At 69.1% G+C, this 56,624-nt stretch carries 54 protein-coding genes (1 of these 54 cut by a window edge); 15 read left to right on the top strand and 39 right to left on the bottom strand.

Going from position 1 to position 56,624, the window contains the following annotated elements:
- From dmpG to HAV40_RS19145, 7 genes are all read right to left on the bottom strand, one after another.
- Positions 1-908 carry the 5' portion of a 4-hydroxy-2-oxovalerate aldolase gene (dmpG, locus tag HAV40_RS19175; protein ID WP_166383108.1) on the bottom strand. The gene continues 127 nt to the left of window position 1, outside the view, so only the first 908 of its 1,035 coding nucleotides appear in the window; it begins with the start codon at positions 906-908; its stop codon lies beyond the left edge, outside the window.
- Positions 905-1,822, bottom strand: a complete 918-nt coding sequence (locus HAV40_RS19170; protein WP_166383218.1) for an acetaldehyde dehydrogenase (acetylating) — start codon at positions 1,820-1,822, stop codon at positions 905-907. The genes dmpG and HAV40_RS19170 overlap by 4 nt, the downstream gene beginning before the upstream one ends.
- A 17-nt stretch (positions 1,823-1,839) precedes the next feature.
- Positions 1,840-2,691, bottom strand: a complete 852-nt coding sequence (locus HAV40_RS19165; RefSeq protein ID WP_166383106.1) for a 2-keto-4-pentenoate hydratase — start codon at positions 2,689-2,691, stop codon at positions 1,840-1,842.
- Between the two features lie 29 nt (positions 2,692-2,720).
- Positions 2,721-4,223 (bottom strand): 2-hydroxymuconic semialdehyde dehydrogenase, encoded by a 1,503-nt coding sequence (locus HAV40_RS19160; RefSeq protein ID WP_239086001.1) that lies wholly within the window; start codon positions 4,221-4,223, stop codon positions 2,721-2,723.
- Positions 4,220-5,554 (bottom strand): FAD-dependent oxidoreductase, encoded by a 1,335-nt coding sequence (locus HAV40_RS19155; RefSeq protein WP_166383104.1) that lies wholly within the window; start codon positions 5,552-5,554, stop codon positions 4,220-4,222. Before HAV40_RS19155 ends, HAV40_RS19160 begins: the two co-directional genes overlap by 4 nt.
- On the bottom strand, positions 5,551-6,837 hold the full coding sequence (gene kynU / locus HAV40_RS19150) for a kynureninase (RefSeq protein ID WP_166383102.1): 1,287 nt from the start codon (positions 6,835-6,837) through the stop codon (positions 5,551-5,553). Before kynU ends, HAV40_RS19155 begins: the two co-directional genes overlap by 4 nt.
- A 99-nt stretch (positions 6,838-6,936) precedes the next feature.
- Positions 6,937-7,827: a tryptophan 2,3-dioxygenase gene (locus HAV40_RS19145; protein ID WP_166383100.1), complete on the bottom strand. Its 891-nt coding sequence runs from the start codon at positions 7,825-7,827 to the stop codon at positions 6,937-6,939.
- 141 nt (positions 7,828-7,968) lie between these two features.
- Between HAV40_RS19145 and HAV40_RS19140 the strand changes: the two genes are divergently transcribed.
- The 3 genes from HAV40_RS19140 to HAV40_RS19130 all read left to right on the top strand — a co-directional run bounded on the left by HAV40_RS19140 (position 7,969) and on the right by HAV40_RS19130 (position 9,782).
- Positions 7,969-8,403: an Lrp/AsnC family transcriptional regulator gene (locus HAV40_RS19140; RefSeq protein ID WP_166383098.1), complete on the top strand. Its 435-nt coding sequence runs from the start codon at positions 7,969-7,971 to the stop codon at positions 8,401-8,403.
- A gap of 262 nt (positions 8,404-8,665) precedes the next feature.
- On the top strand, positions 8,666-9,160 hold the full coding sequence (locus tag HAV40_RS19135) for a hypothetical protein (protein ID WP_166383096.1): 495 nt from the start codon (positions 8,666-8,668) through the stop codon (positions 9,158-9,160).
- Between the two features lie 4 nt (positions 9,161-9,164).
- Positions 9,165-9,782 carry a class F sortase gene (locus HAV40_RS19130; RefSeq protein WP_166383094.1) on the top strand — a complete coding sequence of 206 codons (618 nt, stop codon included), beginning with the start codon at positions 9,165-9,167 and terminating at the stop codon, positions 9,780-9,782.
- Positions 9,783-9,785: 3 nt separating this feature from the next.
- Here the strand turns inward: HAV40_RS19130 and HAV40_RS19125 are convergent, their stop codons facing one another.
- Positions 9,786-10,304: an HNH endonuclease gene (locus HAV40_RS19125; RefSeq protein ID WP_166383092.1), complete on the bottom strand. Its 519-nt coding sequence runs from the start codon at positions 10,302-10,304 to the stop codon at positions 9,786-9,788.
- A gap of 200 nt (positions 10,305-10,504) precedes the next feature.
- Between HAV40_RS19125 and HAV40_RS19120 the strand changes: the two genes are divergently transcribed.
- The 4 genes from HAV40_RS19120 (at position 10,505) to HAV40_RS19105 (ending at position 14,872) form a co-directional block, all read left to right on the top strand.
- Positions 10,505-11,506 carry a mechanosensitive ion channel family protein gene (locus HAV40_RS19120; protein ID WP_166383091.1) on the top strand — a complete coding sequence of 334 codons (1,002 nt, stop codon included), beginning with the start codon at positions 10,505-10,507 and terminating at the stop codon, positions 11,504-11,506.
- Positions 11,507-11,665: 159 nt separating this feature from the next.
- Positions 11,666-12,991: an MFS transporter gene (locus HAV40_RS19115; protein WP_239085999.1), complete on the top strand. Its 1,326-nt coding sequence runs from the start codon at positions 11,666-11,668 to the stop codon at positions 12,989-12,991.
- 10 nt (positions 12,992-13,001) lie between these two features.
- Positions 13,002-13,412, top strand: a complete 411-nt coding sequence (locus HAV40_RS19110) for a globin (protein WP_275413457.1) — start codon at positions 13,002-13,004, stop codon at positions 13,410-13,412.
- Between the two features lie 179 nt (positions 13,413-13,591).
- A complete protein-coding gene (locus HAV40_RS19105; protein ID WP_166383087.1) occupies positions 13,592-14,872 on the top strand; it encodes a PKD domain containing protein in 1,281 nt (426 codons plus the stop codon).
- Between the two features lie 99 nt (positions 14,873-14,971).
- Here the strand turns inward: HAV40_RS19105 and HAV40_RS19100 are convergent, their stop codons facing one another.
- From HAV40_RS19100 to ettA, 4 genes are all read right to left on the bottom strand, one after another.
- Positions 14,972-15,553, bottom strand: coding sequence for a type III secretion system chaperone family protein (locus HAV40_RS19100; RefSeq protein ID WP_409364940.1), 582 nt, complete (start codon positions 15,551-15,553; stop codon positions 14,972-14,974).
- A gap of 159 nt (positions 15,554-15,712) precedes the next feature.
- The gene (locus HAV40_RS19095) at positions 15,713-16,342 is read right to left on the bottom strand and encodes a DUF8185 domain-containing protein (protein WP_166383085.1); all 630 of its coding nucleotides are present in this window, start codon (positions 16,340-16,342) and stop codon (positions 15,713-15,715) included.
- The gene (locus HAV40_RS19090; RefSeq protein WP_166383083.1) at positions 16,327-16,728 is read right to left on the bottom strand and encodes an acyl-CoA thioesterase; all 402 of its coding nucleotides are present in this window, start codon (positions 16,726-16,728) and stop codon (positions 16,327-16,329) included. The genes HAV40_RS19095 and HAV40_RS19090 overlap by 16 nt, the downstream gene beginning before the upstream one ends.
- Before the next feature lie 78 nt (positions 16,729-16,806).
- Positions 16,807-18,483, bottom strand: a complete 1,677-nt coding sequence (gene ettA / locus HAV40_RS19085; protein WP_166383081.1) for an energy-dependent translational throttle protein EttA — start codon at positions 18,481-18,483, stop codon at positions 16,807-16,809.
- A 292-nt stretch (positions 18,484-18,775) separates the two neighbouring features.
- Between ettA and HAV40_RS19080 the strand changes: the two genes are divergently transcribed.
- The 3 genes from HAV40_RS19080 (at position 18,776) to HAV40_RS19070 (ending at position 24,313) form a co-directional block, all read left to right on the top strand.
- Entirely contained in the window at positions 18,776-20,197 is a 1,422-nt protein-coding gene (locus HAV40_RS19080) for an alpha,alpha-trehalose-phosphate synthase (UDP-forming) (RefSeq protein ID WP_155369905.1), read from the top strand.
- The gene (gene otsB / locus HAV40_RS19075) at positions 20,194-22,734 is read left to right on the top strand and encodes a trehalose-phosphatase (RefSeq protein WP_239085998.1); all 2,541 of its coding nucleotides are present in this window, start codon (positions 20,194-20,196) and stop codon (positions 22,732-22,734) included. Before HAV40_RS19080 ends, otsB begins: the two co-directional genes overlap by 4 nt.
- Positions 22,735-22,978: 244 nt before the next feature.
- A complete protein-coding gene (locus HAV40_RS19070) occupies positions 22,979-24,313 on the top strand; it encodes an AAA family ATPase (protein ID WP_203671141.1) in 1,335 nt (444 codons plus the stop codon).
- On the opposite strand, the gene cobA is transcribed toward HAV40_RS19070, so the two are convergent.
- Together cobA and cobT are read right to left on the bottom strand one after the other, a co-directional pair.
- A complete protein-coding gene (gene cobA, locus HAV40_RS19065) occupies positions 24,298-25,521 on the bottom strand; it encodes a uroporphyrinogen-III C-methyltransferase (RefSeq protein ID WP_166383079.1) in 1,224 nt (407 codons plus the stop codon). The two genes, HAV40_RS19070 and cobA, sit on opposite strands and share 16 nt — an antisense overlap.
- Positions 25,522-25,671: 150 nt before the next feature.
- Positions 25,672-26,745 carry a nicotinate-nucleotide--dimethylbenzimidazole phosphoribosyltransferase gene (cobT, locus tag HAV40_RS19060; protein ID WP_166383210.1) on the bottom strand — a complete coding sequence of 358 codons (1,074 nt, stop codon included), beginning with the start codon at positions 26,743-26,745 and terminating at the stop codon, positions 25,672-25,674.
- A gap of 125 nt (positions 26,746-26,870) precedes the next feature.
- On the opposite strand from cobT, the gene HAV40_RS19055 reads away from it, so the two are divergent.
- Positions 26,871-29,087: a transglycosylase domain-containing protein gene (locus HAV40_RS19055; RefSeq protein ID WP_166383208.1), complete on the top strand. Its 2,217-nt coding sequence runs from the start codon at positions 26,871-26,873 to the stop codon at positions 29,085-29,087.
- A 57-nt stretch (positions 29,088-29,144) separates the two neighbouring features.
- Here the strand turns inward: HAV40_RS19055 and HAV40_RS19050 are convergent, their stop codons facing one another.
- Positions 29,145-29,744 carry a GNAT family N-acetyltransferase gene (locus HAV40_RS19050; RefSeq protein ID WP_166383077.1) on the bottom strand — a complete coding sequence of 200 codons (600 nt, stop codon included), beginning with the start codon at positions 29,742-29,744 and terminating at the stop codon, positions 29,145-29,147.
- Positions 29,745-29,920: 176 nt separating this feature from the next.
- Between HAV40_RS19050 and HAV40_RS19045 the strand changes: the two genes are divergently transcribed.
- The gene (locus HAV40_RS19045; protein WP_239085996.1) at positions 29,921-30,727 is read left to right on the top strand and encodes an SURF1 family cytochrome oxidase biogenesis protein; all 807 of its coding nucleotides are present in this window, start codon (positions 29,921-29,923) and stop codon (positions 30,725-30,727) included.
- A gap of 145 nt (positions 30,728-30,872) precedes the next feature.
- Entirely contained in the window at positions 30,873-32,177 is a 1,305-nt protein-coding gene (locus HAV40_RS19040) for a hypothetical protein (RefSeq protein WP_166383075.1), read from the top strand.
- A gap of 179 nt (positions 32,178-32,356) precedes the next feature.
- Here the strand turns inward: HAV40_RS19040 and HAV40_RS19035 are convergent, their stop codons facing one another.
- From HAV40_RS19035 to HAV40_RS19005, 7 genes are all read right to left on the bottom strand, one after another.
- The gene (locus tag HAV40_RS19035) at positions 32,357-33,733 is read right to left on the bottom strand and encodes a dipeptidase (protein ID WP_166383073.1); all 1,377 of its coding nucleotides are present in this window, start codon (positions 33,731-33,733) and stop codon (positions 32,357-32,359) included.
- A 79-nt stretch (positions 33,734-33,812) separates the two neighbouring features.
- A complete protein-coding gene (locus HAV40_RS19030; protein ID WP_166383071.1) occupies positions 33,813-34,373 on the bottom strand; it encodes a uridine kinase family protein in 561 nt (186 codons plus the stop codon).
- Positions 34,370-35,908, bottom strand: coding sequence for a cobyric acid synthase (locus tag HAV40_RS19025; protein ID WP_166383069.1), 1,539 nt, complete (start codon positions 35,906-35,908; stop codon positions 34,370-34,372). Before HAV40_RS19025 ends, HAV40_RS19030 begins: the two co-directional genes overlap by 4 nt.
- 106 nt (positions 35,909-36,014) lie before the next feature.
- Positions 36,015-36,629 (bottom strand): single-stranded DNA-binding protein, encoded by a 615-nt coding sequence (locus tag HAV40_RS19020; RefSeq protein WP_409364939.1) that lies wholly within the window; start codon positions 36,627-36,629, stop codon positions 36,015-36,017.
- 119 nt (positions 36,630-36,748) lie between these two features.
- Positions 36,749-38,203 (bottom strand): recombinase family protein, encoded by a 1,455-nt coding sequence (locus tag HAV40_RS19015; protein ID WP_166383065.1) that lies wholly within the window; start codon positions 38,201-38,203, stop codon positions 36,749-36,751.
- Positions 38,204-38,552: 349 nt separating this feature from the next.
- A complete protein-coding gene (locus tag HAV40_RS19010; RefSeq protein ID WP_166383063.1) occupies positions 38,553-39,806 on the bottom strand; it encodes a DUF3631 domain-containing protein in 1,254 nt (417 codons plus the stop codon).
- Entirely contained in the window at positions 39,803-40,729 is a 927-nt protein-coding gene (locus HAV40_RS19005) for a bifunctional DNA primase/polymerase (protein WP_166383061.1), read from the bottom strand. The genes HAV40_RS19010 and HAV40_RS19005 overlap by 4 nt, the downstream gene beginning before the upstream one ends.
- 65 nt (positions 40,730-40,794) lie before the next feature.
- Between HAV40_RS19005 and HAV40_RS19000 the strand changes: the two genes are divergently transcribed.
- Entirely contained in the window at positions 40,795-40,983 is a 189-nt protein-coding gene (locus tag HAV40_RS19000; protein ID WP_166383059.1) for a hypothetical protein, read from the top strand.
- 98 nt (positions 40,984-41,081) lie between these two features.
- On the opposite strand, the gene HAV40_RS18995 is transcribed toward HAV40_RS19000, so the two are convergent.
- From HAV40_RS18995 to HAV40_RS18935, 14 genes are all read right to left on the bottom strand, one after another.
- Entirely contained in the window at positions 41,082-41,426 is a 345-nt protein-coding gene (locus HAV40_RS18995) for a hypothetical protein (protein WP_166383057.1), read from the bottom strand.
- The gene (locus HAV40_RS18990; RefSeq protein ID WP_166383055.1) at positions 41,423-41,692 is read right to left on the bottom strand and encodes a hypothetical protein; all 270 of its coding nucleotides are present in this window, start codon (positions 41,690-41,692) and stop codon (positions 41,423-41,425) included. The genes HAV40_RS18995 and HAV40_RS18990 overlap by 4 nt, the downstream gene beginning before the upstream one ends.
- A gap of 156 nt (positions 41,693-41,848) precedes the next feature.
- Positions 41,849-43,924, bottom strand: coding sequence for an AAA family ATPase (locus tag HAV40_RS18985; protein WP_166383053.1), 2,076 nt, complete (start codon positions 43,922-43,924; stop codon positions 41,849-41,851).
- A gap of 2 nt (positions 43,925-43,926) precedes the next feature.
- On the bottom strand, positions 43,927-44,175 hold the full coding sequence (locus tag HAV40_RS18980; RefSeq protein ID WP_166383051.1) for a hypothetical protein: 249 nt from the start codon (positions 44,173-44,175) through the stop codon (positions 43,927-43,929).
- A complete protein-coding gene (locus tag HAV40_RS18975; RefSeq protein WP_166383049.1) occupies positions 44,172-44,630 on the bottom strand; it encodes a DUF3307 domain-containing protein in 459 nt (152 codons plus the stop codon). The genes HAV40_RS18980 and HAV40_RS18975 overlap by 4 nt, the downstream gene beginning before the upstream one ends.
- Before the next feature lie 143 nt (positions 44,631-44,773).
- A complete protein-coding gene (gene ssb, locus HAV40_RS18970; RefSeq protein ID WP_166383047.1) occupies positions 44,774-45,214 on the bottom strand; it encodes a single-stranded DNA-binding protein in 441 nt (146 codons plus the stop codon).
- A 97-nt stretch (positions 45,215-45,311) separates the two neighbouring features.
- Positions 45,312-45,440: a hypothetical protein gene (locus tag HAV40_RS38910; protein ID WP_275413456.1), complete on the bottom strand. Its 129-nt coding sequence runs from the start codon at positions 45,438-45,440 to the stop codon at positions 45,312-45,314.
- 96 nt (positions 45,441-45,536) lie between these two features.
- Positions 45,537-45,824 carry a hypothetical protein gene (locus HAV40_RS18965; RefSeq protein WP_166383045.1) on the bottom strand — a complete coding sequence of 96 codons (288 nt, stop codon included), beginning with the start codon at positions 45,822-45,824 and terminating at the stop codon, positions 45,537-45,539.
- A complete protein-coding gene (locus tag HAV40_RS18960; RefSeq protein WP_166383043.1) occupies positions 45,821-46,243 on the bottom strand; it encodes an AAA family ATPase in 423 nt (140 codons plus the stop codon). The genes HAV40_RS18965 and HAV40_RS18960 overlap by 4 nt, the downstream gene beginning before the upstream one ends.
- 12 nt (positions 46,244-46,255) lie before the next feature.
- A complete protein-coding gene (locus HAV40_RS18955) occupies positions 46,256-47,440 on the bottom strand; it encodes a hypothetical protein (protein WP_166383041.1) in 1,185 nt (394 codons plus the stop codon).
- A complete protein-coding gene (locus HAV40_RS18950) occupies positions 47,437-47,628 on the bottom strand; it encodes a hypothetical protein (RefSeq protein WP_166383039.1) in 192 nt (63 codons plus the stop codon). Before HAV40_RS18950 ends, HAV40_RS18955 begins: the two co-directional genes overlap by 4 nt.
- Positions 47,625-47,921 carry a hypothetical protein gene (locus tag HAV40_RS18945; RefSeq protein WP_166383037.1) on the bottom strand — a complete coding sequence of 99 codons (297 nt, stop codon included), beginning with the start codon at positions 47,919-47,921 and terminating at the stop codon, positions 47,625-47,627. The genes HAV40_RS18950 and HAV40_RS18945 overlap by 4 nt, the downstream gene beginning before the upstream one ends.
- The gene (locus tag HAV40_RS18940; protein WP_166383035.1) at positions 47,918-48,322 is read right to left on the bottom strand and encodes a hypothetical protein; all 405 of its coding nucleotides are present in this window, start codon (positions 48,320-48,322) and stop codon (positions 47,918-47,920) included. Before HAV40_RS18940 ends, HAV40_RS18945 begins: the two co-directional genes overlap by 4 nt.
- Positions 48,323-48,416: 94 nt before the next feature.
- Complete coding sequence (locus HAV40_RS18935) at positions 48,417-49,226, bottom strand: GIN domain-containing protein (protein WP_166383033.1); 810 nt, start codon at positions 49,224-49,226, stop codon at positions 48,417-48,419.
- A 674-nt stretch (positions 49,227-49,900) separates the two neighbouring features.
- Between HAV40_RS18935 and HAV40_RS18930 the strand changes: the two genes are divergently transcribed.
- Complete coding sequence (locus HAV40_RS18930; protein WP_203671140.1) at positions 49,901-50,896, top strand: NsdA family TPR-like regulatory protein; 996 nt, start codon at positions 49,901-49,903, stop codon at positions 50,894-50,896.
- Here the strand turns inward: HAV40_RS18930 and HAV40_RS18925 are convergent.
- The 3 genes from HAV40_RS18925 to HAV40_RS18915 form a co-directional block, all read right to left on the bottom strand.
- On the bottom strand, positions 50,889-51,479 hold the full coding sequence (locus HAV40_RS18925) for an NUDIX hydrolase (protein ID WP_166383031.1): 591 nt from the start codon (positions 51,477-51,479) through the stop codon (positions 50,889-50,891). The genes HAV40_RS18930 and HAV40_RS18925 overlap by 8 nt on opposite strands.
- Positions 51,480-52,507: 1,028 nt before the next feature.
- A complete protein-coding gene (locus tag HAV40_RS18920) occupies positions 52,508-54,436 on the bottom strand; it encodes an AAA family ATPase (RefSeq protein ID WP_166383029.1) in 1,929 nt (642 codons plus the stop codon).
- A 657-nt stretch (positions 54,437-55,093) separates the two neighbouring features.
- Positions 55,094-56,395: a PIN-like domain-containing protein gene (locus HAV40_RS18915; protein WP_166383027.1), complete on the bottom strand. Its 1,302-nt coding sequence runs from the start codon at positions 56,393-56,395 to the stop codon at positions 55,094-55,096.
- Positions 56,396-56,624: the final 229 nt, after the last annotated feature.

The raw sequence follows: 56,624 nt of genomic DNA, 5'->3' as shown, positions 1-56,624 counted from the left end.
GCCGAGGCGCGCTCGGCGTGGCGCAGGAAGCTGGAGTAGACGCCCGCGTACCCGAGGGACAGCGTCTCCCGGTCGACCTGCACCGGCCGGTCCTGCAGCGGCCGGACCACGTCGTCTGCGGCGTCCATCAGCGCGTACACGTCGCAGCCGTGCTGCCAGCCCATCAGCTCGGCGGTGGCGACGAACACCTCCAGCGGGGCGTTGCCCGCGCCCGCGCCCATGCCCGCCAGGCTCGCGTCGACGCGCACCGGCACGCCGGGGCGGTCGCCGTGCTCGACGGCGATGACGCTGTTGGCGACGCCGAGCGAGAGGTTGTGGTGGGCGTGGATGCCGACCTGCGTGGTCTCGTCCAGCACCTGCCGGTAGGCGTCGACGCGCTCGGCGACGTCGCGCATCAGCAGGCGGCCGCCGGAGTCGGTGACGTAGACGCAGTGCGCACCGTACGACTCCATGAGTTTGGCCTGCCCGGCAAGTCCGGCCGGGTCGTTCATGTGGGACATCATCAGGAAGCCGGCGACGTCCATGCCGTTGTCGCGGGCCCAGCCGATGTGCTGGGCGGAGATGTCGGCCTCGGTGCAGTGCGTGGCGATGCGCACGCTGGTCACGCCGAGGTCGCGGGCGGCCTTCAGGTCGGCGATGGTGCCGATGCCGGGCAGCAGCAGCGTGGTCAGCTTCGACCGGGTCATCACCTCGGCGGCGGCGGCGATCCACGCGGCGTCGGTGGCCGCGCCGTGGCCGTAGTTGACGCTGGAACCGGCCAGGCCGTCGCCGTGCGCGACCTCGATCGCGGCGACCCCGGCCGCGTCCAGCGCGGCGGCGATCTGCCGCACCTGGTCGACGGTGTACCGGTGCCCGATGGCGTGCATGCCGTCGCGCAGGGTCACGTCCTGTACGTAGACCTCAGTCATGCCGCCACCTCCGCGCGCTTGCCGACCAGTCGCTCGGCCGTACGCAGCGCCGCCGACGTCATGATGTCCAGGTTCCCGGCGTACTCGGGCAGGTAGTGCCCCGCCCCGGAGACCTCCAGGAACACCGACACCTGCAGCGCCGGGTCGGCGAGCATCGGCACGCTCACCCGGTCGAACTGCACCTTCTGCTTGAGCCGGTAACCCGGCACGTAGCCCTGCACCTGCTTGACCATGTCCTCGATCGACGCCTCGATCGCGGCCCGGTCGGCGTCGGCGTCCGCGCACAGGCAGTACACCGTGTCGCGCATCAGCAGCGGCGGCTCGGCCGGGTTCAGCACGATGATCGCCTTGCCGCGCGCCGCGCCGCCGACGACCTCGATGGCACGGGCCGTGGTCTCGGTGAACTCGTCGATGTTGGCACGGGTGCCGGGGCCCGCCGAGCGGGACGCGATCGACGCGACGATCTCGCCGTACGCCACCGGCGTCACCGCGTGCACGGCCGCGACGATCGGCACCGTCGCCTGCCCGCCGCAGGTCACCATGTTGACGTTGGACTGGTCCAGGTGCTCGTCCAGGTTGACCGTCGGCACCACGTACGGGCCGATCGCGGCCGGGGTCAGGTCGATCACGACCTTGCCGTGCCGGCGCAGCACCTCGTCGTTGCGCCGGTGCGCCCCCGCCGACGTGGCATCGAACACCACGTCCACCTCGGCGAACTCCGGCATCGCCACCAGCCCGTCCACGCCCTCGGCGGTGGTCGCCACGCCGAGCCGCGCGGCCCGCGCCAGCCCGTCGGACTCCGGGTCGATCCCCACCATCGCCACCATGCGCAGCGACTCGCTCAACCGCAACACCTTGATCATCAGATCGGTCCCGATGTTCCCCGACCCGATGACCGCCACTCCGGCCTTCACCGTGCTCTGCTCCTCGTTCATGCGCTGAACCGCGTGCGGACGGAGCCGAGCCCCGAGATCCGCGCTTCGTAGGCGGCCCCGGGCGTCACCGGGACCATCGGCCCGAGCGCGCCCGACAGGATCACGTCGCCCGCGTGCAGCGGGGTGCCCGCGACGGCCATGGTCCGGGCGAGCCAGGCGACGGCGTGCAGGGGGTTGCCGAGGCAGGCCGCGCCCGCGCCGACGGAGACCGGCTCGCCCTCGTGCTCCAGGACCATGCCGCACAGGCGCAGGTCGACACCGGACAGCGCCACCGGGCGGTCGCCCAGCACGAACATGGCGCTGGAGGCGTTGTCGGCGACCGTGTCGACGATGGAGATGTCCCAGTTCGCGATGCGCGAGCCGACGATCTCGATCGCGGGCAGCAGGTGGTCGGTCGCGCGGATCACGTCGGCGACGGTGACCTGGTCGTGCGGCAGGTCCCGGCCGAGCACGAAGGCGACCTCCGCCTCGACCTTGGGCTGCAGGATGCGGGTCGTGTCGACCTCGGCCCCGTCGAAGGCGGCCATGTCGGCGAACAGCACTCCGAAGTCGGGCTGGTCGACGCCGAGCTGCCGCTGCACCGCCGGGTTGGTCAGGCCGATCTTCGCCCCGACGACGCGCCGTCCGGCGGCGACGTCCTGCTCGGTCATGGCCCGCTGCACGGCGTACGCCGTGGTCACGTCCCCGACCGGCAGCAGCCGCTCCCGCAGCGGCGCGATCGGGGTGCGGGTGCTCTGCGCCTCGCGCAGCAGCCGCACCGCCTCGTCGACGACGCTGGTGGGGAGTCCTGGGTGGTCCGCCGTCCAGGCAGGCCGCCCGGACGAGTCACCAGCGGGTTCCTTGGTCATGCTCACCTCTCCGGTCGTGGCCGCGCCGGTCACGACAGGTCCACGCAGACATTGGTCAGTTCCGAGTAGAAGGCCAGCGAGTGCACGCCGCCCTCCCGGCCCACCCCGGAGGCTTTCACGCCGCCGAACGGGGTGCGCAGGTCGCGCAGGAACCAGGTGTTCACCCAGACCAGCCCGGCGTCCAGCCGCGACCCGGCCCGGTGCGCCCGGCCCACGTCCCGCGTCCACACGGTGCTCGCCAGGCCGTACACGCTGTCGTTGGCCAGCGCGTACGCCTCGTCCTCGTCGTCGAACGGCAGCAGGCTGCACACCGGTCCGAAGATCTCCTCGCGGTTGACCCGCGCGTCCTGGGCCAGCCCGGTCAGCACCGTCGGCTGCACGTACGCCCCGCCGTCGCGCGCGTCGCCGAAGCGTGGCACACCGCCACCGGCCAGCACGGTCGCGCCCTCGGCGCGGGCCAGGTCGTAGTAGCCGAGCACCTTGTCCCGGTGCTGCCGCGAGATCAGCGGCATGTTCACCGTGGCCTGCTCGTGCGGCCAGCCGAAGGCCAGCTCGGCGGCCTGCTTGGCGAGCCGGTCGGCGAACTCGTCGAAGATCGAGCGGTGCACGTACAGCCGCTCGGTGCACAGGCACACCTGGCCGCCGTTGGTGAAGCTGGACCGCACCGAACCCGCCACCGCCGCGTCCAGGTCGGCGTCCGGGAAGACCAGCCCGGCGTTCTTGCCGCCGAGCTCGAACGAGACCGCCTTCACCCCGTCGGCCGCCGCGCGCATGATCGCGCTGCCGGTCGCCGACTCGCCGGTGAACGTGATCGCGTCCACGCCCGGGTGCCTGGTCAGGAACTCCCCCGCCGAGTCCGGGCCGAAGCCGTGGACCAGGTTGAACACGCCCTCGGGCACCCCGGCGGCGGCCATCACCTCGGCCAGCAGCGTCGCCGAGGACGGGGTCTCCTCCGACGGCTTCACGATCACGGCGTTGCCGCAGGCCAGGGCAGGCGCGAGCTTCCAGGTGAGCAGCAGCAGCGGCAGGTTCCACGGCACGATGATCGCGACGACGCCGACGGGTTTGCGGACCGCGTAGTTCAGGGCGCGGGATCCCGTCGCCGTGGTGGTCGTGAACGACTCGGTGGGTGCGGTCGCGACGATGTCGGCGAAGGCCCGGAAGTTGGCCGCGCCGCGCGGGATGTCGAGCGTACGGGCCTGCGAGATGCTCTTGCCGGTGTCCGCGACCTCGGCCGTGACCAGGTCGTCGAAGCGCCGCTCCAGCTCGTCGGCGACCCGGCGCAGCACGGTCGCGCGCTCGCCCTCGCTCATCCGCCCCCAGGGCCCGCGCAGGGCCTCACGGGCGGCGGCGACGGCCGCGTCCACGGTCGCGGCATCCGCCTCGGCGACGTCGAACACCGTCTCGCCGGTCACCGGCGACACCTTCGCGAACGTCTTTCCCGCCGTGACGAACTCCCCGCCGACGAAGTTGCGCAGCAGCCCCGGCTCACCCGCTGGACGGCCGGTCATCATGATGGGATCCCAGTTCATCGACCCGTGCCCTTCCGGAAGGCGAACGCGGCCAGCGCGCCCACGGCCAGCAGCGCCGCGCCCGCCGCCGCGGCGAGCAGCCGCTGCTGGCGGCGCACCCGCTGCTGGACCTGGGCGTAGGGCGTGGTCGAGAACGACACCAGCTCGTAGCGTGACACGTACCGGCCGGGCAGCGCCCGCTCCAGGGCGTGCTCGACCTTCTTCTGCGCCTGGAACACCGGGGAGGCGACCTTGTCGCGCATCTCCACGAAGTTGTCCAGCGCCATCTGCGCGATCGCCTCGGTGTTCTCCCTGCGGCGCGCCTCGAACTCGGGCAGTGCCCGGTCCCAGTCGTCGCCGGTCTCGTCGAGGATCCGGTCCAGCTCGACGACGTCCTCGAAGGCGCAGTTCGCGCCCTGGCCGTAGAACGGCACGATGGCGTGCGCGGCGTCGCCGAGCAGACCCACCCGGCCGTACGCGTGCCACGGGGCGCACCGCACCGTGCCCAGCACGCCTACCGGGTTGTGCAGGTAGTCGTCGACCAGGTTCGGGGCCAGCGCGGTGACGTCCGGGTAGACCCGCGCGAAGTGCTGCTCGATCGCGGCCGGGCTGCTCAGCGACGCGAACGCGTCGGTGCCGCCGGTCGGCCAGAACAGCGTGCAGGTGAAGGAGCGGTCCGGATTCGGCAGCGCGATCATCATGGACGCGCCGCGCGGCCAGATGTGCAGCGCGCCCGGGTCCATCGCGAACTCGCCGTCGCGGGCCGGGATGGTCAGCTCCTTGTAGCCGTGCTCCAGGAAGTCCAGGCTCTCGGTCAGGCCGGTGTGCGCGAGCAGCTGCCCGCGTACCGCCGAGCTGAAGCCGTCGGTGCCGATGACCACGTCGGCCTGGGCGTCCACCGTGCCGTGCGGGGTGTCGAAGCGCATGTCGCCGGTCTTCGGGTCCAGGCCGGTCAGGCGGTGGTCGAAGAACGCGGTCACCAACGGCTGCGCGGTGGCGGCCTCCAGCAGGGCGTTGTTCAGCGCGCCGCGGCTGATCGAGTTGATCGCCCGCTCACCGTCGCTGCTGTACGGCTGGAAGCCCGGCTCGCCCTCGACGGGGTGGATCATCCGGCCGCGCATCGGCAGCGCGTCGGCCATCACCGACCGGTCCAGGTCGATCCGGCGCAGCGCGTCCAGGCCGCGCTCGGACAGCGCCAGGTTGATCGAGCGCCCCCGTTCGACCTTGCCGGTGCGCGGGTCGGGGCGGCGCTCGTACATCGTCACGGTGTAGCCCCGGCGGGTCAGGTAGCAGGTCAGCAGGCTGCCCGCCAGCCCCGCGCCGACGACGGCGACGGTCTTGTCCTTGCTCATGCCTTCTCCTCGCTGCGCGGGAAGATCGCGGCGAGCGCCTGGGCGACCCGCCAGCAGTCGTGATAGGTCGAGTACAGCGGCACCGGCGCGAAGCGCACGATGTCGGGCTGGCGCGCGTCGGCGATCACGCCGTGCTCGTGGCGCAGCCGCCGGGCCAGCTCGTTCGCGCCCATCGCGGTGGTACGCACGGACAGCTGGCACCCGCGCCGCTCCGGGTCACGCGGCGTGACCTGGGCCAGCGGCCGTCCCGGCAGCACCTCGTCGAGCAGCCCCTCCAGGTATGCCGTCAGCCGCAGGCTGCGCTCGCGCAGCGTATCCAGGCCGACCTTGTCGAACAGGTCGAGCGAGGTCCGCACCGGGCCCATCGCGAAGATCGGCGGGTTCGAGATCTGCCACGCCTCGACGGTCGCCGGCGGGCGCGACGTCGGCGTCATCTCGAACCGGGTCGACGCCTCCGTGCTCCACCAGCCCTCGAACCGGGGCAGGTCCGGGTCGCCGAGGTGCCGCTCGTGCACGAACACCCCGCCCAGCGCGCCGGGGCCGGAGTTCAGGTACTTGTACGAACACCAGGCCGCGAAGTCCACGTCCCAGTCGTGCAGCCGCAGCGGCACGTTGCCCGCCGCGTGCGCGAGGTCCCAGCCGACGACCGCGCCCGCCGCCCGGCCCGCCGCGGTGATAGCGGGGATGTCCATCAGCTCACCGGTGAGGAAGTTGACCCCGCCGAGCATGACCAGGGCGACCGTGTCGCCCTCGTCGCGCAGGAACGCGAGCACGTCCTCGGTCCGCAGGCAGTCCTCCCCGGCGCGCGGCCGCAGGCGTACCACGGCGGTGTCGGGGTCCAGCCCGTGGAAGCGTGCCTGGCTGCGCACCGCGTAGCTGTCGGACGGGAACGCCGCGTCCTCGATCACGATCCGGGTACGCGTCCCCGCCGGCCGGTAGAACGACACCATCAGCAGGTGCAGGTTCACCGTCAGCGAGTTCATCACCACGGCTTCGGCGGGCAGCGCCCCCACCAGCCGCGCCGCCTGCCCGGTCAGCAACTCGTGGTACGGCAGCCACGGCCGGGCCGCCTCCAGGTGCCCCTCGACCCCCAGCTCAGCCCAGGCGTCCAGATCGGCCAGCAGCTCATCGCGGGTCGCCCGGGGCTGCAACCCCAGCGAGTTCCCGGCCATGTATGCCGTCTCCGGGTATCCCCCGCCCTCCGCCGGCGGCACCCGGAACAACTCCCGGTGGCCCGGATCGCCCTGGTCCCGACGCCGGGCGTCTTCCTCACTGAACGTCATGCTGCTCTCGCTGTTTCCTGCGTTGGTCATGAACTGGTGGTCGCCGGTGGGAGTCCTGACGGACTGCGGCGTGTCGCTCGGCACCGTGCTCACTGTGCCTCACATGGCCGTGCGGGCGGTCCAGAGTTCGGGGAAGACGGTGCGGGACATGCTGCGCTGCAGCCAGGCGTACCCGTTGGAGCCGCCGCTGCCGACCTTCGCGCCCATCGTGCGCGCAACGGCCTTGAGGTGCTTGTAGCGCCAGTCGTCGAAGCGCTCGGCGACCTCGGTCAGCGCCTCGCCGAGCAGGCGCAGGTGGTTGTCCGGGCTCTCGTCACCGTAGATGCGCACCCATGCCGCCTCGACGGCCGGGTGCGCCTCGTGCTCGGTCGCGAAGTCACGCGACAGCAGGTCGGCGGGGATGTCGAAGCCCCGGCGGGCGAGCAGGGCGATCACGTCGTCCCACACACTCGTGCCGTGCAGCGTCGCCAGCAGGTCGTGGTACACCTCGTCCTGGCGCTGGAACGGCCGGACCAGCGACGCGGTCTTCAGCCCGAGCAGGAACTCCAGGTGCCGGTACATCGCCGACTGGAAGCCCGAGCCCTCCCCGAGCAGGTTGCGGAACCGGTTGAAGTCGGCCGGGGTCATCCAGTGCAGCGTCTGCCAGGCCGCGTTCAGCCCGTCCAGGTGCAGCGCCGTACGCCGCAGCGGGGCGAGCGCGCCGTAGACGTCGTCATCGGCCAGCAGGCGCTGGGTCTCGCGCAGCTCGAAGCGCACCAGGCCGAAGTACAGTTCCATCACCTGGCTGATCATGAGGAAGGACATCTCGCCCGGGTCCTTGCTCAGCGTCTGCTGCAGCGTGTGCAGCGTGCTCGCGTGCACGTACGCGTCATACGGCGTGCGCTGGGCGAACTCCAGGGTCGGCTCGCCGCCGTTGGCTTCGGCGCGCTCGGCACGCTCGGCCGCGGTCACCGGGCGTACGGCTGCGGTGGTCGTCGATGGAGCGGTCACGCGTTCCTCCAGGTGCTCTGGTCAACGTCATGATGTCTCCGGAAGGGCCTCGGACGGAATGCCGAATCAACGGCACTCGGGGCGATCCGCTTAACGTTCATACTGGGGTCGGGGCGTTTGGTTTATGAAGGGAAAGCGCTAGTGGACGACATGGATTGGGCGCTGCTGCGCGAACTGCAGGAGGACGCCCGGCTGTCCTTCAGCGAGCTGTCCCGGAGGGTGCACCTGTCCCCACCGGCGGTCGCCGAGCGGGTACGCCGCCTGGAGGACTCCGGCGTGATCGTCGGCTACCGGGCCCACGTCGACCTGACCGCCGCCGGTCGCCCGGTCGTAGCGCTGATCCAGATGTCCTGCTACGGCCCGAACTGCGTACTGCGCGACCCGAGCGTGCCGGAGTGGCCCGAGGTACTGGAGATCCACCGCATCACCGGCGACGCCTGCAGCGTCCTCAAGGTCGCCGCCACCTCCATGGACGCCTTCGAATCCCTTATCGACCGCCTCGCCCCCCACGGGCGCCCCTCCAGCACCCTGATCCTCTCCACCCCCCTCTCCTGGCGCCCTCTCACTCCCCCCTGACATACCCCATAGCCCCCCTCTAATCCCGATCCGACGCCGCCCCCGCCCCGCTCCGCCCCGAAGATCGTCGTTTCTTGTCAAAACCTCAGGTGGGACCGCAGTTTCCGGCACGAAACAGCGATCATCGCCGGTCGCAAAGGGCGACGGAGCGTCCGTTTCGGGCCTTTTTTTCATGTTTCGGGGTGTCCGGCAGGCGGGTTTGATGGGAGGATTTGGGACAGCCCGGTCTTGATCGGGCGTTGATCACCGATTTGGGGGAAACATGCGGTCTGCTCTTCGGGTGGCGGCCGGTGCCGTGGCGCTGGTCGTGGCGGCGCTCACCGCTCCCGCGCCCGCGTACGCCGAGGGTGTGTTCGTCGAGGTCAATCCGAGCACGATCCAGGCCGGGTTCCAGGTGGCCATCCGGGCCAGCTGCGGCGACGCGCTGAACAACGCGAAGGTGCACTCTGACGCGTTCGGCACGGTGACCGTCGAGCCCGTGAACGTGTACCTGATCGCGGCGGCGACGGTCCCCGAGAACAAGAAGGCCGGCGGCTACAACGTGAAGCTGACCTGTCCCAGCCGGCAGACCGCCACCACCACGCTGTGGGTGGTCAACCACGACAGCCCGAGCCACGGCCCGAACACCGGCGGCGGCGCGCTGGCCGGGGACGGCGGCGCGACACTGATCGGCGCGGGTGCCGCGGCGATGGGCCTGGGCCTGGGCGTGCTGCTGCTGTCGCGCCGTCGCGGGCGCAACCCGCTGACCCCCGCCTGACGCCGTGCTGCGCCGTCTGCGCGGCCCGCTGGCCGTCATGCTGCTGCTGGCCGGGCTGTTCAGTGTCGGGATCGGGGTGGGCAAGGCCAACGGGTTCTCGTTCGCCGAGCTGTTCCGGGGGCCCGGCAAGGCCCCGCCGGGCGAGTTCCCGGTGCTCGGCCCGAGCCGCCCGCTGCGGATCCAGATCCCGGCGATCAAGGTCAAGGCGTACATCCACGGGGTGGGCCTGGACGAACGGGGCGCGATCGACACGCCGTCGCTGCTGCTGCGCAACGAGGCGGGCTGGTTCGACGACGGGCCGTCCCCCGGCCAGTACGGGCCCGCGATCGTCGTCGGGCACGTGGACACCAAGGACAAACCCGGCGTCTTCCACCGGCTGAACGAGCTGAAGCCCGGCGCGAAGATCGAGATCACGCGCCGGGACAACAGGGTCACCGTGTTCGAGGTCAACACGGTCGAGCGGTTCAGCAAGCAGAGCCTGCCCGTGGACCGGATCTACCACGACTTCACCCGGCCCGCGTTACGGCTGATCACCTGCGGGGGCCGCTGGGTGGGCGGCGAGCTGGGCTACGCCGACAACATCGTGGTGTTCGCGAGCCTGGTCAGCGCGCACAAGGCCTGAGCCTCAGACCGTCTCCAGCCACTGTGCCCAGCGCGGGTCCGGGGTGCGGTGGCCGAGCACGCGCCAGATCGCGCCGTGCGGCACCGTGGGCTTGACGGGAAGACGCCAGCCGAGGTCGGCCAGCGTCTTGTCACCCTTGTGGTGGTTGCAGCGCGCACAGGCGGCCACCACGTTCTCCCAGGCGTGCGGGCCGCCCTTGGAGCGGGGGTGCACGTGGTCGATCGTCTCGGCCGGGCCCTGGCAGTAGACGCAGCGCCCGCCGTCGCGGGCGAAGATCGCGCGCCGGGACAGGCCGACCTGGGTGCGGTACGGCACCCGGACGTAGCGGGTGAGCTTGGCGACCAGCGGAACGGGCACCCGGGCGCGGGAGCTGTGCAGCATCCCGTCCCCGTCGGCGACACAGACGGCCTTGCCGGAGAGAATGAGAATGGCGGCCCGGCGCACGGACACGACACACAGCGGTTCATAGGTCGCGTTGAGGAGCAACGCGGCGGAGGCGGCTGTGGGTCGTATGTCAGGCATCGGTCTCACCCTCCGGCGGCACAGTCACGTCATCGCGTCATTGTGACCATCGTCCCCGATTGATCTGGTGATTGCACCTACAATTTGCGGCGGTCTCATGAATTCTCAACCGCGCTTTGCCCTGGTCATTGGCATATGCGAGGAATATCCCCCAGAGGCCGCCCGATCCGCCGACCGACCGATGAGGTAGCTAGTTAGCCATGCCGTTGAGCCTTCTCGCCCCCGACCCGGCCACGCCGTGCACCGACACCGACCAGATCTGCCAGTGGCTGTACAACGTCACCGATTCGGCATGGCTGGCCGACGGCGGCTACTACCTGCTGATCAAACCGATCCGCATCATCGTCATCATTGTCGTCGCGCTGATCGCCCGCTCGCTGCTGAACCACACGATCAACAAGATCGTGGCACGTACCGCCCAGGGCAAGGTGCCGACCATGCTGCGGCCGATCCGGGTGCCGGTCGCGGTGCTGAACTCGGGGAGCATGTTCCCCGAGCGCCGCCGCCAGCGCGCGGAGGCCATCGGGTCGGTGCTCAAGAGCATGGTCACCGTCGGCGTGTTCTCGGTCGCCTTCCTGATCGTGCTCAGCGAGTTCGACGTGAACGTCGGGCCGCTCATCGCCAGCCTCGGCATCGTCGGCGTGGCCCTCGGCTTCGGCGCGCAGTCGCTGGTCAAGGACCTGATAGCGGGCCTGTTCATGCTGCTGGAGGACCAGTACGGGGTGGGCGACGTGATCGACACCGGCGAGGCGGTCGGCGTGGTCGAGTCGGTCGGGCTGCGCACCGTCACCATCCGCGACGGCCGCGGCGTCATCTGGTACGTGCGCAACGGCGAGATCATCCGCATCGGCAACAAGAGCCAGGGCTGGGCCACCGTCATGATCGACGTGCCGATCGGCTTCGTCGGCGTGGAGGATGCCACGGCGGTGCTGCGCCAGGCGGTCGACGCCTTCGCCAACGACCCCGAGTGGTCCGCCGACTTCGTGGAGCCGCCGCAGGTGCTGGGCGTGGAGAACATCAGCGTCGACGGCGCGGTCATCCGCACCGTCTGCAAGACCTCCGCCGACCGGCAGTGGGACCTGCAGCGGGAGATGCGGCGGCGGCTCACCGAGGCGCTGGAGGCATCGGGCATCGCCGCCCAGATGCAGGCCGCTCGGGCAATGCGGACCGCGGTGCCCGCCGACGAGCCGACCGCCCCCTGACCGGCTACGGTGGCATCAGCCGTAGAGGCTAGCGCTTTATCCACCGATCGGGCAGAATCAACCGACGACATCCCTTCTGGGGCGGTCATTCGGCGTGACTCTGCGACAGGATGGCGGTCCTCGATACCAATGTCGTGATCGATGGAGGACCATCCGGTGGTGCACCACCCCGCTCGCACCAACACGCCCCCGCCGAACGAAACGCCCGGCTCGATACCCGAGCACCGCGCGACCTTCGGTGAGGTGCTCGCCATCCGCGAGTACCGGGGCATGCTCGGCGCGAGTGTGCTGTCCTGGATCGGCGACTACCTGGCCAAGGCCGCGGTCACCACGCTGGTGTACGAGCAGACGGGCTCGGCCGGCATGGCCGCGGCCACCTTCGCGATCAGTTTCGCGCCGTGGGTGCTGCTGGGCCCGATGCTGGCCGCGGTCGCCGAACGGTATCCGTACCGCACGGTGATGATCATCAGTGATCTGGCCCGGATGGGGCTCATCGCGCTGGTCGCCGTGCCGAACCTGCCGATCCCGGTCCTGATCGGCCTGCTGTTCCTCACCGCCCTGGGCAACCCGCCCTACGAGGCCGCCCGCTCCGCGCTGTACCCGGCCATCCTCACCGGCGACCGCCTGGTGGTGGGCATCTCGCTGAACCTCAGCGCGGGCCAGGCCGCGCAGATCGGCGGCTATCTCGCCGGTGGCCTGCTGGCCGCCATGAACCCGCGGATGTCGCTGCTGCTCGACGCCGCCACCTTCGCCGTCTCGGCGCTGCTGCTGACCTTCGTGGTGAAGCACCGGCCGGCGGTCGGCAACCCGAACGCGCGCCGCAACCTGATCCAGGAGACCGCCGAGGGCTTCCGGGTGGTCTTCGGCATCCCGGCCCTGCGCGCCATCGCCGTGCTGGTGTTCAGCGTGACGCTGTTCGCGATCGTGCCCGAGGGCCTGGCCGCCGTCTGGGCCCATCACCTGTCCCTGGACGGGGACTCCGAGCGCGGCTTCGCGCAAGGAATGATCATGCTCGCCAACCCGGCGGGTTACGTGCTGGGCGGCATCGTGGTCGGCCGGTTCATGGCCCCGGCCATGCGCCGGTCGCTGATCCGGCCACTGGCCCTGCTCACCCCGATCATGCTGGTGCCCGCGCTGCTCGACCCGTCCCTGATCGCCGTGTGCCTGATGGCGGCGGCCTGCGGCTTCTGCCTGGCCGGCATGCTGCCGACCATAAACGCACTGTTCGTGCAGGCCCTGCCGAACGTCTACCGGGCGCGTGCCTTCGGCGTGATGCAGGGCGGCGTGCAGGTGATGCAGGGCGCCGCGGTGCTGTTCACCGGCGTGCTGGCCAACCACTGGCCGCTGCACCAGGTCATCGGCCTGTGGAGCGTGGCCGGGGTGGTGCTGGTGCTGGTGGCGCTCAGCGCGTGGCCGCCGCACGAGCGCTTCACCGCCGCCATCGAGCGCGCCCGGCGGCTCAATGAGGCTCCGGTCGCCGGGTAGCCTAGGGCTGGTGAGTGACCAGCCCCCCGCGTCGACGGCCCTGCCGACCCCGAACTACTTCGAGCTGCTCGGCGGCGAGGACGCCTTCCGGCTGCTCGTGGACGAGTTCTACGCCGGTGTCGCGACCGATCCGGTGATGCGCCCGATGTATCCCGAGGAAGACCTCGGCCCCGCCAACGAGCGGCTGCGCCTCTTCCTGATCCAGTACTGGGGCGGCCCGAACACCTACTCCCAGGAGCGCGGGCACCCGCGCCTGCGGATGCGGCACGCCCCGTTCGTCATCGGCGAGAAGGAGCGCGACGCCTGGCTGCACCACATGCGCCACGCCGTTGACGTGCTCGAACTCAGCCCGGAGCTGGACAAGATGCTCTGGGACTATCTGGAGCGGGCGGCGTTCTTCATGGTCAATGCGGAGCATTGACCATGAAGCATAGGTAGAGCATGGTTAATGCGGAGCCAGAGATCAGCTCGGCGCGAAGCGCCGATCCTCGCAGTGACCCAAGCCACCCTTCTCGACTAACCCGTCCAGAAGGGTGCCCTTCCTTTCGCTCGCCTCGTTAACCCAGGGAGATATGCCCGGATTTGCGAGGAGACGTCCTGATGCGCCGACGCGTGGTATCGCTGGCCGCCATGGCCGCGATGGCCCTGCCCACCGCCGTGTGGGCCGCCCAGCCCCAGGCCCCGGCCGAGAACCTGAAACCGCGCGACGTGCGCACCGTCAGCGAGAATCCCGCCGACTGGACGCCGCACATCCTCGACGGTGAGGTGCACGCGCTGGCCGTGGTCGGCCAGACCGTCGTCGTCGGCGGCGACTTCACCAGGGTCAGCGACAACGTCGGCACCCAGGAGTACGAGCGCGAGCACCTGTTCGCCTTCGACCTGCGTAGCGGCGCGGTGCTCGACTTCGCGCCGTCGGTCGACGGCATGGTGTACTCGCTGACCCCCGGCCCGGCCAACTCGGTGTTCGTCGGCGGCTCGTTCGAGCAGATCGACGACGAGGACCAGCGCGGGCTGGCCCGGCTCGACCTGGCCACCGGCGAGCAGGTCGAGGGCTTCGACGCCTCGATCAACTGGGGTGACGTGCGCGGCCTGTCCGTGGCCGGCCCGTGGCTGTATCTCGGCGGCTCGTTCACCGCGGTCAACAGGGTGGAGCGGCGCGGGCTGGCCCGGATCGACCCGATCACCGGCGCGGTGGACGCATCGTTCGACGCCCGCCTGGACGCCCCGGAGATCGGCCGGGTGAAGGTCGAGGACATCGCGATCTCACCGTCCGGCGACCGGCTGCTGGCGATCGGCGCGTTCACCCGGGTCGGCTCGTCGCGCCGGGTGCAGGCCGCCATGTTCGACCTGACCGGCAACCCGAGCAAGGCCGCCAACTGGTGGACCGACGCCTACGTGCCGCTGTGCCGGGAGGGCTTCGACACGTACATGCGGGCGGCGGACTTCTCCCCCGACGGCGAGTACTTCGTCGTCGTCACCACGGGGCGGCTCAGCGGCGTCGAGATCAACTGCGACACCGCGGCGCGCTTCGAGACGTACGCCACCGGCAAGGTCCGCCCCACCTGGGTCAACCACACCGGCGGCGACTCGCTGTACGCCGTGGAGATCGTCGGCGGGGCGGTCTACGTCGGCGGGCACCAGCGCTGGCTGAACAACCCCTACGGCATGGAGTCCGCCGGACCGGGCGCCGTGGACCGCCCCGGGGTGGCCGCGATCAACCCGGTCACCGGGATGGCCCTGCCGTGGAACCCGACCCGCAGCCGCGGCGTGGGCGTGCGCGCGTTCGCCATCACGCCGCAGGGGCTGCTGGTGGGCTCGGACACCGACGAGCTCGGCCGGGAGTACCACGGCCGGATCGGCCTGTTCCCCCGCACGGACTGACGCGGCTCCAGAACGCGGAACAGCCGCCTGCCCGGGTGTACGAGACCCGGGCAGGCGGCTGTCGCCGTCAGAGGGCCCTGCGGCGGCGGAGTGACGTCGTCAGAGCAGCAGGCCGCCGTCGCTGTGCATCCAGTCCACGAACGTGGTGGAGACCGAGGCGGCGCAGTCGAGCAGTTCCATCAGCAGCGCGTCGTGCACGCCGGACCGCAGGGGCACCTGCCACTCGGCGTAGATCGGCAGCTGGCCGCGCTCGGTGGGGTCGCCCACGTACGCCTTGGCGAAGCGGCGGGTGTGGTTCCACTCGTTGACCGCGCGGTAGGCCAGGTCGGCCAGCTCCGGCGGCACGGTGGCGTGCGGGCGGGCCCGGATCACCAGGATCTCGTCGTCCGGCCCCTCGACCGCGAACAGCAGGGCGTGCCGCTCCCAGAGCGCCAGCAGGCTCTCCTCGCCGTCGGAGAGGTAGCGGATGTCGAGCAGGTCCAGGGTGGCGGCGATGCGGCGCAGGTTGACCTGGGGTGTCTCAGCCGGCGCCAGGGTCGTCGGCGCCGGCGGCAGGCTGTCCATCATGGACAGATCGTCCGGCACCTCGAAGAGGCTGCGCTGCTGCGGAACCGTTCGCGGTCGCGCCTCCCCCGTCGTTGACTGACCCACCCGCAAGCGTTGCCACGAAAACCACGCCATGCCCATGCTCCTGTCCGACCGTAGCCTGAAGCCGACAGATCAATGCTGAGGGAGATTGCTTGCCTACCCTCAGTTCCATCCCCGGCGAGGAGGCTACCCGGACAGCCGTCTTTCGTCATCCCCTTACCGAAGGTCCCAGGCTGAATAGACGATGTGCGATCAGCCGATCGTCCGAGTGACAATCGGCCGTACGGACAACACGGGTGTCCGGAACCAGGCTGTGCCATAGGAAGCCGCGAGTCCCGTCCACGTTCCCGCCGTGACGACCGCCACCTCTTCGACACCGAGGAAGCCCATCCGCACCAACCCTTGCACGAGCCGCTGCGGAACGGCGTACGCCACGCCGTCCACATCGGACACACCGTTGATCGCGACATGGTCGAGCAGCGCGTCGCGCAGCACCCGCTGCCCGACGGCACGGCCCTTGAGCCCGGTGGACCCGACCTCGCGCAGCGCCTGTGCGGCCGCCGCGGCCACCCCGCTGACCACTGCGGCGGGCAGCCGTTCCAGCGTCCTGGACGCGGCCGGGGGCAGCGCGCCGCGCCACCGGTCGTCCAGCACCGGCGGCTCCGCGACGCCCTCCAGCAGCGCCGAGGCCGCCGTCACCCGGTCGCGGTCCACGCTGCCGGCGACGGTGCGGCTGACCAGCACGCCCCACGGCAGCGACGCCCACAGCGCCACCCGGCCCGGCCCGGCGGGACACAGCCGCACCAGCGTCGCCGGATCCAGCCGCAGCAGCCGCCGCAGGAACACCGCCGCGTCGGCGCGGTCGCTCAGGTCGACAGCCACGGCTTCAGGAAACTCTGCTCGGCCTCGCTCATCCGGCGCGGCCGCTGCCGCTCCAGGTCGTACGGCACCAGCACGGAGCGGGCCCGGCTGGCCAGCAGGTCACCGTCGAACAGCTCGTAGCAGACGGTGAACCGGGACGGCTTCAGGTCCTCGATCCACAGCTCGATGCGCACCGGGTCGCCGTAGTCGACCGGGCGCAGGTAGTCCACCTCGTGCCGGGACACCACGATGCCCTCCTCGAAGGAGGTCACCCCGGCCTCGCGCGCGCCGACGAACATCATCGCGACCCGGGCCTCCTCGTACAGGGTGAGGAAGCGCGCGTTGTTGACGTGCCCGTACGCGTCAAGATCAGACCACCGCAGCGCGCAGTGGTAGGTGAATCTCATGGTTCTCCCACTCGCCTTGATCGTTCGGCCTGCCGGTCGCGGGAGCGACCGGCAGGCCGGTGGATCGTCAGACCCGGATCAGTCGCGCGTCAGCCTGCGGTGGGTGACCCGGTGCGGGCGAGCGGCCTCGACGCCCAGGCGTTCGACCTTGTTCTTCTCGTACGCCTCGAAGTTGCCCTCGAACCAGAACCACTTCGACTCGTTCTCGTCGGTGCCCTCCCACGCCAGGATGTGGGTCGACACGCGGTCGAGGAACATCCGGTCGTGGGAGATGACCACGGCGCAGCCGGGGAACTCCAGCAGCGCGTTCTCGAGGCTGGACAGCGTCTCCACGTCCAGGTCGTTGGTCGGCTCGTCGAGCAGCAGCACGTTGCCGCCGATCTTGAGCGTCAGCGCCAGGTTGAGGCGGTTGCGCTCACCACCGGACAGCACGTTGACCGGCTTCTGCTGGTCCGGGCCCTTGAACCCGAACGCGGCCACGTACGCCCGCGACGGCATCTCGACCTTGCCGACCATCAGGTAGTCCAGGCCGTCGGAGACGACCTCCCAGACGGTCTGCGAGCTGTCCAGACCGGCCCGGTTCTGGTCGACGTAGGACAGCGTGACCGTCTCGCCGACCCGGACCGCGCCCTTGTCCGGCTGCTCCAGGCCGACGATGGTCTTGAACAGGGTGGTCTTGCCGACGCCGTTGGGGCCGATGATGCCGACGATGCCGTTGCGCGGCAGCGAGAACGACAGGTTCTCGATCAGCACCCGGTCGCCGAAGCCCTTGACCAGGTCCTTGGCCTCGATCACGGTGCTGCCCAGGCGCGGGCCCGGCGGGATCTGGATCTCCTCGAAGTCAAGCTTGCGGGTCTTCTCCGCCTCGGACGCCATCTCCTCGTACCGGTCCAGACGGGCCCGGGACTTGGTCTGGCGCGCCTTGGCGTTGGAGCGCACCCACTCCAGCTCCTCGGACAGCCGCTTGCGCATCTTGGCGTCCTTGCGGCCCTCGACCGACAGACGCGCGGCCTTCTTCTCCAGGTAGGTGGAGTAGTTGCCCTCGTACGGGTAGGCGCGCCCGCGGTCGAGCTCCAGGATCCACTGGGCCACGTTGTCCAGGAAGTACCGGTCGTGGGTGATCGCGATCACCGTGCCGGGGTACTTCGCCAGGTGCTGCTCCAGCCAGAGCACGCTCTCGGCGTCCAGGTGGTTGGTGGGCTCGTCGAGCAGCAGCAGGTCGGGCTGCTCCAGCAGCACCTTGCACAGCGCCACGCGGCGCTTCTCGCCACCGGACAGCGGGCCGACCGGCAGGTCGGGCTCCGGGCACCGCAGCGCGTCCATGGCCTGCTCGAGCTTGGAGTCGAGGTCCCACGCGTCACTGTGGTCGAGCTGCTCCTGGAGCTGGCCCATCTCGTCCATGAGCTCGTCGGAGTAGTCGGTCGCCATCAGCTCGGCGATCTCGTTGAACCGCGCGAGCTTGGCCTTGGTGTCGGCGACGGCGAGTTCGATGTTCTGCAGCACGGTCAGCGACTCGTCCAGCCGGGGCTCCTGAGCCACCATGCCGACGGTGTAGCCGGGCATGAGCCGGGCCTCGCCGTTGCTGGGGATGTCCTGGCCGGACATGATCCGCAAAAGGCTCGACTTACCCGCGCCGTTCGGGCCGACCACGCCGATCTTGGCACCCGGCAGGAAGCTGAGCGTGACGTTGTCGAGCACAACCTTGTCGCCGTGCGCCTTGCGTGCCTTCTCGAGCGTGTATATGTACTGGGCCACGGTCGGGCCAACCCCCTTCAGACAGTCTTCGCCTCAATACTCCCAGGTGGCCCCGCGACCCGGGACATGGGGCCGCGTGAGTCCGCTCGCCCCGCCCGCAACGTGCGCCGATCCGGACGCCGGGTTTGGCCGGGTACGGCGTGGGCATCGCGCATCGGGTTGTGATCAAAGCGCCCCGCTGGGATGATCTACACGTATCGCCTACGCGTGCCGCGCCGTTGATCCACCTTTCCGGGGACTTCAGTAGTCTCAGAGGATGGCCCACGATCCACCGATCGGAGGAGAGGCAGCGATGGTCGATCGCAGCCCGTTCGTCGTCGTCGCCAACCGGCTGCCCGTGGACGAAGTGACCACGGACACCCCGGGCGGCCGCGTGACCGGCTCCGGTGATTCACGCCGCCGCTGGCGGCGCAGCCCCGGCGGTCTGGTGACCGCCCTGCACCCGGTGCTCGTCGAGCGCCACGGCACGTGGATCGGCTGGTCGGGCTCGCCCGGCGACGCCCCGGACCCGTTCGAGCTGGACGGCATCAACCTGCGGCCGGTGCCGCTCTCCGAAGAAGATCTTGAGCGTTACTACGAGGGCCAGTCCAACGCCACCATCTGGCCGCTCTACCACGACAACGTCGAGCCGCCCGTCTTCCGCCGCCGCTGGCGGGAGGCCTACCGGGTGGTCAACCGGCGCTACGCGGAGGCGGCGGCGGAGGTGGCCGCCGAGGGCGCCACGGTCTGGGTGCAGGACTACCAGCTCCAACTGGTGCCCGCGATGCTGCGGGAACTGCGCCCCGACCTCAAGATCGGCTTCTTCCTGCACATCCCGTTCCCGCCGATCGAGCTGTTCATGCAGCTGCCGCAGCGCGCCGAGGTGCTGCGCGGACTGCTCGGGGCCGACCTGGTCGGCTTCCAGCAGCGGCTGGCCGCGCAGAACTTCATCCGGCTGGCCCGGCACCTGCTCGGCACGCCGTACCACGGCAACGTGATCGAGTACGAGGGCCGCCAGGTCAAGGCGGACGCGTTCCCGATCTCGATCGACGTGGGCGAGATGCAGCGTCTCGCGGACAACCCACTTGTCCGGGAACGGGCCGTGCAGATCCGTGCCGAGCTCGGAGACCCCAAAACGGTCATCCTGGGTGTGGACCGACTCGACTACACCAAGGGCATCGAACACCGCCTTAAGGCATATCGCGAACTGCTGGCCGCGGGCCGCCTTTCCGTGCCGGAATCGGTGATGGTGCAGGTAGCGACGCCGAGCCGGGAACGGGTCGAGCACTACCAGGCACTGCGCATCAAGGTCGAGCGCGAGGTCGGCCGGATCAACGGGGATTTCGGCCGCGTCGGCGTGCCTGCGGTGCATTACCTGCACCAGTCGTACAGTCGCAGTGAGTTGGCCGCGCTCTACTGCGCGGCCGACGTCATGATGGTGACCCCGTTGCGGGACGGTATGAACCTGGTGGCCAAGGAGTACGTGGCGGCACGCTTGGAGCATGGTGGCGCACTCGTGTTGAGCGAGTTCGCGGGCGCGGCCGGAGAGCTGCGTCAGGCGTTCCTGTGCAACCCCCACGATCTGGACGCGGTCAAGGACGCACTCATGCGCGCGGTCACCGTCGACGAGCACGAGGCCCGGCGCCGGATGAGCGTGATGCAGCGGCACCTGCGGCGTCACGACGTGGCGCGCTGGGCGTCAGACTTCCTGACCGAACTGGGAGCAATACCATGACCCTGGGCATGACCGTCGATCTCGACCGCGACGGCTTCGACCCCGCACTGCGTTCGGCGCTCGCGCAGCTGGCCCGCGTGCCGCACCTGCTCGTCGCGTGCGACTACGACGGCACCCTGGCGCCGATCGTGGAGGACCCGTCCGCAGCCGCGCCGATCCCGGAAGCGGTCGCGGCGCTGCGCTCGCTGGCCACGCTGCCGCAGACCACCGTCGCGGTGGTCTCCGGGCGGGCGCTGCGCGACCTGGCGGCGCTGTCCCGGCTGCCCAGCGAGGTGCATCTCGTCGGCAGCCACGGCTCCGAGTTCGACATCGGCTTCGTCCAGCGACTCGCCTCCGACCTGGTCGACCTGCGCAGCAGGCTGCAGACCGAGCTGGAGCGGATAGCCGCCGAGCATCCTGGCGTACGCCTGGAGAACAAACCCGCCAGCGTCGCCGTGCACCTGCGTACCGCCTCCCGGGCGGTGGCCACCGCGGTGGCCGACGCCGTCCGGTGCGGCCCGGCCTCCTGGCCCGGCGTGCACACCACCGAGGGCAAGGAGGTCGTCGAGCTGTCGGTGCTGGCCTCGCACAAGGGCACCGCGATCGACGAACTGCGCCGTCAGGTGTCCGCGGGCGCGGTGCTGTTCATGGGCGACGACGTCACCGACGAGAACGCCTTCCGGCAGCTGTCGGGCAAGGACATCGGCGTCAAGGTCGGCGCGGGCGAGACCGCCGCGAACTTCCGGGTGCACGACCCGCTGCAGGCGGTACGCATCCTGGCGCTGCTGCTGGACACCCGGCGGCACTGGCTGTTCGGCGAGCGGGCGGTGCCCATCGAGCGGCACTCGATGCTCGCCGACGGCCGCACCGTCGCGCTGATCAGCCCCGACGCCCGGGTCAGCTGGCTGTGCCACCCGCGGCCGGACAGTGCGGCGATCTTCGCCGACCTGCTCGGCGGCGCGCCCGCCGGCCACTTCACGATCGCCCCGCAGCGTGGCGGGCACCCGCTGGGCCAGCGCTACCGCCCCGGCACGATGACCGTGGAGACCCGCTGGTCCGGCCTCACCGTGACGGACTGGCTCGAAGGCGACAGCCTGATGCGCCGCCTCACCGGCAACACCGTGGTCCGCGTCGAGTACGCCCCCCGGCCCGAGTTCGGGCAGGTGCCGGTGCAGCTCCAGCCGCTCACCGACGGGCTGCTCGTGCTCGGCACCAGCGAGCACCTGTGCCTGTACTCCCCCGGCGTGGAATGGGACGTCGTCGACGACGGCGGGCACGACACCGCCCGCGCGGTCATCGACCTGTCGAAGATGAACGGCGAGGCGCTGCTCGAGATGCGCATGCGCAGCCACAACCTGACCGCGCACCCGCTGACCGCGGCGCAGCGGCTGGAACTGGTCGAGCAGCCGTGGCGGGAGTGGGCCAACTCCCTGGAGCTGCCCTCGGTCGAGAAGGAGGTGGTCATGCGCAGCGCGCTCACGCTGCGCGGCCTGTGCCACTTCGAGGGCGGCGGCGTCATCGCCGCGGCGACCACCTCGCTGCCGGAGACGCTGGGCGGCATCCGCAACTGGGACTACCGCTTCGTCTGGCTGCGCGACGGCGCGATGACCGTCAAGGCGCTCGTCGAACTGGGCTCGCTGACCGAGGCCGAGGCGTTCCTGCGCTGGGTCGACGGGGTCGTCGACCGCACCGGCGGGCACCCGGAGCGGCTGCACCCGCTCTACACCGTGGACGGCTACGAGCTCGGCCCGGAGGCCGTGATCGAGAGCCTGCCCGGCTACGCCGGCTCCCGGCCGGTGCGCGTCGGCAACGCCGCCAACAAGCAGCTCCAGCTCGACGTGTTCGGGCCGGTCGCGGACGTGCTGATGGCGGTCGCGGACAAGCGCGGCAAGATCCGGCACGAGGAGTGGCGGGTCATGGAGGCCATGGTGCAGGCCTGCGCCCAGCGCTGGCACGAGCCCGACCACGGCATCTGGGAGGCCCGGCTGGCTCCGCGCCACCACGTGTACTCCAAGGTCATGTCCTGGATGACGGTGGACCGGGCGCTGCAGGTGCTGGAGCGGCACACCACCGAGGAGCGGCCCGAGTGGGTCGAGCTGCGGGACCGGATCGCCGAGAACGTCCTGCACCAGGGCTGGCACGAGGGCACCAAGGCGTACACGGTCGCCTACGGCTTCCCCGAGATGGACGCCTCGAGCCTGTGGATCGGCCTGTCCGGCCTGCTGGCCGACGACGACCCGCGCTTCCTGGACACGGTGCTCGCGGTCGAGGCCGAACTCCGCTCGGGACCGGTCGTCTACCGGTACAAGTGGGACGACGGCATGCCCGGCAAGGAGGGCGGCTTCCACATCTGCACGGCGTGGCTGATCGAGGCCTACCTGCGTACCGGCCGCCGCGCCGACGCCGAGGAACTGTTCGACCAGATGCTGGCCACCGCCGGCCCGACCGGCCTGCTCCCCGAGCAGTACGACCCGGACCTCGAACGCGGCCTCGGCAACCACCCCCAGGCCTACAGCCACCTCGGCCTGATCCGCTGCGCCCAGCTCCTCGGCCGCTGAACAAAGGAAGGGCGCCTTCTACAGCGCATAGCGCTGTAGAAGGCGCCCTTCCTAAGTCCGTCTGCAATGGTAGCCACAACTATCATAGTTGTGGCTACCATAGTGTGGTGGATGCACTGAAACCCGAGCGGTTACACGGTCGCGCCGTCGAATGGGACGAGCTGACAGACTTCGTCTCCGCGCCGACACCGGGCGCGACGCTCGGACTCGTCTACGGGCGCCGGCGCCAGGGCAAGACGCGCTCATGCTCGAACTGCTCGCCCAGCAGACCGGCGGCTTCTTCTTCGGCGCGACCCAGCAGACCGAGAGCCAGAACCTGGCCGACATCGGCCGGGCGCTCGCCGAGCACCGCGGGCTCGGCTCGCCGCTGGCCCTCGCCGACTGGCGCGACGCCCTGACCGAGCTGATCCGGCTCGGCCGCGAGCGGCAGCTTCCCGTCATCATCGACGAGTTCCCCTATCTCGTCGCGACGACTCCCGCCCTGCCCTCCTACCTGCAGCAGGCCCTGAGTCCGCTCGGCGAGGCCAAGCAGGACACCCGCACCCGGCTCATCCTCTGCGGCAGCGCGCTGACGACGATGTCCACCCTGCTCGGCGCGGGCGCGCCACTACGCGGGCGGGCGGTGCTGGAACTGGTGGTAAAGCCGTTCGGCTACCGCGAGGCGGCCGCCTTCTGGGGGCTCACCGATCCCGAGCTCGCCTTCCGGGTCAACGCCCTGGTCGGCGGGACACCGGCGTACCTGGAGATGAGCGGAGGGGCCGGGCCGCGCAGCGCCGCCGACTTCGACCGCTGGGTGCAGCGCCGGATCATCAATCCGGCGTCGGCGATGTTCCGCGAGGGCAGCCTGCTCCTACGCGAGGACCCGTCGATCGCCGATCCCACCTCGTACGCCGCGGTCCTCACCGCGCTGAGCGCCGGCAAGGTCCGCCGCACCGAGATAGCGGCCGAGTTGGGCCGACCCGCTTCGGCACTGGCCCACCTGCTCAACGGCCTGCAGGGCATCGGCCTGGTCGAGGCCGTCGACGACGCGGTGCGCAGCAAGCGCACCGTCTACCGGATCACCGAGCCCGTCGTGCGGCTGTACCAACTGATCATCAACCGGCACGAGGCCGAGCTGGTCACCGGGCGCGCGGAGCAGGTGTGGGAGCGAAACAGCGACACCGTCGCCTCCAAGATCTACGGACCGCACTTCGAGGATCTGAGCCGCCAGTGGTGCCTGTGGCACGCCAGTGAGCAGACACTGGGTGGCCTGGCGAGCCGGGCGCTGCCCACCGAGCTGCCCTGCCGCGACCACCGAGCCGGTCACGAGCTGGACGCCGTCGTCTGGGAGACCCGGTCCGGCCGACCCGACCGCATCATCGCGATCGGCGAGGCCAAGGCGACCGCGAGCCCCGTCGGCGTAGACGAGCTGACCCGCCTGGACCATCTGCGCGGACTGCTCCCCGCCGATGCCGCGACCCCCGCGCCCCGCCTGCTGCTGTTCGCCCGCTCGGGCTTCACCCCCGAGCTGCGGCGCACCGCGGCCACCCGCGGCGACGTCGAACTGGTCGGCTTGGACCGGCTCTACCGCGGATCGTGACGGCGCCCGGCTCGCCGACCGGGCAGGACGTCGACGACGTCGCCGACGACGACGATCGCGGGCGGGCTCAGCTGCCCGGCCAGGCCGGGGAGGTCGGCGAGGGTGCCGTGCAGGGACTGCTGCTGGTCGGTGGTGCCCTCCTGGACGACCGCGGCCGGGGTCGCCGGGTCGCGGCCGTGGGCCAGCAGGGTCGCCACGATGGCGGGCAGGTTCTTCAGGCCCATCAGGATCACCAGGGTGCCGCGCAGCCGGGCCAGCGCCTGCCAGTCGACCAGCGAGTCCGGGTGGTCCGGGCCGATGTGCCCGCTGACCACGGTGAACTCGTGCGCCACCCGGCGGTGCGTCACCGGGATGCCCGCTGCGGCAGGCACCGAGATCGCGCTGGTCACGCCGGGCACCACGGTCACCGGCACGCCCGCCTCGGCGCAGGCCAGCACCTCTTCGCCGCCGCGGCCGAAGACGTACGGGTCGCCGCCCTTGAGGCGTACCACGAACAGCCCGGCCTTGGCCCGTTCGACCAGGATGCGGTTGATCTCCTCCTGCTGCGCGGCGGGGCCATACGGCAGCTTCGCCACGTCGACCAGTTCCACGTCGGCGCGCAGCTCGTCGAGCAGCAGGCCGGGACCGAGCCGGTCGGCGACCACCACGTCGGCGGCGGCCAGCAGGCGGCGGCCCTTGACCGTGATCAGCTCCGGATCGCCGGGGCCGCCCCCGACCAGCGCGACCGTGCCCTTGACCGTCTCCGGCACGGTGTCCTCGTCGGTGGCCAGCAGGTTCGCGATGCGGTCGCGCACCGCCACCGCGCGACGCGGCGAGCCGCCCGCGAGCACGGCCACGGTGACCGCACCGTGGCGGGCCACCGCCGGGGTCCAGGCGCTCGCGGCGTGCCGGTCGTCGGCGCGTACGCAGAAGATGCGGCGCTGCTCCGCGGCTGCCGAGACCGACGCCGCGGCCTGGGGGTCGTCGACCGCGACCTGCACCAGCCAGACGCCCTCGAGGTCGGGCTCGGCGAACGGCCGCGCCAGCCAGGTGAGCCGGTCCGCGTCGGCCAGCCCGCGCAGCGCGGGCGTCAGCTCGGGCGCGACCAGGCGCACCCGCGCACCGGCCGCCAGCAGCGCGGGCACCCGCCGGGTCGCCACCGCGCCCCCGCCGACGACCAGCACCAGTCGTCCATCCAGCCGCAGCGCAAGGGGATAGAGGTCACTCACTGTCGCTGCACGTCCTTCGTAATGCCGACACAGAACCCCTCGCGGAGCTCACTCCTCGACCTTCGCAGAGCCGCCATGGCTCAGCCTGCGGGGCTCGCTCCGCTCACTCCTCGACCTTCGCAGAGCCGCCATGGCCCAGCCTGCGGTCGTTCACTCCTCGGCTTTCGCGGCGACGCCGGCGCTGTCGAATGTCGCCATCTCGTGCAGGACCCGTACGGCGCTCGCCACGATCGGGTAGGCCAGCACCGCGCCGGTGCCCTCGCCCAGCCGGAGGCCGAGGTCGAGCAGCGGGTTCAGTTCGAGTTGCGACAGCGCCACGCTAGCGCCCGGCTCCACCGACTGGTGTCCCGCGATCATGGCGTCCCGGCTGCTGGGCACGATGGCCACGGCCGTCAGGGCGGCGGCTGCCGCGATCACGCCGTCGAGTACGACCGGCACCCGGCGTGCCGCCGCGCCCAGGATGAAGCCGACCAGCCCGGCGTGCTCCAGGCCGCCGAGCGCGGCCAGCACCGCCACGGGGTCGGACGCGGGCTCGCCGTGCCAGGTCGGGCCGTGCAGGGCGAGGGCCTGGCGGATCACCTCGACCTTGCGCAGGTGGGTGGGGGCGTCGATGCCGGTGCCGTAGCCGGTCACCATGCCCGGCTCACGCCCCGTGAAGGCGGAGATGAGTGCCGCCGACGCGGTGGTGTTGCCGATGCCCATGTCACCCGTGAGCAGTACGCGGGCCCCGCCGTCGATCATCGCGTGCGCTGTCTGGATGCCGACCTCCAGCGCGGCCTGCGCCTCGGCGCGGGTCATCGCGGGCTCGACGGTCATGTCACGGGTGCCGTGGCGGACCTTGGCCGCGATCAGGCCGTCGGCCGGGGGCAGGTCGGCGGCGACGCCGACGTCGACCACGGTGACGGTGACGCCGGTCTGCCGGGCCAGCGCGTTCACGGCGGCTCCCCCCGCCAGGAAGTTGCCGACCATCTGCGCGGTGACCTCCTGCGGCCACGGCGTGACACCCTGGGCATGCACCCCGTGGTCGCCGGCGAAGATCGCCAGCTGGGCGGGTTCGAGCAGGGGTGGCGGGCAGACCGCGCTCAGCCCGGCCAGGCGCACCGACAGCTCCTCCAGCTCGCCGAGCGAACCGGCGGGCTTGGTCAGCCGGGCCTGTAGCTCGCGGGCCTGGTTCATCGCAGCCGCGTCGAGCGGACGGACCGCCTCGATCGTTAAGCCCAACAGCTCACTCGTCACGACTTCAGCTCACCACGTCAGCTGTCGCCTTGCCGACTCGGGGGTAGAAAACGTCGCGTCTTTTACGGCTTTGAATCCATCTACTGAGTAGTTTGTCCTACCTTGGTAGGGTGATGCCGCTTAGCCTCCTAAAAGGTGCAATTTCCGCCACCGGACGTCTCGGGCCGATCCTGCGCTCGGGCCTGATCGCGGGAGTTGTCGTCGCCGCGGTCACCTACCCCCTCGCCGCGGTGGGCGGGCTGGGGCTGAAGGCCGGCGCCGACTTCTACGACTCGCTGCCCTCGGAGCTCAAGAGCCTGCCCCCGGCGCAGACCAGCTACGTGTACGCCTCCGACGGCAAGACGCTGCTCACGAACTTCTACGAGGAGCATCGCAAGTACTCCCCGATCGCCGACGTGTCGGACAACATCCGCAAGGCGATCGTGGCCAGCGAGGACGGGCGCTTCTACGAGCACAACGGCGTCGACGCCAAGGGCATCGCGCGCGCCTTCGTGGCCAACCACACCGCGGGTGAGGTCTCCCAGGGCGCGTCCACGCTGACCATGCAGTACGTGCGCATGGCGCTGCGCGACGGCGCGCAGACCCCCAGCGAGGTCATGGCGGCGACCGAGCAGACCCCGCTGCGCAAGATCCGGGAGGCGCGGCTGGCCATCAAGGTGGAGAAGGAGATGTCGAAGACCGACATCCTCGAGCGCTACCTGAACGTGGCCTACTTCGGCCACCGCGCCTACGGCGTGTTCGCGGCGGCGCAGATCTTCTTCTCCAAGCTCCCCAAGGACCTGACCCTGGCCGAGTCGGCCACCCTGGCGGGCCTGGTCAAGGCCCCCACGGCGTACGACCCGGCGGGCAGCGACCAGTCGGCGGCGACCCAGCGGCGCAACTACGTCATCGACCGGATGGCCGAGCTGGGCTACATCACGCCCGCGGTCGCGGAGACGACGAAGAAGGAACCCATCAAGCTGAAGATCACCGAGCCGCCGAACGACTGCATCGCGGTGGGCAAGAAGAACAACAGCTGGGGCTTCTTCTGCGACATGTTCAAGAACTGGTGGATGGCGCAGCCCGCGTTCGGGGCCAACCCCGGCGAGCGTGAGGACAACCTGCGCCGCGGCGGCTACAAGATCACCACTTCGCTGGACCCGAAGGTCCAGGACATCGCGATGGACCACGTCACCAAGCGCCAGCCGATCGGCAGCTCGTACGCCCTGGGCGAGGTCGTCGTGCAGCCCGGCACCGGGCTGGTCAAGGCGATGGCGGTGAACCGGACGTACTCGCTGGACCAGGCGGGCAACGGGGCGCACACCGACCCCAAGCGCTACGGCAAGGTCAAGGGCAACTACCCGAACACGGTCAACCCGCTGCTCGGCGGCGGCAACCTGCCCGGCTACCAGGCCGGATCGACGTTCAAGGTGTTCACGATGGTCGCCGCGCTCGACGCCGGCCTGAAGATGAACACCTGGTTCTACGCCCCGCACCGGTACAAGTCGCAGTACTTCGCCGGCTGGGGCGAGCGCGGCACCTGCGGCGGCGGCCACTGGTGCCCGTCCAACGCCAGCGGCTCGATGACCGGCAACCACGCCATGTGGTCGGGCTTCGGCAAGTCCGTCAACACGTACTTCGTCCAGCTGGAGCAGAAGGTCGGCGCGGACAAGGCGGTCAAGATGGCCGAGCGGCTCGGCCTGAAGTGGCGCACCGACATCGACCAGCTGCAGGCCTCGGTCGGCAAGTCCAAGACCTGGGGCGCGTTCACCCTCGGCGTCGCGGACACCACGCCGCTGGAGATGGCCAACGCGTACGCCACCATGGCCGCCGAGGGCAAATACTGCGAGGCGCTGCCGGTCACCGGCATCGTCAAGCCCGACGGCACCCCCGCGATGATGGACGTCAAGGGCAAGCAGGTCCCCGTCGCGACGCCCCGCTGCCGCCAGGAGGTCAGCAAGGACGTGGCCCGCGCCGCCACCGACGCGATGCGCTGCGTCACCGGGTACGGCGCGGCCAAGGGCGGCTGCGGCGGCTGGTCCACCGCCCCCGGCGTCTACGGCATGGTCGACCGCCCGGTCGCGGGCAAGACCGGCACCACCGACGACACCCGCGCGGCCTGGTTCGTCGGGTTCACCAAGGAGCTGGCCGCGGCGTCGTTCATGGCGGACCCGGACAACCCGTTCCACGCCACCGGCGACTACAACTCCTGGAAGCCGATCGAGACCGTGGCGTACACCCTGAAGGACGCGTTGAAGGGCAAGGACGTCCAGCACTTCAACCCGCCGTCGGACAAGATCCTCGGCAAGAAGCCGGCGAACCTGCCGAAGATGAAGAAGAAGAAGAACTGAACGGCTCACACCACGAAAGGGCCCCGCCGGTCGGCGTGGCCCTTTCGTTTGTGCGGGTCAGCGCAGATCGGCCGCGACGATGGACCAGACCTCCAGGTCCACCCGGCCACTGTGTACGTATCCGGCGTTGCGCAGCAGGCCCTCGTAGGTGAAGCCGGCCTTCTCGGCCACCCGGCGCGACGCGGTGTTGCCCGGGGCCACCCGCAGCTCGATGCGCTGGAAACCGTGCTCCAGCACCAGAGCCAGGGTCAGCGCGTCGACGGCCTCCGGGGCCATGCCCAGCCCGCGGGCGTCGGCGGAGACCGCGTACGAGATCTCGGTGACCCGGCCGACCCAGTCCGTGCGCTTGGTCCACAGGCAGCCGACCAGCCGCTGGTCCTCGCGCCGCACGACGCCGTAGTGGTCCCCCGCCCCGCTGTCGCGGCGCTCGCCCGCCATCTCCGTGCACCACGAACGGCCGTCGATCTGCCCGAACTCCTTCGGGAACGGCAGCCAGCGCTGCGTCTGCTTGTCCGCGAAGATCTCCGTCACCGGGTCGGCGTCCAGCGCCACCAGCGGCCGCACGTCCAGCCGCGGGGTCTGCACCGTCATCGTCGGAAAGCGGCGTACGGCGACGTTGCCCAGCCCGGCCACGCCGGAATCGGGATTGGCAGACATACGACAGACTCCAGACGTAAGGGCGGCCGCCTCGGCGGATCACATGCTGTTCTACAGACGCGCGGCCGCTGTCCGAAGCTGCACCATACCCGCTGGCCCAGCCGGACGCCCGAGTGACCGCTCCACCGATCGGCCGTGACGGAACTCACAGCTCAGGGCGTGGGTAAACTGCCCGGGTGCACGCCCTCCTGACCCGCCGCTGGCTGACCGTCTTCGCCGTCGCCCTGCTCGCCTCCTTCGTCATGGTGCTGCTCGGCCGATGGCAGTGGAGCCGCTACGAGCTGCGCAGCGCGATCAACGACCGGATCGACGCCAGCACGGTGGTCACCCCCGTGCCGGTCGGCGACGTGCTCGCCGCCGCCACCGGCAAGGGCGCGGCCCCCGGCCCCGGCGAGGACAAGGCCTGGACCCGGATCACCGCGACCGGGCGGTACGACGCCACCCAGGAGATCCTGGTCCGCAACCGCACCGTCGACGGCACGGTCGGCTACGAGATCCTGACCCCGCTGGTACTGGCCGACGGCTCCGCGCTGCTCGTCGACCGCGGCTGGGTGCCGCCGCACCCCGACGGCATCACGGTCGCGCCGACGTTCCCCGCCGCCCCGACCGGGCCGGTCACCGTCATCGGCCGGGTCCACTTGACCGAGTCCGGCGCGGGCGCCGTCGACCAGCGCAACGGCCACTGGGAGACCCGCCGGGTCAGCCTGCCCGCCATCGGCGACAAGCTCCCCTACCCGGTGCTCGGCGCGTACGTGCTCGCCGACTCCGGCACCCCCGGCGCGCAGGGGCTCACCGCGATCGAGGTCGGCCACGAGAACGACTGGCTCAATCTCGGGTACGCCGTCCAGTGGTGGATCTTCGCGGTCGGCGCCCTGGTCGGCGTGGTCTACCTGTACCGCAAGGACCAGCGTGAACAGCGGGCCGCCACGGAGGCAGGCCCCGACCCGGAGCCCGTGCCCGAACCCGCCGACGCCACCGCCTGACGCCACGCCCGTTCCGGTCGCCACGGCCGCCCGCCCGGGACGCCGGTGACCGGCGGGTCGTGGCGACAGGCCGCACACCTGCGGGTTCACGGGTGAGCGCTGGACGCCGCCGATACCGCTACGGGGCAACGGCTATGGTGCCGATGTGACCGACGAGCAGCCCGACCAGCCGCGCCCCGACCTGCCGCCGACCCTGCCGCTGCCGACCGAGCCGATGAAGGCCTTCGGCGCGCGCGCCCGCGCCGAGATGCCGAACGCGGCCCAGGTCCCGGTCGCCGCGCCGCCGAGCGAGCCGCCGTCCCCACCGACGATGCCCGTGATCTACGCGCCCGCCGACCCGACACAGCCGATGCCGTCCGCACCCGCGGTGGGCTCCGCCTCCGTCCCCACCCCGGACAGGCCGACGGCACCGATCTCCACCGCCCCGGCCGTTGGCTCCGCCCAGGTCTCCAGCCCACCCCTGGCTCCGACCTCAGCCACACCCGCCGTCGGCTCGGCGCAGGTCTCCAGCCCGCCCGTTACCCCGACCGCCCCGATCTCCACCGCCCCGGCCGTGGGATCCGCGCAGGTCTCCAGTCCGCCCCTGGCTCCGACCGCCCCGATCTCGACCGCACCGGCCATAGGGTCGGCACAGGTCTCCAGCCCACCCCTGGCTCCGACCGCACCGATCTCCACTGCACCGGCCATGGGTTCCGCACAGGTCCCGACGCCGGCGGCAGCACCGTCGATGCCACCCACGATGCCGATCTCGGCTGCGCCCGCCGTCGGGTCCGCGCAGGTCGCCAAGCCGCCCACAGCGCCGCCGGTGGCACCCACGATGCCGATCTCCGCTGCGCCCAACGTCGGATCAGCGCAGGTCCCCAAGCGGGCGGCGGCGCCGTCCACACCCGCCGCGAGTCCCCCGGCCGCGTGGACGCCGCCCATCGCCACCTCGCCGCCCGCGCCAGCCGCGCCGGTGACGCCGAAGGTTCCGCCGGTCGCGCCGCCGCCGTCGAGCCGTGCCGCGCAGCCCGCGCCGCCACGGTTGCAGATGCCGCACCACCCCGCTCCGGCGACACGTCCCGCAGCGACGCCGCCCGGTCGGCCCGCCGCCGGTCCCGGGCCGGTGCTGGTGCAGCTCGGCGAGGTGTCGGTGAACTCGACGACGATCCACACCCCGTCGGGCGAGATCCCACTGCGCGGTTCACAGTGGGCGGTCAGCGACCAGTGGCACTCCCAGCAGCGCATCCCCACCTGGGCGGTGGTCTGCGCCGTACTGGGCTTCTTCCTGCTCTGCTTCCTGAGCCTGCTCTTCCTGCTCGCGAAGCAGACCCGCTACAGCGGCACCGTCCAGGTAATGATCACCAACGGCAACCGCCAGTACGTAGTCCGCATCCCGGTCACCGACCAGCGCGTAGTCGCCCACATCCACGCCCAGGTCAACTACGCCCGCTCCCTCGCCGCCCTGTAACCCAACCCCCCGCTCCAGCCCTCCAGCCGCCCCGCCCCGCCCCGCGCCCATGAAAATAGACGCTGGCCTATTACATCGATTATTCGTAGATCGAACTCGATGTAATAGGCCAGCGTCTATGAAAAAGCGGGCCGGAACGTGCCCTGCCCGCCCCCAGCGTCCCGGAGGGCGGGGAGGGGTCAGGCGGACTTGGCGGCTTCGGCCACGTTGTGCAGGAGCAGGGCCTCGGCGAGGCAGACGCGGGCGAACTCGCCCAGGTGCAGGCTCTCGTTCGGCCCGTGCGCCTTCGCGTGCGGGTCCTCCACGCCGGTGACCAGGATGGACGCTGCGGGGAACAGCTCCTGGAACGTCGCGATGAACGGGATCGACCCACCGATGCCGATCTCGACCGGCTCGGTGCCGTCCCACGCCGTCGCGAATGCCGAGCGGGCCGCGTCGAAGTACTTGCCGGTCGCGTCGATCGCGCACGGGTTGCCGTCGTGCTCGAGCTCGAAGCTGATCTCCGCACCCCACGGCACGTGCTTCTCCAGGTGCGCGATCAGCGCCTGGTACGCCGACTTCGGGTCGTCGCCGGGGGCCAGCCGCATGCTCAGCTTGGCGCGGGCCGCCGGGACCAGCGCGTTGGGCGCCTCGGCGGTACGCGGCGAGTCGATCGCGAGCACCGCCAGCGCCGGCTTGGTCCACATCCGGTCGACGATGCGGCCGGTGCCGATCAGCTCGACGCCGTCGAGGATGCCTGCCTCGGCACGGTAGCGGTCCACCGGGTAGTCCAGCGGCGCGGCCTCGCCGCTGACCAGGCCGGGCACCGCCACGTCGCCGTTCTCGTCGTGCAGGGTCGCCAGCAGGCGGCACAGCACCGTCAGCGCGTCGGGGACCACCCCGCCGAACATGCCGCTGTGCACCGCGGACTGCAGCACCCGTACGTCGACGAAGCTGTTCACGATGCCGCGCAGCGAGGTCGTCAGCGCCGGTACGCCGATGTCCCAGTTGCCGGAGTCGGCGATGACGATGACGTCGGCGGCCAGCTCCTCCTTGTGCTTGGCGAGCAGGCCCGGCAGCGAGTCGGAGCCGAACTCCTCCTCGCCCTCGACGAACACGACCACGCCCAGCGGCAGCCGGTCGTCGTCGGTGCCGCAGCCGAATGCGCGCAGCGCCGCGATGTGCGCCATGACGCCGGCCTTGTCGTCGGCAGCGCCGCGCCCGTAGAGGCGGCCGTCGCGCTCGGTCGGCTCGAACGGCTCGGACTCCCACTGGCTCAGGTCGCCGACGGGCTGGACGTCGTGGTGGGCGTAGAGCATGACGGTCGGCGCGCCGGCCGGGGCGGGGCGGCGGCCGATGACCGCGGGGTGCCCGTCGCCGATCCGGCTGACCTGCACGTCGAGCCCGACGCCGCGCATGAGTTCGGCGACCGCCTGGGCGGAACGCTCCAGCGGGGCGAAGTCGAAGCCGTCAAAGGCGATGCCGGGGATGCGTACGAGCGCCTCGAGGTCGGCCCGTACCCCCGGGAGTTCGCGCTCGATCGCAGCGCGCAGCTCGTCAACAGTGAGGGTCGTCATGAGGATGATCCTGTCATGGCTCGCCGACGACCTGCACGGCGATCGGCCGGTAACGACCGGGGTCAGCGGGCGGGGCGGGTCAACCCGTGCCGTCGACCCGCAGGTCGGCCAGGGTCGCGGTGGCGTCGGCGGCGAAGTGGACCGCCTCGCGCCGCCGCCACTGCCGCAGCACGGGCTGCATGGCCGGGCCGTCGCGCAGCACGCTGCGGGCACGGCGTACCCGGGCCGGGGCGTCGACGTACACGGTGAGGCTGGCCAGGGCCCGGCCCTGCGCGCGGGCGCTGCCGACCCCCTCGACGAGCACGATGTCGGCGGGCCAGACGGTGATCCACTCGGTGCCGAAGCGCCGCAGGTGCCAGTCGTACGGGTGGTAGCCGCCCGGCGCGCCGAACCGGATCGGTGTGAGCACCTGCCGCTCCAGCCGGGACCAGTAGGTGAACTGGTCGTCCCAGCCGTCGAGCAGGTCGTCGGTGTGCACGACGGCGACCTGCCGCTCGCCGAGCGCCTCGGCCAGCCGCGCGGCGTAGACCGTCTTGCCCGCTCCGCTCGGCCCGTCGACCAGCACCAGCCTGCTGCGCCCGAGGCGCGGCGGCGCGGCCAGCAGCCGCGCGACCTCGTCACCGGCCAGTGCGGCACTCATCCGAGCACCGGCGCGCCCGGCGGCAGGAACGGCAGGCCCACCGGTGGTCCCTTCTCGATGAGCCGCCACAGCGCCTCGGTGTCCAGGTGCTCCTCGACCAGGTCGCCGAGCCGGTCGACGGTCGCCTCCCGCATCGCCGCGAAACCAGTGTCCGGCGCGACCTCGAAGCCGCGCCGCCCGGCCAGGCCCGCGGCCAGGGTCAGGAACCGGCGGCGGAACTCGTCGGACTCGAACGCCCCGTGCCAGTGCGTGCCGAACACGTGACCGGCCGCCGCGCCCTCGGTCTCGCCGCCGGGCAGCGTGATCAGCGGCGCAAGCGCCGGATCGCGGTACGCCACCCGCCCGTGATGGATCTCGTAACCGCGCACCGGCGCGCCGAGCGCCTGCCCGGCCGGCCTGGCCAGTGTCTTGTCCGGCGCGAAGACGATCCGCACCGGCAGCAGCCCGAGCCCGGCCACGTCGCCGCGGCGGCTCTCCACCTCGTCGGCGATCTGCTCGGACAGCATCTGGAAGCCGCCGCAGATGCCCAGCAGCGGCCGCCCCGCGCGAGCGTGCGCGAGCACCGCCCGGTCCAGGCCGGTGTCGCGCAGCCAGCGCAGATCGTCCACGGTCGCCTTGGTGCCCGGCAGGACGACCAGGTCGGCGTCGGCGATCTCGCCCGGTTCGACGGTCAGCCGCACGCTCACCCCCGGCTCGCAGGCCAGGGCCTCGGCGTCGGTGGCGTTGGAGATGTGCGGCAACCGCACGACCGCCACCCGCAGCCACTCCTGTCCCCGGGCCGGGCCGGGCCGCCCGAGCACCCGCCCGTACGCGAGCGCGTCCTCCGCGTCGAGCCACAGGTCCACATCGAACGGCAGCACGCCGTACACGGTCCGGCCGGTGGCCGCCTCGATCATGTCGACGCCCGGCTGCAGCAGCTCCCGCGAGCCGCGGAACTTGTTGACCACGAACCCGGCGACCAGCGCCTGGTCTTCGGCGTCGAGCAGGGCGACGGTGCCGAACATGGCCGCGAAGACGCCGCCGCGATCGATGTCGCCGACCACGATGGTGGGCATCCGCCCGTGCCGGGCCAGCCCCATGTTGACGTAGTCGTGGTCCCGCAGATTGATCTCGGCCGGGCTGCCCGCACCCTCGCAGACCACCACGTCGTACTCGGCCAGCAGTTCGTCGTAGGCGGCGAACGCGGCGCCCGACATGGCGGGCTTGAGCTGCCGGAAGTTCGCCGCGTCGATGGTGTCCACCGCCTGTCCCAGCAGCACGACCTGGCTCGTGTGGTCGCTGCCCGGCTTGAGCAGCACCGGGTTGAACCGCACCTGCGGCTCCTGCCCGCTGGCGACGGCCTGCAGCGCATGGGCCCGCCCGATCTCACCGCCGCGCCCCCGCGCGTCGACGACGACCGCCGAGTTGTTCGACATGTTCTGCGCCTTGAACGGGGCCACCCGCACGCCGCGCCGGTGCAGCCAGCGGCACACCCCGGCGGTCAGCACGCTCTTGCCGGCGTCGGAGGTGGTGCCGGCGATCAAGATCCCGCTCATGCACCCAGCCTAGGGGACCCCCGTCGCCCGCATTCCAGGCCCGGAGCGGGGCGACCGGCTCCCCAGCAAGCCCACCGGTCGCCCCTCCCCCGTCCCCTCCCGGGGGCTACGCCGCGACCGGCACGCGCGAGCGTGCCGCCGCCTCGTCCTCGTCGTCCTCCTCGTCGTCGGCGTCCTGCTCACCAGCGACCAGTTCGGCCCCCATGCCGCCGCCGCGCAGCGACGCGATCGCGTCGAGGTCGAACGCCCCGCCGAAGGCCGGGTCGTCGTCGGCGAACAGCGGGTCGTTCGGGTCCGGGCCGATCCGCATGTCGGGCGCGGGCTCGGTCTGCTCGTCGCCCACCCGGCTCTCGCCGGTGCCGTCCTCGATCGCGCTGGTCGAGGTCCCCGGCTTGGTCCGGGCGAACCGGCCCCGGCCCCGGGACAGGTCGTGGCCGACCGCCGCCGCCTCCAGCTCGTACATCACGCGGCGCTGGCCGTCCTCGTCGATCCAGTCCCGGGTGTAGAGGCGGCCGACGACCACCACGGGATCGCCCACCATCACCGAACTGGCCACGCCCTCGGCGAGCCGCCGCCAGCAGTTGACGCGCACGCGCAGGCTGTTCCCGTCGACCCAGCGGTTGTTGGCCCGGTCCAGCCGGCGGGCCGTGGAGGCCACCTTGAAGTTGGCCACGAGCTGCCCGGACTGGCTGGTGCGCCGCCACTCCGGCGCGGTGAGCACGTTCCCGACGATCGTGGGACGGCCTAAAATACCCACCCATAATCGCAGGTCAACGCATGATCGGGGGGCTTCGCCATGGGCGAGCATGGTTGCACATGCCCGCCCATGGCGAAGACGACTCACCACCGAGAAACCGGCTGAACCTTTCCGGAGCCATAAGGTCCGGGGTGGATCACGATGCGCGCCAGGACGGCCCTGAGCGCGTGGTTCCGTTCCTCGGTGGTGAACCGTTTCCACTCGTCGCGGATGGTTCGGAAGGCAGGCAGGGGGTCTGCCCCCTCCGTGGCGAGTCGCTCCTCCTCGGCCTCAAGTTCAGTCGAAGTCGCAGCGATCGCAAGCTTGATCTCTTCTCGCTGCTCTTTGTAGTCCTCTTCATCTACCACCCCATCGGTGTACGCCGCGAGCAGCCGTTTGCGCTTCGCGGCTAGCCGAGATAGCTCTCCTCGGAGGCGGCTCACCTCTATTACCGATGCTTCGGCCCGCTCGAATCGCTCAGCCTCCTCGTCAATATCTACACCGCCTACAGATTCCCGCTCGATCCATTCCATGACCACCAACTCAAGGCGAACGTTGGAGATTCGGTTGGACGGATGAACCTTGGTATCTTGCGCGTACTTGCAACTCCAGTTGAGATAATTCTTGCGGCCCGATCTAACGGCAATCATCGGTCTGCCGCACGCGTCGTAGCCGCAGACGAGGAGGGCGCTAAATGCGTGCGTTGCTCGTCGATGTCGCACGGGTAGGCGCGCCATTTCGGCGCGCCTTCGCTGATATGCCTTCCACACATATTCGGAAATTACGGGCTGATGAGCACCCCTGCGCCACTTGTCGAAATGTTCCGGTCGTCGTCCGGATTGCGTATCGCTCCGTTCGCGTATTAGTCCAGCGGCGAAGCCATTGTCAAGCATGAGCCGAATTGAGGTGTCGGTCCATAGTTTGTCTTGCGTCGTCCGCAGCCCACTGGCGTTCCATTCGCCTGCCAGTGAGGCTAGCGACTTACCGGAGACGTACCGGTTATACGCCTCACGCACTAGCTCTGCTTCGTTTTCTTGAACTCTGTACCCAGTCTCACGGCTGTATGTATAGCCCAGCCTCTTCTGTGTGGTGTGCGGCAATCCGTTGCGACGGCGCTTGCCATGTGTCTCTTTCCAGCTATCACCGATTTGGTTGCTCTGTAGCTCAGCGATGAGCAACATCTGATCACGCGTGAACCGGCCAACGCTCGTCGTCGGGTCAAAGTCCTCTGTCGCCGCTCGGACCACGCCTCCTGCCTGCTCGGTGATTGCAAGGTATAGGAGCGATTGCTGGAGATTCCGCCCCCATCGTGACCATTTCCAAAGGATCACATGCTTCCATTGAGAAGCTTCAATCCCTGCGATTACTTCGTCAATACGCCGCTTGGTGAAACTGCGGCCGGATCGGTCGATGTCCTCAATGCGGCGCACGATGTCCAGGCCGTGGCGCTTGGCGAATGTTTCGATCTCAAACATTTGCAGCTCTGGAGAGATCAGCTCCTCCCTGCCCATCACGGCCGAAACGCGGATGTAGGCAACTGCCTTCTTGTTGACACTCATGCCGTGCGCCCCGCTGCCCGCGCTAGACGTTCGCGCCGGTGAGCCGCCGCGTGTGCCTTAGCTACGACAATCCAGAACTCAGCCCAGCACTCGGCCTTGGCCGGAAGAGGGAAAGCGTCTCGCCGAGTGGGATCCATTGGGCCGCCACCATGGCTGCCCGCGCAATGCATCGCACTGTGGGGGGTCGGGCGTATCGACGGCTTGCAGTTAGCCGTCTGAGAGCGAACCTGAGCCATGATCGTGCCTCCATGGGTGTCTAAGGTTGGGTCAGGAAAATGGGGGCGATCACGCATGCCGCCGAAGGTTGAGATAGAAGCGCGCCCGCAATGGGATACGGGCGCGCTGGCAATCAGCTGGGGTTGGCGAGACGTAGGTGGCGGGGGGTACCCGTACCAGCCGTACCAGCCGTACCATCGCCGGTCAGGGGCGGTACGGGATCTTGAGTGGTACGGCTTGAGCCGTACCACGGGACATCGGTCGGGACATCGCCAATCGCGGCGGCGGCAGTGTTCGCGCTGGTTGGCGGGCAGTAGCGGTTCCAGGAGTCCCAGAAGTCGCCCGCGCGGTAGCCCTTGGCCTGTCCGATCGGTTGCTCGAACCGGATCGTGTCGGAGCGGATGTCGTACTCCCGCAGCAGTCCGGCGAGCTTGATCGGGGTGAGACCGGTTCCGTCGTGGCGCGCCCAGGGTGCCTCCTGGTCGGCCTTGAGCCGGTCGATCAGCATCCCGGTCGGCAGTGCCTCATCGGTGCCGAACGCGGTCCGGCAGTCGGTAAGCAGCCGCACGCGGTCTGAGGCGATGGCGTTCTTCTCGGCCTCGCCCGTGAGGACCAGCGAGGCGGCGCGAGCGCGCTCGCGCCAGGTTCCACCGGCCGCGTCTGCGATGACGATCAGCGGTTCCCAGGTGTCGGCGGCGCGGTCTTCCAGGGGCATGACCGGCTCGGCGCTCTCCAGCTCGGGCAGGAGTGGGGTGAGCCAGGCCGATAGCTCGGCTGACAGCTTAAGCATCTGGGGCCGGTCGCGCTTGATCCGCCAGGGCTTAACAGTCTCGCCGGGAGCGCGGCGGCGCATCTTGACGACTACGGCCCTGTCTTCGATCGTGTCGGGCATCTGGCCGATGCCTGCGAGGGCTGCCATGCAGAATGTCTCGATGGTCTCCACTCGCTGGGTGTTGGCGTCGTATCGGATGGCGGGGCGTCCGCGCTGGTGGCCTGCGTTGAGCAGGCCGCGAAGGTCTTCGTTCTCGCCCGCCTTGGGACCGAAAATGGTGTCTGCCTCGTCTACCAGCAGCGTGAGCGCGTTGCCTGCGCCAATGGAGCGGTAGACGGCGGCAGGGCTTGCGTTGACGGTCATGAGCGGGTTGTGGCTCGCGCCCTCGACCACGTCTAGCAGTCGAGACTTTCCGCAGCGCTTCTCCGGGGCACGAATGACCAGCCGGGGCGCGTACGCCCAGGCATCCTGCGCGTGCGTCGCCGCGATCCAGAGTGTGACCGCGTCTGCGGCTTCCGGGCAGGGCAGGATCACGTAGCGCACGATCATCGCGTGAACCCGGTCGAGCAATTCCGCACCGTCGATGGTGGGGCGTGGCTTGGCTGGTCGGGTCATAGTGTCACTCCTTCTGCGGCGAATCCGTCTCGGATGGCGTTGGGGGTGGACTTGGCCCAGGGCCAGCGTGCGGCGTCGCACGCGGCCACGAGCTGGTCGTAGGCGTCGGTTTTGGTCATGTGGCCTGTGGCGACGATGAGCGCTGCGCCGCGTGCGCAGCCGTAGAGAGTTACGCGGCGGCGGCCGTCGGGGGCCTGGTGGATGCGGTCGACCAGCGTGGCCATGAGCCGGTCGGGGTGGGATATGGCTCCCGCGCTGCGCGCGGGCAGCGCGGGGACCGGGCGGCGGGCCGGTGCGGGCCGCAGCTCGGCGACGCACGCCGCAACTAGCGCGGGGGCCATATCCATCACGGCCGCGTCCTGGTCGGCCCAGCGGTACGGGCGACCGGTGGCCGGGTGGAGCGAGGGCGGGGCGAGCACGTACCCGCCGTCGGCTTTGACGTCGATGCCCGGTCCGAGCCGCCGCGCCTGGTCGCACGGCACCGGGCGGCCGGGGTGGGCGTAGTACAGGTGCAGGCCGCCTGACCCGGTGTGTACGTAGCGGGTGGGTGGGGTCAGTCCGCGGTTGATGAGGGCGCGCAGGGTGATGTGTCCGTCATGGCGGGGGTCGACGTCGATGACGACCAGGCCGGATGGCGCGCCGGTCCGGATGGCCAGCAGCCCGCGCGGCACGGCGGCGAACATGGCCGTGATGCGGTCGGGGTCGGTGCTGGCCGCGTAGAACCCGTGGCAGGTCAGGCAGCCGCACGTCTGCGGGTCGTGCGGCGTCTTGTCGCGCCGGGCGGCGTGACAGGTTCGGCAGAGAGCTACGGGCCGTTTGGACCGGCTGAGCAGGAACACTGGCCAGCCGTTGGTGGCGTAGCGCAGCGCAGCCGCCAACCAGGGGTGAGCCGCCGTAGGCGGCCTTTCAGGGTCCACGGTCATCGCCGGTCACTTCGCAGCGCAGCCGGAGGTGTTGGCGATAGTGCTAGATCCGTATCCTGCCCCCTGTGGACTACGCGACTCAGACTTTTCCGAACGCGTCTTGGCCTCGCGCTTTGCGCGTGGCGGGATGGATCGTTTTTGGCATCGGCTTCTTCGGTGGCGGGGAGAAGGCCCTGCTCACGGGGGGCGTTGTGTTGATCGTCGGGTACCTGATGCGCATTGAGGACGCGATCAGGCAGAACAAAGCTCAGTAGCGCTCGCTCCGGGTCCGGCGTTGCTTCCACAGGCGAATTGCGGCGCGGCACAGCCGTGACCGGGTGTTCAGTCGCCGTAGGCGGCCTTTCAAGCCCTGTCACGACCGGACCCCCGCCGGCTGGTCGGTGCCGAACACGCGCCCGATGACCAGGTGCGTGACCGCCATGAGGTGGCGGGCTTGGGCCTGGGCGGTGTGCTCGTCGTCGGCCAGGTCGAGCATGACGCGTAGCTCTACCCGGTCGCGGCCGGACCGGTCGCGGCGTCGGGTGCCGACAAGGCGGCCGTACTCGACCAGCCAGGTTTCCGGGCGGGACTGGTGTGCGCCGTCGGGCATGGTGAAGGCGGTGCAGTGGTGCCCGCCCTCGCACCACTCGGGGTGTCCGGCGCTTTCGTCGCGCCGGGCGCGAGCGGGCCGCCCGCTGGTGATCGCGCGGGCGTTCATGAGGTGTATCGGTCCTTGGTCGCTGCGGCGGCGTCGGCCTGGGCGTGGGCGTCGGCTACCTGGTTGTAGATGCGTCGGCCGATCCGCAGCCTCAGTCCGGAGCCTTTGCAGCGGCGGCAGGCGGTTACTTTGCGTAGAAGCCAGGTGCGTCGGTGGCCCTGGCCGGAGCAGGTCCGGCACTTGCCGAACGGCAGGACCCAGCACAGCAGGACATAGATGAACGTTGCGGCTATGAGGGTTGCGGTAACGATCAGTTCGGGTGTCACGGAAGGCCTCCACGGGCGGTTTCGGGGCCAGTTTCGGGCATGGCGTTACCCGTTACCTGGTCAGAGTCGTTGCAGGCAGGGGCCGGGTTGGGGAGGTAACGGCACGGGTAACGCAGGCGTTACCTCTGTCCGTGCCGTTACCTCCGCCGTTACCGGCTAGCTCTGCCCGCGCTGGGCGAGGATCGCGGTCAGTTCGTCGCGCCGGTAGCCCTTGAGGACCCGTCCGGCGACCTTCACTCCCTGTGACGTCACGCCGAGTCCGCGCGCCATGTCCGACAGCGCCTCAGCGGTCAGCGTCGGGTAGGCGTTGGGCCACCGCTCGGTCAGCGCCGGGGCGGCGACCGACCAGTGCTGGCCGTTGTCGGCCGACACGTCGTGCAGGTCGGCGACCAGGTCCCGCGCGGCGGGCAGGTCGGTGCCGATCGGACGTCGTCCGCCGCGCAGCGCGACGGCGCGGGCGAGGATCGCTGCGGCCTGGTCGGGGGTGGGGTACTGGGACCGGACCGACGTCGGGGCCGGTCCTCCGGTCATGACTCCCCATCCGGCGTCGACCACGGGCCGGTACACGGTTCCGGTGATCCCGCGCTTGTACGCGCCGGTGCCCAGGATCATGTCGTTTTCGACCTGGCCAGCCACCGACAGGCACCACCGGTTGGTCACGCACCGGGTGATGTTCGGCGGAAGGCTGTTCTTGTCCGGTATCTGGGTCGCCAGGATGACGATGATGTTCAGCGCCCTCGCCCGCTTGATCAGCCGTTCTGCCGCGTCGGCGGCGTCCTTGTCGGCGGCGAACAGCTCGTGCGCCTCGTCGATGAGGATCACGATCGGGTGCAGGCCGCTGCCCTTCTTACGGGCCAGCTCGGGCGTGACCTTGCCCTCCGGGGCGTGTCCGGCCTGCTTGGCGGCAAGGATGCGCTTGCCGCGCCGCTCGGCCTCGCCCAGCGCCCACGTCAGGATCGCCGCGCCCTGGCGGATCGCCTCGTCGTCGACACCGACGACGTAGGTCGAGCACAGCGGCTCGAAGTCGATGAAGTCGCCGGTGCCCTTGAACTCGGCAATCTTGAACTCCACCGTCGGATCGAGGGCGAAGACCAAGCCCAGGGCGCGGGCGGCGTAGCTCTTGCCCGATCCGGGCTGCCCGCCGAGCAGGAACGAGCGCGCGAACCCGCTGGTCTTGACCGGCCGCTGACGCTCGTCCGACCCGAACTCCTCTTCGGTGAACACGCTGGTGACGGCGTTGTCGGCCAGCAGCGACCAGCGGGGGGTGCCCATCTTGGAGGCGGGCTGGTAGCCGACCCACAGGTCGAGCTGTCCGGCGTGCTCGGGGCCTGCGGTCGGCCAGACCTGGTCGACCGGCAGGCGCAGCGCCGACGACAGCGCGGCGCGCTTTTCGATGGCCTTGACCGCCTCGATGCCCAGCGGCAGGTTCACCCTGGCCAGCCAGCCAGGGCCGTCACGGTGGATCGGCGAGGGGAACTCGACCTGGCCGCCGTCGGTCAGCCCGGCCAGCCGCAGCGATACGAGGGCTGCCCGGACCTGCTCGGCGGTGAGCCGGACGAACTTCGGGGCGTCGGACACGCGGTCGGTGATCGGCGCGTCGGCGGGCTTGCCCGCCTGGGCAGCGACGGCGACCGCGCCGACAGCGGCGGCGTACCAGCCGATCGGCGGGACGACGCCGGACACCTCCAGCACCTTCGCACCCACGCCCATGGCGAGGCTGGCAGCACCCAGCAGCATCCAGCGGGGCTTGGACTCCTTGGACCTGGTCCGGTTGAGGGCCTGCCAGGTGTAGGCGTCGGCCTTGCTGGCCGCGTGCTGGCGCAAGCCCCAGTTGCCCTCCTCGGCGCTGGCCCAGCGCAGCACGCGCCGCGCCAGCCGGAACGCCCCGCGCGGGGCGTAGAGCAGGACCCGCCCGCCGTATTTGGGGGCGCGCAGGGCGTGGAACGCGGCGTAGTAGCCCGCGTCGTCGACCAGGGCGCGAACCGTGGCGCGCCGGGTGTGAGCCGACAGCATCCACGTGGGCACCAGTGGCACGCGGCGCCGGGCGTCACCGCTGGTCGCGTCCGCCCACGTCAGCGTCAGCTCGGCCTCTTCCGGGGCGTCGACGGGCGCGCCCTGGTCGGGCCGGTACACGGTGTAGGACTCGGCATCGGCCGGGCCGTGCTGGTCGGGCGCGGCCGGGCGGGTCGGGTCGTCTTCGTTGCTGTTGAAGATGATCGGGGTGATGGCCATGGCTATCTCCGTTCAGCGTCGAGGATCGCGGTTTCGATGCGCTGTGTGACCTGCTGGAACAGGACGGCCCGGCCCATCGTGGGCCGTTCGACCTCGGACCGGATGAGTTCGTGGATGGCGACCACGGCCGTGATCAGGCCGGTGAACCGCTCCCGCAGCCACGCCTCTGCCTGCTGAAGGCGGCGCAATTCGCGTTCCATGCGGGTGAGCTCGGCGCGCAGCGCCGAGCAGTCGTCACAGAAGCGGCTCATGCGCCACCGCCGATGACCAGCGCGGCCACGAACAGGAAGAACACGTGCCAGGACTGGTCCAGGGCGTACGCGCCGGTGCCCAACGAGGGGTTGTCGTCGCGGCCGGGCCGGGGCGCGCCCAGGCGGTAGAACACGCCGGAGCCCAGGGCGTCAGCAATGCGCCGCAGCGGTGTGCGCCGGTCGGCGATGTAGTGGGTCACGGCCGAGATGGTCAGACCGATGCCAACCGGCACCGAGTGCAGCGGTAGGCCGGTCACGGCCGCGACAGCGACCAGGGCGATAAGGCCGGTCAGGGTGTAGGTGAGCACGTGCGTCAGGCAAGCGATCCGGCCCTGGTGTCCGGGCTGGCCCTTGTGGTCGGCCTGGTGCTGGGTCTGCACCCAATGGTCGGCGACCTGGTGCGCGGCGTACAGCGCCGCGAATGCCGCTGCGAACGCGGCTACGTTGCTGGTCATACTGGGTTCGCTCCTTCTGTGAGGGGTAGGGACACGGCCGGTTCTTGGCAGGGCGGGCCGTGTCCCGCGTGGGTCGCCGAGCTGGCGGCCACCGCACCGGCCAGACCTGGTCGGCCTGGTCGGCACGGTGGTGGCCGGTCGGATCAGAACGGCGGCTCGTCACCGCCGTTGTCGCTGGCCCAGGCGTCCTCGCCAACCGCCGGCGGTTGGCCCGCCGAGCGGGTCAGCTTCTTGACCTGGGCAGTCGCGTAGCGCAGCGACGCACCGACGTCGTCAACGTCGAGCTGGAAGCCCTGGCGCTTGTCGCCCTCCGGGGTCGTCCACTGGTTGAGCTTCAACCGGCCGGTGACCACGACGCGCGAGCCCTTGACCAGGCTGTTGGCGACGTTCTCGGCCATGTCTCGCCACACGGTGCAGTTCATGTACAGCGGCGCGCCGTCGGTCCATGCGCCCGTGCCCTTGTCGAACTGGCGGGGCGTGCTGGCAACACTGAACCGGCACAGCGCCGCGCCGGTCGGGGTGAACCTCAGCTCGGGGTCCGCGGTGAGGTTGCCGACCAGGGTCAACACGGTCTCGTTAGCCACGGGGGCTCCTTCGAGGTGGTGGTGCCGGTCGCCGATCTGGCGGCCACCGCACCGACCAGACCTGGTCGGCCTGGTCGGCACGGTGGTGGCCGGTGGGCTACTTCTTGCTGGTGTTGGCGGCGATGTTGCGGCGCATCTGCTCAGCGACGTCGGCCTTTCGGGCGTCGCCGTCACGCTTGGCCTGCTCGGCGATCTCGCGGAGCTGGGCGTCGGTGTTGTCGGCCACGAGGGCTCTCCTTCGGGGTGGTGGTGCCGGTCCGCCGATCTGGCGGCCACCGCTCCCGGCCAGGGGGTGAGCCCTGGCCGGGACGGTGGCGGCCGGTCAGCGGCGCGGGAACCCCGGCATCGCGACCTCGCCCAGCCCGGACGGTGCCGCGTTCAGCACGGCCGGGTCGACGGGCAGCAGCGCCATCCGGTGCTGCTGGGTCACCTGCTCTGCCCGGTAGGCCAGCCACAGCAGGTAGTCACCTGCCCGCTCCAGCGCGTACTGGCGGCACGCGTGCTCGTCGGCCAGGACGTCACCGACCCACATCGCCAGCGCCTTGAGCTGGTCCGACAAGGCGTCATCAGGGCGCATGTCCGGGTGGGTGTCGTCAGGGTGATCGCTCATCGGTCACCCCTGGTGAGCCAGCGCTCGGCCATCCCGAGGATCACCTCACGCCCGACCTGCTCGGCCTGGGGCCGGGCCGCGTCGCGGTCCAGGCACACCGCCACCGGCACGTCCCGGAAATCGACCACGACGTGAGCGGCCCCGTATCTGGTCGCGGTCCTGGTGAGCATGGCCACGACCGCGTCAGGCAGGTTGGTGTCGTCGCAGATCACGTCACGGCCAGCCATCAGCACCCGGCTGATCGCGAACACGTTGATCTCCGTGATCAGGTCCTCGGCGATCCTGTCGCCGTGGGGAAATGCGTCCCCGAACAGCATCCGCCGCTGGTCATCGCGGTTGACCCGCAGACCGGGCTGGGCCTTGGCCCAGGTCGACTTGCCCGAACCGGGCAGGCCGCGAGTGATGGTGAGAGTAGGCACGTCAACCTCCAGTCAGTCGCGGGAGCGGGTGATGGATGCAAGATCGAGGTTCATGTCGACCAGGCGCGGAGCGCCCTGGTCCGGGCGGGCCTTGGCGACGTAGCCGTCGAACAGACCGATCAGGAAAGCCACGGTCGCGCAGCCGATCGGGCCAACACAGTGGGCCAGCATCGACCCGAACTGCTCGGCGCTGCTGGCCGTCGGGTCGCCCGCACCGATCATGTTCAGCACCAGCGATGTACTCAGCGCAGCCCACTCGATGGCCGTAGCCGATCCGTCGGTGTTGCCTCCGGCTGAGCGCAGCATCGCCCGACCGATGATGATCAGACCGACGATCGCGATGAGCGCGGGTTCCATCGCCCACGCCGCCCACCAGCCCGCCGACCCGGACTCCAGGTCGAGCAGCCGCACGACACCGGCCTGCACGCCGGTCGTCGACCAGGCCGCGAACGCCATCAGCAGCGGAATCCCAGCGGCCAGGGTCGCCGAGCGGACCCGCGCCACGCGCAGCGCCCGCATCTCGGCCGACTGCTGGATCTGCGACCGCAGCCGCGCCCTGGTCCCCGAACGCTGAGCACGCCGGTACAGCGCACCCAGCGCATCCGCCTCAACCGCGTCACGTGCCCGGTCACGGCGCGCCCGCTCAGCGGCGCGCGCCTGCTCCCGCACGTCATCCATCGCGATGCGGTGCTCGGCCTCCAGCGCCTTGCGGGCCAGCAGGTCACCGCGCTGTGCGCTCAGCAACGCACGCTGCGCGTCGAGCTTGGCGGCGACCTCGTGCGCCTGAGTGCGCTCGGCGGCCACCCGCTCGGTCCGTGGCGGCGCGACGACCGGGATCGGCTCGGCCGCAACCGGGCCGATCTTCGGTGGCGCTTCCACGTCCACCCGGTACAGCGGCTCGTCCAAGGCCGTGATCGGCCCGTCGGGCACCTGCGGTAGCACCGACACGACCGGTGCCACCGGCGCGGGCGGCGCGTCCGGGGCCGCGTCGGTGACCGGCTCGGCCACGGTGGCGGACAGCTCGGCGGGCGCGTCGGTCAGCGTCGACAACAGCGCCTTGGCCTTGTCGGTGCCGATCCGGAAGCGGCGCATCGTGGCGCGGGCCGACGGGGTCCCGTCCAGTTCGGCGGACCACTTGTGGAAGTCGTCGACCAGGTCGGCGACAGGGGTCGGGAAAGAGCTGGTCGGTGCGGTCATTTGGGGCCTCCAGTCAAGGGGTGGCGTCGGGTGACGGTCGCGCTCACGCGCACGTCGTAGGCACCCGACGGCATCGGTTCAGATACGTCGCTTAGGGCGCTGACCTGCTCCAGCAGGTACAGCAGGGCGGCCACGTCATGGCGTGCGCCGGTCAGGACCAGGACCACCGGCCCGTGCTGCGCGGTCATCGCGCGGCCTCGGCGGCCTGCCGGTCGACCTTGTGCGGCCCGCACAGGTGGGCCTTGCCGCTGCTGGTTTCGCGGATGGTGTTCGCGTGGCGGCGGATCGGTACCGGCTTGCCGGTCCTCACCGCAGCGGCCTGGGCGCTCCAGCAGTCATCGCAGTCACGCTGGCCACCAAACGGCCGGTAGCGGACCTCGCCCGGCCCCAGCGGAACAGGCGCGCGGCGAACCTGCGGCGGCGGCGCGGGAGGTGGCGGAGCGACCTGCTGACCGGTGAACAGGTCGAGCTGGGCGGTCACCGCGCCGCCTCACGGCGGGCAGCCGCAGCGCGCGAGCATGTGAACCGCACGCGGTTGCGGTGGGTCCGGACCTCGGCCAGCCGTCGGCGGACCTCGGCGCGCTCCAGCTCGGTCAGCTCCAGGTCCTCACCGCGCATCGCCCGCGCCACCGCGACCTCGTCGATGTAGGTCGGGTCGGCCTCCAGGATCAGCGGCAGGTCGAACTCCAACGCGACCAACAGATCAGCGGTCAGGGCCTTCGCCCACGCGTCCTCGCAGGCGATGCCGCCGAGCAGGTCGGCCAGGTCGTGGATGTGGCCCGCGCAGTGACGCGCGGCCACCGGCGCGAGGGGGTTGGTGTGGGTCAGCCAGGCAGCGCCCGGCTCATCGGCCGGTGCCGCAGCGATAACCTTGGTAGGCATCGTGATTCCTCTCAGGGATGGGTGCGAAAGGCCCCGACCGGGTCGCATCCGGTCGGGGCCGCTTGTTGTGCTGCTGACCAGCGGTCGGCGCTGGTCAGCACTGGTGGATGGTGATGCGGCCGAGGCCGGAGGTGTGCCGGTCGACCGAGCCGGTGACACGGTTGACGGCGATGTGGCCCACGCCGGACACCTCCAGCTCGGCCGGACCGTCAACGATGCCGCCGAACCCCAGGTTTCCGGTTCCAGACACCCGCGCGGCCATGTCGTCGACCTGGCCGCCATCGATGACGACGCAGCCCGTGCCGGACACGCTCACCGACAGCCGGGGGCCGGTGACCTCAGTGATGTGGACGTTCCCGGTGCCCTGCACACGGATGCGGGTCGCGCCAACGCTGCCCGCCTCCACCGTCGTGGCCGACCCCGTGACCCGCAGCGGGCCATGGGTCGACCCGACGCGGTAGGACCCGATCGTGGTGTCGGCGATCGTGACCGGCGTACCGGTCCGGACCGTGACCCGCACGCGGGCCGGAGCCGGGGCCTGCGGCATGTCGTCGAGGTTGATCCGACGGCCGTTGACGATGACCTCACCGGACCCGCCCGAGATCACGATCCCGCTGCCACCGATCTGGACCATGCCGCCGCTGACCTGGCCGACCATGGTCCCGACGCGGGCGTTACCGGACACGATGTTCACTCCACCGCCAGCGGCGATGACGGTTCCGCTTTCCGGCCCGGCCACGTACAGCACACCGCCGTCAACGCCGACCGTGACAGCCCGCTCGGACTCAGCGGACCCGATCACGCTCACCACGGCCGTGCCGGGCGACAGGGTGTCGTCCACGTCGACGACAGAGTTTGCCAGGTTGGCCAGGTGCAGCGACGCGGCCTGGAAGGTCTCGATCACGAATACTCCCTGCTCAAGAAGGACGGCCCCGCCCGGATGGGTGGGGCCGTTGGTCGCCACCAAGGCGGCCACCGCGACAGCTGGGCGCATGTCCCAGATCCGTGGAGGCTGTCCGCACGCCGCAAGCGCGCGAGGTGGTTTGCGATACGGGGCGGCCTGGCACGTTCCAGGCCGCCCCGCGTCGATGCACGGCCCTGTGCCGTGCTGGTCGCCTTTTCCGGGAGGCGACGACCCAAAAGATCGCTATGAAGTTCTCAATGATCAAGCGGTCAACAGCAGCCATGGGCATGCGCGGCTACGCCGCCTTCCCTGGGATCTACTGGGCCCGCATCTGAGAGTACATACTCAGTCTGTACTTCGCAACATGTCGTGTCGTCCGACGCCGGTACGGTCGTCGCCGTTGGTTCTCGGTGCTGTGTCCAGCTTCGCCCGCGAAGGTGGCTGCCCACAGAGGACTCGTGGGGACGGGAGAGGACTCCTATGCGGACGCATTGGGTTTGCCAAAGTCCCGATGGTTGGGCATGTTGATCCACCAAGGGGGACGGATGCACGCAACGGAGATCAATGATCTGTGTAGGTCGCGCGGCTGGTCACGCGCTCGTCTGATTCACGAGCTACGGCGGGTAGCGAGGGAGAGTCACGACGAACTACCGGCGGACGCCAGCCTGCGCCGGATGATCAGGGAGTGGGCTACTGGCCGCCGTGGGTTCTCGGCCTTCTATGCAGGGTTGATGGGAGCTGTATTCGGAGCCGACTTTGCATCGGGCAAGTCGACTGCCGAAGCACGCGAATCTCACACCGAGCCGGAGCTACTCGACAGGCTCCAGAGCGCGGCCACTGTCGATTCAGGGCTGATTCTGCTGCTGGAGCAGCAGACCGAGATGCTCCGAGTCCTGGACCGCAGGCTAGGTGCAGTTCACCTGTTGAAGCAGTCGGAGCAGCATCTGGCACAGCTGGGTGACCTGCTCTGCCATAGCCTGCCTGGCCCGCTTAGGACGGCGCTCGGCGCAACCGCAGCGGAAGCGGCGGCGCTGGCAGGCTGGCAGGCTCTGGACCTCGGAGACGCGGCAAAGGCGTGGAAGCACCACGAGACTGCGAAGAACGCTGCACGAGAGTCGGGTGACCTCGCGATCTTGGCCCACGTAACCGCGCAGCAGGCATATGCCCTGCTCGATGCCGACCGAGCCGAGGAGGCCGCGCACCTCATGAAGTACGCCCGCGAGTCGGCCGGCACAGCGATTCCTGAGTTGATGCGGTCTTGGCTCTGGGCTGCCGAGGCGGAGTCTTTGGCGGCGCTGGGGGAAGCTTCGGCCTCACGGGCTGCGCTCGACGAGGCGGAGCGGCTGTTGCCACCCAGCCCGGCCCGGGCGGAGCTGCCGTACATCGTGCTCGACAGCACGCACCTCGGCCGCTGGCGCGGCCACTGCCTTGCTCGGCTGGGAGCGACCGAAGCAGTCGAGGACCTCACAGAATCGCTGGCGGGACTCGATTCGACGTTTGCGAGAGCAGCGGCAGGTCTCCACGCCGACCTCGCGTTGGCCTACTCTGTTCGAGGCGATCACCAGGAGGCTCGCGAGCAGGCAGGCAAGGCGCAGGCGCTGGCCAACCGGACATCATCAGTCCGGCAGAAGCAACGCATCGCCCGCCTGCTCAGCAGCGGGCTCAGTTGACGCGGTCGGTATCGCCGTAGGCAGCGCCCGGTCCGCTCATCGCGAGTACATGCAGTAGGGCAACCAGTGTGCCCGAGTTGCTGACCTGGCCAGCCCGGATCAGTGCTGGCACCTCGGTCAGCGGCATCCACTGCATACGTTCCATCTCGGTGGTCTCGGTTGGCTCGCCTACCTGCTCCGCACCTCGACCGAGATAAACGTGATGGGGGCAGTTCACCATGCCGATCATCGGCTCAAAGGTCACCAGGTGCTCCAGCGAGCGAGGCCGGTACCCGGTCTCCTCCTCGATCTCCCGCGCAGCTGCCACGGCGGGCTCCTCGCCCTGGTCGATAAGGCCTCCGGGCAGTTCCCAGTTCCACAGGTCGGGGACGAACCGGTGACGCCACATGAGCAGCACGTGGGTCTCCTCGTCATTCAGCAGAGCGGTCATCGCTGCTGCTGGCATCCAGACAGTGTGGTGCTCGAAGCGCTGGCCGTCCGGCAGTTCGACGTCCGTCATGTTCAGCCGGATCCACTCGCTCCGGTAGACGTTCCGGCTCCCATGCACGATCCAGCGGGTATCCGTGCCCTGTTCAGCGTTCATTGCCACCCCTATGCCTCGCTGTCACTCGACGTTGGGCGTCCGCCCACACCGGGGCGCGGGCGCGATTCGTGCCAGGTCACGATGCGGGCCGGTCGCCACATGTGTGTGCGGCCCACAGTCATGTCAGGCTCGGGCATCTGGCTACGGGCGCGGTAGGCGCTGATGGTCCCAACGCGCACGCCCAGGTAGGCTGCCACATCGCTGGTGGTCCACCATTCTGCTGCTTGATCGGGCTGCGTCGTCACGGGGCCATTCTGCCCTAGGCACTGCGGCCTCGCGACAGATCGTCAGGCCGTACCACGTACATGTCCGTGGTACGGATCAAGCCGTACCAGTCAAGATCCCGTACCGCCCCTGACCTGCCGTGGTACGGCTGGTACGGCTGGTACGGGTACCCCCCTCCGGCCGGGACACCCGAAGGCTAGAGGGGATGTCTAAGGTTGACCACGATCGCTGTTCGGCTCAGCACCAAGCGCCTTACTCACCAAACTGTGATTATGCCCGCGATCACGACGAATGCCGCGTGCCAACTACACCAACGAAACCTTCCATGCGACCGTCAAGGCGGCCCGCAAGCGGGCCGCGCCTGGCCGGACTTACCGGGCGGCGCTAATGCCTCCGGCCCGCGCGCCCGAGCCCGGCCAGCACGACAGATGACGGCACCGGCACCTCAATGCATGGATCGAACAAGCCGCAGCATTAGTTACCGAAGGTCAACGCTTGATCAGATGCGGTGGAGACGCAGTCAGACGTTGACGATCAGGCCGACGCCGACGAGCCCCGAGGACGTTGGTGATCAGACGGTAACCGCTCAGCCGCCGGAAATGATCTTTGTCAATAGGGTTGATCACCTGGATAATGACCAACTAATTGATTTTATGATCTAGGTTTCGCACGTCAGACAGACTAACTGACCGCAACTCCTGCCGCCGTCGATCCGTGCCACTTGATGTCTTCAAGGTTAAAGTCAACCCCTCAACCTCGGCTCCGGGGAGTTGAGGCACGTAATGGTCAACTTTGATCACGTGTTAACAATCAAGAACGACGCAAAACTTCTTATGAATGTCGGCAAGGACGGCCTTCGCTTCAGTTGCAAGCTCCACTCGATTACTACTGTTGAGTATCGAGCAGGCCACAGCGACTTTGCCTGGTATCGGCAAGCCAAGACGCTCACAGGCTAGCTTGACCTTGTCGACGATCATCCCGTCATCGTCGAAATTGACTTCCAATTTGACTTCACTGCCAACGGTTTCTCGAATGACAGTCTCGGCTGCCGAAACGTAAAAACGTGGGTCTATGAGGTCCTCTACGGCGCTACCCTTGGGGAGCGCCACAATGGATGCAGGGTCTACGCTTCGCTCGATGAGAAGCTTTTGCAATGCTTCACCGCCCTGGTCCCCATCCACTAGATATGCGACTTGGGCGGCCAACTCCTTCAAGCCGAGACCACTTCTTCCGAGGCTGGAAAGTCCGGGAGCAACCTGGTATGGCAAACTATCAGCGTCAAGTGCACGTCGAATCAATGTGGGTAGTAAAAGCATGTCGGTCGCCCCTTCGGCAAGAACCGCGCGTCTGCATGAGGAGAACGCAGCAGCACCGGCCCCCATAGCCACTAACAACGGAGAAAAACCGACAGATGTGGATCCCCAAAAGTGGTTACGAAGCTCACTTGACCGCGGGTCGTCTGCGGAAGGAATGACGAACCGCACTCCGGTACCGAGATCTGAGGGCAAGCAGCCAGGTGAATGAGTTGTGTAAAGTACCTGCTGCGCAAATTGTTGCTTTGCCAAGATACTCACAAGGTCGGCCTGAGCATCGTAATGGAGATGGCTTTCGGCCTCGTCTATCAGAAGGATAGTTTGAGGAGAGTCACTGGAATCTTCCTTTGCGCGCTTTGCCAACAGTTGCGTAGCCATTGAAAAATACGTTCTAAGTCCAGCGCTACGTTCCTCGATAGCAGTCCGGCTACCATCTTCATGAAGCTCATCAACTAGAACAAGAACTCTACTCCCGCTTACCTCAAGGCGAAGCGTTAGGTTCGACTGCCTCCACGTAGGCTCAAAAACTTCACGAAGCTTCTTATTGGCGTTCTTGAGCATCGTGTGCATCGTGGTAATGTCGCCGGCTTTAGCAGTTCGCCTCAGTCTGGTGACTGACAGCCCGCCGATGGAGAGCACATTTGCTAGGGCAACGGGCAGATCTGCATCACTATACTTATCGAGGTTGTATTCTGTCTTAAGTACGCTTGTGCTGGAATTGAGTAGTTCGAAGCTGGGTTCCCGTTGGGACAGGATGTCACGGTATGTATCGAAGACCGACTTGCCCAAGACGGACCGCAACCGACGATAAGCAGCCAAGGACTTAAGCTGCTCCGCAATCTTATTTTCGCGCTGAATCAAGTCATCTAGACTCAGCTCGCCTAGCCTAGCGCGCTCAGGCTCAGCGCCGTGGCGAAGTGGAGCCAATACGCTGTTTAGACGGCGAAGCACGTCATGCAGGTGGGCAACCTGCTCCGGTCGGTCTCGTTCCCATGAGCGCACTTCAATCATGATTAGTTCAAACATCTCGGCCAAAGCAGCGAAATCGCGCTGAATTGTTGGCACCGAACTTAAAGTTCTCTTGCCCGAGACAATCTTCGTGTAACTGATTCGCGTGCCGGGTTCCGGTGCGAGGAATGCTTGTCTGAGCAGTTCGCGATCTTTTGAGTCCAAAATGAAAGTGACTGTAAGAACTTTCGGAGATCGCGGACGTCCCGCCAATTGGCGAGGTAGGTCAGAGTCCGCTATTTCAGAGGGGTCGGCAATGGTCGTAAGAGCTTCAAGAAATGACGTCTTGCCTGCTTCATTGGGACCCAAGAAAGCTATGAGCTTTGCGTCGACATTTACCGAGGTGTCTACGAGACGACGAAAGCCATGTACGTGAACCTTAGTTAGGCGCATACTTCTGGGTCCTGTCACCGTAGCTTTGATGTGCACCGACGAAGACAGCACTTTAGTCGATCAGTGACCAGCGAGGCGAGCAAACGATCTTTACCTCACATGATCATTAAATTAATGCACCTTAGGCGATTTTAGTTAGCCGAACGGTCGAACCCGAACGGCGATCGTTGATGATCACTTGTTCAAGTAGGCGGCACGTTCATTAAGCAGATTGCTACGTACTGGCCTTGCAGGGGGGTCGACCTGGCCTTGCAGGGGGGTCAACGTTGACGACCTGGCCGACGGCGATGAGCACCAGGAACGCCGGTGATAAAGACGCGGCCGCTCAGCCAATGAAAATGATTTTTGTCGACAGGGTGATCAGCCAGACGAAGATCATTTATTTAGTTTATGATCCGTTTCGCACATCAGACGGATCATCTGACCGCAGCTCCCGCCGCCGTCGCATCCGTGCCACCTGATGTCTTCAAGGTCAAGGTCAAACCCCCAACTTCGGGCTCCGGGGAGTCGCACCCCGCCCACCATCGACCCGGGCAAAGCCTTCATGATTCCCCGACTTGGTCAAGGTCGTTCAGTCGGGGAGTGCTCCACCTTGACCAGGTCGGGGAATCATGACCACGGAGTGCGGGCCGACGGCAGACGAGGCTAGGGATGTTGCTCCGGGCGGCAAGCCGCTTAGTCGACGAGAGGGGGCTCCTGGTCGACTACGCCATTAATTGATGATTTGGGCTCCGAAGACGGATCATCCTCTTGTTGCACTATGCGCGCTTGCCGACGCGCAATCTCGTCAGGCAGCCAGTCTGACATCTCCAGCCTGAGGGTGCCGCGCATCTTACTCGCACCGCGCAATGTCGAAATAAATAGATCATTGAGATCGAGCTGCACCTGTACTCGCCCAGCAACACGCGAGGCAGTCTTGAGCTCCGCCTCCATCTTCGGGTTACCAGAATTTAACTGGATCGCACGGTTAATGCGGTCTAGACGCTCGCTCGAGAGCGCGCGATCTTGTAGCGCTTGCGCCAATAGTTGATCGCCAAGTTCTTCGCTGATGAAGAAATGCTTCTTTTTGCTATGTGACAACGATTGCCTAATGGCGTCCGATTGCTTTAGCGTCGATTCACTGACTTGTGTTTTAAGGATCGATTGCGCATAAATGAGGAATGAGCGCGTCGCCATTGCCACGAAATCCACGCCTGCGATGTCGTAGGCCTCTTTAACCAGATCCGGTAAGGCGGATATCGTGCGACCTTTCAACGTCAAGAACCAGTCGCTTTTGCTATCACGGGTGACGAACAGGAGAGGCTTCTGGCGTAGCTTCGCCTCTTTGAGGCTCTGATGCCAGAGCAAGTAGTCGCCACACGGATCGTCCTTACCTGCGTCTTTGAAGCCAGGGGGCTTTTCTGACTCTATTCGCTGGGTCGCTTCTTCGCGCGCCGCCTGCTCCTCCTCGGCTGAAAGCGGTCCGCCTGTCTTCCCGTCCAGAAGCGCCTGAAGCTCTCGCAATACGGGGTCGTCGGTGATAAAACGGTCGGAAATGCCGTGCTGTGCCCTTAAGTCATTTATCTTCTCATGTAGGACATCGAAGGCTTTGGCGAACTCGCCAAGCAGCGAACGTTGATGGTCACCGGTAAGTGCAACACGATTGGCGAATTCGCGAACGTGCTTGACGAACTCGTCGTCGTGCTTCTTACGAAAATCTGCCAATGCTTTTAGTAGATCATTGTATGAGTCGTCGTAACCGACCATTACCTTCGATCGGTTGCGATGGAACTCTAGGGCCACCTGATGTGGCACCCATAACCGATCGCCAAGGCTCCTCAGTGCGGCGAACAGCTCATTTCGAGCATTACTCGTGTACCTATAGGCATCAAGAAGAACGTTCGCGTCCACTACGACAAGACCCTCGGACATGGCCGTGGTTTGGCGCGACCTCGACGGTGGGAGGAAGTGGGCGAAGCCATCGCTAAAGGTGGTCATTGTGGGGTCCTAGCCGAATGTTGGATGGAGCTGTCAGAATCTCGCGACTTAGATCGCCTCACAAGCGGAATTTCAGTCGCCCACCGGACAGATCCCGCCTGCTGTGGTGCTGTACAGCAACGCCGTTGCCCGTACCAAGCCGTGCTTGCCCCTCGTCAGGCCGTGAAGCTCGGCATAAACGCCTGCTGACCGAGCCGCCAGTGGCCCGTAGTTTGAAGGCCGACGTCAG

It is taken from the genome of Catellatospora methionotrophica (assembly GCF_011297335.1).
Classification (GTDB): domain Bacteria; phylum Actinomycetota; class Actinomycetes; order Mycobacteriales; family Micromonosporaceae; genus Catellatospora; species Catellatospora methionotrophica.
Note: the sequence above shows the minus strand (reverse complement) of the source record. Positions and strands in the feature narration are given on the sequence as shown.

Excerpts from the sequence above, each read along its gene's own strand:
- HAV40_RS19165 (WP_166383106.1), bottom strand. The coding sequence starts at position 2,691 with ATGACCAAGGAACCCGCTGGTGACTCGTCCGGGCGGCCTGCCTGGACG.
- HAV40_RS19160 (WP_239086001.1), bottom strand. The coding sequence starts at position 4,223 with ATGAACTGGGATCCCATCATGATGACCGGCCGTCCAGCGGGTGAGCCG.
- HAV40_RS19155 (WP_166383104.1), bottom strand. The coding sequence starts at position 5,554 with ATGAGCAAGGACAAGACCGTCGCCGTCGTCGGCGCGGGGCTGGCGGGC.
- kynU (WP_166383102.1), bottom strand. The coding sequence starts at position 6,837 with ATGACGTTCAGTGAGGAAGACGCCCGGCGTCGGGACCAGGGCGATCCG.
- HAV40_RS19135 (WP_166383096.1), top strand. The coding sequence starts at position 8,666 with ATGCGGTCTGCTCTTCGGGTGGCGGCCGGTGCCGTGGCGCTGGTCGTG.
- HAV40_RS19125 (WP_166383092.1), bottom strand. The coding sequence starts at position 10,304 with ATGCCTGACATACGACCCACAGCCGCCTCCGCCGCGTTGCTCCTCAAC.
- HAV40_RS19120 (WP_166383091.1), top strand. The coding sequence starts at position 10,505 with ATGCCGTTGAGCCTTCTCGCCCCCGACCCGGCCACGCCGTGCACCGAC.
- HAV40_RS19105 (WP_166383087.1), top strand. The coding sequence starts at position 13,592 with ATGCGCCGACGCGTGGTATCGCTGGCCGCCATGGCCGCGATGGCCCTG.
- HAV40_RS19100 (WP_409364940.1), bottom strand. The coding sequence starts at position 15,553 with ATGGCGTGGTTTTCGTGGCAACGCTTGCGGGTGGGTCAGTCAACGACG.
- HAV40_RS19090 (WP_166383083.1), bottom strand. The coding sequence starts at position 16,728 with ATGAGATTCACCTACCACTGCGCGCTGCGGTGGTCTGATCTTGACGCG.
- HAV40_RS19080 (WP_155369905.1), top strand. The coding sequence starts at position 18,776 with ATGGTCGATCGCAGCCCGTTCGTCGTCGTCGCCAACCGGCTGCCCGTG.
- otsB (WP_239085998.1), top strand. The coding sequence starts at position 20,194 with ATGACCCTGGGCATGACCGTCGATCTCGACCGCGACGGCTTCGACCCC.
- HAV40_RS19070 (WP_203671141.1), top strand. The coding sequence starts at position 22,979 with ATGCTCGAACTGCTCGCCCAGCAGACCGGCGGCTTCTTCTTCGGCGCG.
- HAV40_RS19055 (WP_166383208.1), top strand. The coding sequence starts at position 26,871 with ATGCCGCTTAGCCTCCTAAAAGGTGCAATTTCCGCCACCGGACGTCTC.
- HAV40_RS19050 (WP_166383077.1), bottom strand. The coding sequence starts at position 29,744 with ATGTCTGCCAATCCCGATTCCGGCGTGGCCGGGCTGGGCAACGTCGCC.
- HAV40_RS19035 (WP_166383073.1), bottom strand. The coding sequence starts at position 33,733 with ATGACGACCCTCACTGTTGACGAGCTGCGCGCTGCGATCGAGCGCGAA.
- HAV40_RS19030 (WP_166383071.1), bottom strand. The coding sequence starts at position 34,373 with ATGAGTGCCGCACTGGCCGGTGACGAGGTCGCGCGGCTGCTGGCCGCG.
- HAV40_RS19025 (WP_166383069.1), bottom strand. The coding sequence starts at position 35,908 with ATGAGCGGGATCTTGATCGCCGGCACCACCTCCGACGCCGGCAAGAGC.
- HAV40_RS19015 (WP_166383065.1), bottom strand. The coding sequence starts at position 38,203 with ATGAGTGTCAACAAGAAGGCAGTTGCCTACATCCGCGTTTCGGCCGTG.
- HAV40_RS19010 (WP_166383063.1), bottom strand. The coding sequence starts at position 39,806 with ATGACCCGACCAGCCAAGCCACGCCCCACCATCGACGGTGCGGAATTG.
- HAV40_RS19005 (WP_166383061.1), bottom strand. The coding sequence starts at position 40,729 with ATGACCGTGGACCCTGAAAGGCCGCCTACGGCGGCTCACCCCTGGTTG.
- HAV40_RS18995 (WP_166383057.1), bottom strand. The coding sequence starts at position 41,426 with ATGAACGCCCGCGCGATCACCAGCGGGCGGCCCGCTCGCGCCCGGCGC.
- HAV40_RS18985 (WP_166383053.1), bottom strand. The coding sequence starts at position 43,924 with ATGGCCATCACCCCGATCATCTTCAACAGCAACGAAGACGACCCGACC.
- HAV40_RS18980 (WP_166383051.1), bottom strand. The coding sequence starts at position 44,175 with ATGAGCCGCTTCTGTGACGACTGCTCGGCGCTGCGCGCCGAGCTCACC.
- HAV40_RS18975 (WP_166383049.1), bottom strand. The coding sequence starts at position 44,630 with ATGACCAGCAACGTAGCCGCGTTCGCAGCGGCATTCGCGGCGCTGTAC.
- HAV40_RS18965 (WP_166383045.1), bottom strand. The coding sequence starts at position 45,824 with ATGAGCGATCACCCTGACGACACCCACCCGGACATGCGCCCTGATGAC.
- HAV40_RS18955 (WP_166383041.1), bottom strand. The coding sequence starts at position 47,440 with ATGACCGCACCGACCAGCTCTTTCCCGACCCCTGTCGCCGACCTGGTC.
- HAV40_RS18950 (WP_166383039.1), bottom strand. The coding sequence starts at position 47,628 with ATGACCGCGCAGCACGGGCCGGTGGTCCTGGTCCTGACCGGCGCACGC.
- HAV40_RS18940 (WP_166383035.1), bottom strand. The coding sequence starts at position 48,322 with ATGCCTACCAAGGTTATCGCTGCGGCACCGGCCGATGAGCCGGGCGCT.
- HAV40_RS18930 (WP_203671140.1), top strand. The coding sequence starts at position 49,901 with ATGATCAGGGAGTGGGCTACTGGCCGCCGTGGGTTCTCGGCCTTCTAT.
- HAV40_RS18925 (WP_166383031.1), bottom strand. The coding sequence starts at position 51,479 with ATGAACGCTGAACAGGGCACGGATACCCGCTGGATCGTGCATGGGAGC.
- HAV40_RS18915 (WP_166383027.1), bottom strand. The coding sequence starts at position 56,395 with ATGACCACCTTTAGCGATGGCTTCGCCCACTTCCTCCCACCGTCGAGG.